Origin of the sequence: Kribbella sp. ALI-6-A (assembly GCF_001984195.1) — a bacterium.
Lineage (GTDB): Bacteria > Actinomycetota > Actinomycetes > Propionibacteriales > Kribbellaceae > Kribbella.
In genome coordinates, this window is sequence record NZ_MTQN01000007.1 from 1 (window position 1) to 54,027 (window position 54,027).

Here is a 54,027-nt window from a genome sequence, read left to right on the forward strand (position 1 = left end):
ACAAGCCCGCCGCGACGCCCTCCCCGCCTGGCTCCACCACTACAACCACCACCGACCCCACACCGCCATCGGCCAACTCCCACCCATCACCCGCCTAACCAACCTTCCTGGGCAGTACAGCTAGCGCATCGGCGGCGGCCGGTCCAAGCAGTTCGATGCTGGTCTCATCGCTTGCTGCCCGCTGATCGGCGCTGCGATCGTTGCGCATCCGCGAGAACGGTCGGCAAAGGAGTCAGCGATGAGTCGTTTCACGAAGTCATCACTCCGGACCATGACACGAGTGGCTGTGACAGCCGCGCTGTGTCTCACGGTGGCGGGCGTGACCACCACGCCCGCTCACGCCATCATCACGAAGCGATTCGGCAGCGGTTTCCCCACCCGGGCAGCCTGTGACGACGTCGGTGTGTACGAGATGCGCAACCAGGGTGCACACGACTGGACCTGCTACCCGCAGAACGGTGCGTGGAGCGGCGACCTGATCTGGTACACGTAGATCGGGCTGAGAACAGGAAGGGACCTTGAACAGGGTGTTGCCTGTTCAAGGTCCCTGTGTTTCTGCGCTAGTTCTCGGGCGGGGTCTCGGGGGCGTAGTGGGCCATGGCGATGGCGACCGTTTCCTCGAGGTCCTTCTCGGTCGTCGTGCCCGAGGCGCGGATTGCCTCGGTCCAGGCGTGGATGCACTGCGCGTTGTACTCGATGACCTCGGGGGAGTTGGCCATCTCGGCCGGGTCCACGTCTGCGCCGAGATCGCCGTTCAGGTAGAGCGCGAGGCCCGCGATCGCGCCGTCCCAACCGGGTCCGACGTACAGGGCGCCGGCGCCGCCGGGGGCCGGCGGGTTGGCCATCGAGTGTTCGAGCTCGAACTCGGTGGTGTCGCCCGGGCCGGGCGTGAGCCGGACCTCGAGCAGGCTCTCCGGGCCGCCGAACGTGACCTTGTAGCGCTTCGGCGGCTCGCACTCGAGGATCTCGCCGCCCGCGTTGCCCTGGATCTGGAAGCTGCCGCCGACCTTCAGCTCGCCCGTGACCGGGGAGAACCAGCGGGCCATCCGCTCGGGGTCGGTCAGCGCGTCCCAGACGTCCTCCGGGCCGGACTGGTAGGTCCGGCGCATCAGGACCGTCGCGGTCTCGCCGGTGCGGCTGACCTCGCGCTGGACCGCGGTGATCTGTTCCAGGATGTCCATCGGTGTGTTGCCCGTCCTGTGTGGTGGTGACCGGTTGTCGCAGCCAGAATGCCGGGACCGGCTTATATAAGTCAAGGCTAAGGCATTGGGTTGTCCCCAGGTTGGCAATTCGTGCGCGGTCCGGCGCTCGGGCGCGGCATCTTCTCTGGTGACAGCACATCCGCGATCGGAGGAATCATGAGCAATGACGCGTACCTGACGCTGACCGGACGGGTCGGCGGCGACGTGCAGCTCAAGCAGGTGAACGGCGGCCACGCGCTGGCCACGTTCCGGATCGGCTCCACGGCCCGCGCCTACGACCGGGACAAGGGTGACTGGGTCGACCGTCCGACCACCTGGTTCAGCGTCGAGTGCTGGCGCGGGTTGGCCCAGAACGTCGCCGAGTCGATCGGCCGGGGTGATCCCGTCGTGGTCTACGGCCGGTTGAAGACGACCGAGTGGACCGAGGACGGCGAGTCGCGCTCCCGCACGGTGCTCGAGGCCTTCTCGGTGGGGCACGACCTGTCCCGCGGCGTCACGACGTTCAGCAAGGCGTCCCCGCAGGGTCTCGGGGCTCGGGCCTTTGATGACCTGCCTCAGCCGGTCGCGGAGGCGAATCCGTTCGGCGCCTCGAAGGCGGCGTGAGGGATGGGCGGTGGTGGTCCTGAGGGGGTCGTGACGCGGGAGGCCGGCGCCGGCGGAGTGCCCGTGGTGGTGCTTCGGCGGTGGGTACGGGATTCACATGTTCCGGATTCTGCTGACCGCACCTCGGTGGAAGCTCGCAAGCTCGGCCGGCCTGCTCGTCTTCGTCGGCTACGGCGCCGGCTTCAAGCTGGTCAAGGAGGTTTCGTGGTCGTATGCCCTGGTGATCGCCGCCACGGGAGCCGTCGCGGCGTACGTGGCGTCCACGCTGGCCCTCGGCGGGATTCGGCGTGAGGTGAAGCGAGTTGGTGCTGACCACCTTTCACCGGCCCACCAGGTGGAGGCGTACCAGGCGGTCCAGCGCGGGCACACCCATCCTGATCCGGAGATCCGAGCGGCCGCGATGCGGATCGCCGAGCATCGGCTGAAGCAAGGGCCTCAGAGCCGCAAGCTGTTCCTGGCGGCCGGCGTCCTGCTCGCGGCCTTGACTGTGATCAACGCGGTCGCCGGCGACGTGGGCAGCGTTGTGATCACTTCCATCGGACTGATCGGTGCCGGGGTCGCCCTGTGGCAGTTGAGGACGGCCCAGCGGCGCGCTGCAGGTCTCGTTCACGGCTCGACCGGGCCAGCCGTCGCGGGGCGATGTGTCGACGAGGACGGTTGACCAAGGACAGCGGCGTGGGCACCGGTTGGGATTGGGTGGGGCACAGCGCATAGGCTCTGGAGCATGGCGGAATTCATCTACACCCTTCGTAACGTCCGGAAGGCGCACGGGGACAAGGTCGTGCTCGACAACGTCACCTTGAACTTCCTGACCGGGGCGAAGATCGGCGTGGTCGGGCCGAACGGCACCGGCAAGTCCTCGCTGTTCAAGATCATGGCCGGGCTGGACCAGCCCTCGAACGGTGAGGCCCGGCTGGCCGATGACGCCACGGTGGGCATCCTGTTGCAGGAGCCGCCGCTGACCGAGGGCAAGACGGTGCTGGAGAACGTCGAGGAAGGCGTCGGCGACACCAAGAAGAAGCTCGACCGGTTCAACGAGATCTCCGCCGAGCTGGCCGATCCCGACGCCGACTACGACAAGCTGCTGGCTGAGATGGGTGACCTGCAGACCGAGCTCGACCACCGCAACGCGTGGGACGTCGACGCCCAGTTGGAGCAGGCGATGGACGCGCTGCGCTGCCCGCCGGCCGACGCGATCGTGGACAACCTGTCCGGTGGTGAGCGCCGCCGGGTCGCGCTGTGCAAGCTCCTGCTGCAGCAGCCCGACCTGCTGCTGCTCGACGAGCCCACCAACCACCTGGACGCCGAGTCGGTGCTCTGGCTGGAGCAGCACCTACAGAAGTACCCGGGCGCCGTCCTGGCGATCACCCACGACCGGTACTTCCTGGACAACGTCGCCGAGTGGATCCTGGAAATGGACCGCGGCAAGACCTACGGCTACGAGGGCAACTACTCGAAGTACCTGGAGACCAAGCAGCAGCGGCTCGTGGTCGAGGGCCAGAAGGACGCCAAGCGGCAGAAGATCCTCGAGCGTGAGCTCGAGTGGGTCCGGTCGAACGCCAAGGCCCGCCAGACCAAGAGCAAGTCCCGCCTGGCCCGGTACGAGGAACTGGCCGCCGAGGCCGAGCGCTCCAAGAAGCTGGACATCGACGAGATCAACATCCCGGCGGGTCCCCGACTGGGCAGCACGGTGCTCGAGGTCAGCAAGCTGGAGAAGGGCTTCGGTGACCGCAAGCTGATCGACGGCCTGAGCTTCTCGCTGCCGCGGGCCGGCATCGTCGGCATCGTCGGCCCGAACGGTGTCGGCAAGTCGACGCTGTTCCGGATGATCGTCGGCGAGGAGACGCCCGACGAGGGCACGCTGAAGCTCGGCGAGACGGTCCGGATCTCCTACGTCGACCAGTCGCGCGGCGGCCTGGACCCGAAGAAGACGGTCTGGCAGCAGGTCTCCGACGAGCTCGACTACATCAAGGTCGCGAACTTCGAGATGCCGAGCCGCGCGTACGTCGCGTCGTTCGGGTTCAAGGGCCCGGACCAGCAGAAGCCGACCGGCGTCCTGTCCGGCGGTGAGCGCAACCGGCTGAACCTCGCGCTGACCCTGAAGATGGGCGGCAACCTGCTGCTGCTCGACGAGCCGACCAACGACCTGGACGTCGAGACCCTGCAGTCGCTCGAGGACGCCCTGCTCGAGTTCCCCGGCTGCGCCGTGGTGATCTCCCACGACCGGTGGTTCCTGGACCGCGTCGCCACCCACATCCTGGCCTGGGAGGGCACCGACGAGAACCCGGCCCAGTGGTTCTGGTTCGAGGGCAACTTCGCGTCGTACGAGGCGAACAAGATCGAACGCCTCGGCGCGGAAGCCGCTCGCCCGCACCGGGTTACCCACCGCAAGCTGACCCGCGACTGAGCATCGCAGTCATTTCGGCGAAGAGCCCCACCTTCCGCACGGAAGGTGGGGCTCATTCGTTAGAGCAGAACGCCGGCCTGTCAGGTCCGCATCGACCGTGCGCGTTGGCCGCGGAGAGCGCGCGTCACGGCTCGACGTGCTCGATCCGGCTGTCGCCGAGCCGGGAACACTCCAGCAGCGTCTCGGCGAGTACCTCCGGATGGGTGAGCATCATGTCGTGCGGAGCGGTCAGAGCTCGGGTTTCGTACTGGAGGGCCGCGCCGAACCGGTCGAACGGAAAGGTCAGCGGCTCGCAGTACAGGGCCGTTCCGGGGACTCGGTCCACTGCTCCGGTCAGGGTGGTCGGCTCGGTGAAAGTGCGCAGCGGTTGGGGAAGCAGACGCTCCGCCAGCCAGTCCGCGGTGGCGGAGTCAGTGATGCCGAACGCCGCGGGGGGCGGCGAGGGGATGCGCCACCCGTCACCAGAGGTCTCCGCGGCGGCCCGGATCGCGGTCTCGAAGGACTCGGGGGCCAGGCTGAACATGCTGGCGCTGTCGGCTCCTGCCCATCCGTCGATCAGCACGATGTGGTCGACACTGCCGGGGCGCGCGTCGGCAGCCTCCCGGACCACCAGTCCGGCATAGCTGTGCCCGACCAGTACGAGTTCGTCGTCCGTCGCCACCGAGTCGAGGGCGTCGATCACGATCCTTGCGTGGTCGTGCAGCCCGTAGTCGCCGACGGCGCTGAGGTCGGGAACGAGCGTGCGGATCCCGGCGGCGTGCAGCTGCGGCACGACCAGGTCCCACGCCCACGGACCGTGCCAGGCGCCATGGACCAGAACGAACGTAGTCACTTCGCGATCTCCTTCATCACCGGTGCGACAGGCGGACCCGTCGCGGCGAGCTCCTGTGCTGTTGGCTGACGAGTCTTCGACACCACCCGCCGAGGATGTGTGACGTTCCGCTCGATAGTTTGCTTCTAGGCTTAGTAAGCAGTAATACTTAGCCTCATGGCTCAGTATTTGGCGGAGGTTGACGGCGTGTTCGTCGCGCTCGCCGATCCGACCCGGCGCGAGGTGGTCCGGCGGCTCGGGCGTGGTCCGGCCAGTGTGGGCGATCTGGCCGGTGAGTTCCCGATGACGTTGCCGTCGTTCATGAAGCACGTCCGGACGCTGGAGTCGAACGGCCTGATCCGGACGGTGAAGGTCGGCCGCGTGCGCACCTGTGTGCTGAATCGCGAACGGCTCGCGGTCGTCGACGACTGGCTCGCCGAGCAACGGGCGATCTGGGAAGAGCGCACCGACCGCCTCGAACAACTCGTCACCGATCTGATGGAGGAACAGGAATGAACCCCGAGCTCGACCTTGTCGTGGAGCGCGTGATCCGGGCTCCACGGACGGTCGTATGGAGTGCGTGGACCGAGCCGTCCCGGTTCGAGCGGTGGTGGGTGCCGGCTCCGACGCTGTGCCGGGTGGAGCGGCTGGAGGTCCGGCCCGGCGGTGGGCTGGTGACGCAAATGAGCGAGGACGGCGTGACGTTCGTGCCGCAGCTCGACGCGAGCTTCGTCGTCGCGGAGGAGCTGGAGCGGATCGTGTACACCAACACGATCGACAGCTCCTTGCGGCCGGCTAACCCGGCGCCGGTGCTGATGACGGCCGAGGTCACGTTGGCCGATCATCCCGACGGTACGGCGTACCGGGTCGTCGTGCGGCATGGGGATCCGGCGTCGCGGAAGTTGCACGAGGAGCTGGGGTTCGCCGATGGGTGGGGGTCGGTCACCGCGCAGCTTGCATCGGTCGCTGAGGCTGAGGTGGCGGGATGAAGGTTGTTCTCACTGAGTTCGTCACGCTTGATGGGGTCAGTCAGGGGCCTGGTTCGCCGACGGAGGACATGAGCGACGGGTTCACTGCGGGCGGGTGGCTGGTGCCGTTCCTGGACGAGACGTTCATACGGCGTACGTCCCAGTGGCTGGGGCTGGCTGATGGGCTCTTGCTCGGCCGCCGGACCTACGAGGCTTTCGCTCGGGACTGGCCTCAGATCACCGATCCCGATGATCCGTACACCGAGCGGATGAACGCGCTGCCGAAGTATGTCGTCACCAACACGCTGGCTGAAGGTTCTTGGGATCCGACGACTGTGCTGGTCGGCGATCCGGTCGAGTCTGTGGGTCAGCTCAAGACCAAGCCGGGCCGAGAACTCCAGATCCACGGCAGCGCGCGACTCGGCAACACGCTGCTCGCGGCCGGCTTGGTCGACGTCCTGCGGTTGGCTGTTGCTCCGACCGTCGTTGGTTCCGGGCGTCGTTTGCTCGACCATCCCGGTGCCCCGATTGGTCTTCGGTTGACGCACCATGAGGTGACGTCGACGGGCTTGCTTCTTCTCCAGTACGACGCGAGGGGGAAGGCGGAGGTGGGGGAGTACGAGGGTGTGGGGGCGTTTGTTTGATCGGAGTCGGCGATCGGGTCGGGCGGGCGTGAAGCCGGCGCGCACGCCGAAGAAGCGGGCGGCAGCTGGCGCGTCGCGGGCGCTAGCCCGCCGATCTGCGCGCTAGCGGCTTGCACCGCGGCGATAGCCGCCGACTGAAGTGGGGCGCCCTGTACGCCACGACGGGCGTCAGCCCGCCGATCTGCGCGCAGCGCTTGCACCGCGCCGGGAGCCGCCGACTGAAGCGGGCGCCAGCACGCGCACCTCAGACCGGGTGGGCGGGAGCTGGCGCTGAAGTGAGCGCTAGCGAGCGGAAGGGCCCGCGTGGGAAGGAGTCATGAACCAACCCCCCGCGGGTTCCGGTCAGCGTTGGCCGATGTGTTCGGAGACGGCGTCGAAGACCCGGCCGACGGCGGCGAAGTCTTCGGGCGTCACCAGGTCGACGAGGTTTTCGCGGACGCCTTCGACGTGGTGCGGCGCGGCCTGTTCGAGCAGGGTGAAGCCGGCGTCGGTGAGTTCGGCCCAGACGCCGCGCTTGTCGCTGGTGCACGACGTACGGCGGACCAGGTCGGCGGCCTCCAGGCGGCCTACAGTGTGGGTGAGGCGAGAGCGGCTCTGGTGCAGGCGGTCGGCGAGGTCGGCCATCCGCAGACGGCGGTCCGGGGCCTCGGACAGACGGACCAGGATCTCGTAGTCGTTGATGCCCAGGCCGAACTGCCGCAGGTCCTCGTCAAGCTTGGCCATCAGGCGCGCCGTGCCCAGCAGGTACGCGCGCCACGCCACCTGCTGCTCGGAGTCCAGCCACCGGGTGCCAGTCGTCATCGTCACGGGAACAGTGTACCGGGAATGTAGTTCAGATTTAAACCGTTAGAGCAGACATCTGGGGAACAGATTGAAATTTTAACTAACTTCCTGGGAGAGCCTCATGAGCATCACCGGTACGACGACCCCGACGACCAGCATCCCCGGCCTGGTGGCCGGAACCTACGCGCTCGACAGCGCCCACACCGAGATCGGCTTCACCGTTCGCCACCTGATGACCAAGGTCCGCGGCACCTTCCGCGAGTTCGCCGGCGAGATCGTCGTCAAGGACTCGCTCGAGGAGTCGACGGCGGCGGTCACCGTCGAGCTGGCGTCCGTGCACACCCGCAGCGAGCAGCGCGACGCGCATCTGCGCTCGGGCGACTTCTTCGACGCCGAGAACAGCCCGAAGATGACCTTCACCAGCACCGCGCTGAAGCCGGAGGGTGACGACTTCATCCTGGCCGGCGAGCTGACCATCAAGGGCGTCACGAAGCCGATCGAGTTCGCCGTCGAGTTCCTCGGCGTCGAGCAGAACGCCTACGGCCAGAAGATCATCGGCTTCGAAGGCTCCGCGTCGATCAGCCGCAAGGAGTGGGGCATCGACTTCAACGTCCCGCTGGAGGGCGGCAAGCTGCTGATCGGCGACAAGGTGGACATCCACCTCGACGTCCAGGCGGCGCTGCAGGACTGACCACCGGTACGCCGGAAGGCCCGGACTCTCGCGAGAGAGTGCCGGGCCTTCGGCCGTTCGTGCGGGAAAGGCTCAGGCCTGGACCATCCGAAGCGCCAGCTCGGCGTACAGGACACCGAGGTCCGCAGGCTTCGTCCGATGCGGCGTGTACCACCGAGCCACGTCGATCGACAGCGACAGAACGGCGAGTGTCGTACCGGGCAGGTCGTCGACACTGAAGGATCCGTCGCGTACGCCGTCGGCCAGCACGTGCTCGATCTGCCGCGAGATGGCCCGGCGAATCGCCGCCACCTCGGTGAAGTGCTCGGGGGAGAGCGCGGCCAGCTCGTACTGGACGACGCGCGCGATCGTGTGGTGTTCGGCGTGCCAGGCGGTGAAGGCGGAGACCATCCCGCGCAGCCGATCGGTGGGCGACGGCCCTTCGTCAGCGTCCCGCAGTACGGCGAGGGCTGCCTGGTGGCCGTACAGGCTGATCTCGAAAAGCAGGCGTTCCTTCGAGGGGTAGTGCACGTACAGGGCGGCGGGGGACATGCCGGCGCGGGACGCGATGTCGCGGGTGGTGGTGGCCTGGAAGCCGCGTTCGGCGAACGCGTCGATGGCGCCGGTGAGCAGCCGGCGGGCGGCGGCCGGCTCGATGTGCTCCCACACGAGGGGACTGGTGACTGCGGACACGTTGACACTCTGCACCGGATTCGCGAAGCTAAGCAAGCGCTTAGCCATCCGTCTCAGGAGCCGGCCGAGCCGCACCCACCGACCTCGGGGAGGCGCAGCGATGGAACGGATCATCTTCGGCGAGGACCACCACGCCTTCCGGGCGAGTGCGAAGGAGTTCTGCGACCGCTCGCTGGTGCCGCGGATGGAGCAGTTCCTCGAGCAGAAGACGATCGACCGCGCGGTCTGGCTGGAGGCCGGCAAGCAGGGCTTCCTCGGCCTCGACGTCCCCGAGGAGTACGGCGGCTCCAGCGTCGGCGACTACCGGTTCAACGCGGTGTTCGCCGAGGAGGTCTCGAAGGTCTCCGCCTCGCTGTCGAGCTGCTTCGGCATCCACTACGACTGCGCCGCGCCGTACCTGGTCGACCTCGGGACCGAGGAGCAGAAGCAGCGCTGGCTGCCGAAGTTCAGCTCCGGTGAGCTGGTCGCGGCGATCGGGATGACCGAGCCGTCCGGCGGTTCCGACCTGGCCGGGCTGAAGACCAGCGCGAAGAAGGTCGACGGCGGCTGGGTGCTGAACGGCTCGAAGACCTTCATCACCAACGGCGACATGGCCGACCTGACCATCACCGCGGCCCGGACCGACCCGAGCAAGGGCGCCAAGGGCATCACGCTGTTCGCGGTCGAGGAGGGCATGGAGGGCTTCGCCCGCGGCCGCAAGCTCGACAAGGTCGGCCAGACCGAGTCGGGTACGTCGGAGCTGTTCTTCACCGACGTGTTCGTCCCGGACGAGAACGTGCTCGGCGAGGTGAACCGCGGCTTCATCCACATGATGGAGCGGCTGGCCCAGGAGCGTGTCGGTGCCGCGGTGTCGAACATCGCGCACGCGACCCAGATCCTGGCCGAGACGATCGAGTACGTGAAGCAGCGCAAGGCGTTCGGCCAGCCGGTCGGCTCGTTCCAGTACAACAAGTTCCTGATCGCCGAGCTGGTCACCAAGGCCGAGGTGACCCAGGCGTACGTCGACAACGCGATCGTGGCGCACGACGAGGACCGGCTGTCCGCGGTCGACGCGGCCAAGACCAAGTGGTGGAGCGCCCAGGTGCAGAACGAGATCCTGGACGCCTGCGTCCAGCTGCACGGCGGCTACGGCTACATGAACGAGTACCGGGTCGCCCGCGCCTGGCGCGACGCCCGGGTGACCAAGATCTGGGCCGGCAGCAACGAGATCATGAAGGAACTCATCGGCCGCGACCTCGGCCTGTAGGGAAGGACCCGCTATGCCCGAAGCAGTCATCGTCTCCACCGCGCGCTCGCCGATCGGCCGGGCCCACAAGGGCTCGCTGAAGGACATCCGGCCCGACGACCTGGCCGTGCAGATGATCAAGGCCGCGGTCGACAAGGCCGGCCTGACCGGTGACCAGGTCGAGGACCTGATGCTGGGCTGCGCCGAGCCGCACGACGAGCACGGCGGCAACATGGCCCGCCGGGTCGCGGTCCAGCTCGGCTGGGACAACACGCCCGCCACGACGGTCAACCGGTTCTGCGCGTCGTCCACGCAGACCGCCCGGATGGCCTACCACGCGATCAAGTCCGGTGAGGGCGACGTGTTCGTCAGCGCCGGCGTCGAGTGCGTCTCGCGGTACAAGAACTTCGGCTCGGCCGGGGTCGGCGACCCGAGCTCGTTCAACCCGGTGTTCGCCGACGCCGTGCAGCGGACCGAGAAGTACGCCGAGACCAACGACACCTGGCACGACCCGCGCGAGGACGGGCTGATCCCCGACATCTACATCGCGATGGGTCAGACCGCCGAGAACGTCGCGACGCTGCGCGGGATCAGCCGGGCCGACCAGGACGCGTTCGGCGTACGGTCGCAGAACCTGGCCGAAAAGGCGATCAACAACGGCTTCTTCGAGCGTGAGATCACGCCGGTGACGTTGCCCGACGGCACGGTGGTCAGCAAGGACGACGGCCCGCGTGCCGGTACGACGCTGGAGAAGGTGAGCCAGCTCCAGCCGGTCTTCCGTCCCGACGGCACCGTCACGGCCGGCAACTGCTGCCCGCTGAACGACGGCGCCGCGGCCGTGGTGATCATGAGCGACACCAAGGCGCGGGAGCTCGGTCTGACGCCGCTGGCGCGGATCGTGTCCACCGGGGTCAGCGGGCTGTCGCCGGAGATCATGGGCCTGGGACCGGTCGAGGCGTCCAAGCAGGCGCTGGCCCGGGCCGGAATGAGCATCAACGACATCGACCTGGTCGAGATCAACGAGGCGTTCGCCGTCCAGGTGATCGGTTCGGCCCGCGAGCTCGGCATCGACGAGGACCGGCTGAACGTGCACGGCGGCGCGATCGCGCTCGGCCACCCGTTCGGCTCGACCGGCGCGCGGATCATGACGACGCTGGTCAACGGGCTGCAGTTCGAGGACAAGCAGTTCGGGCTGGAGACGATGTGCGTCGGTGGCGGCCAGGGCATGGCCGTGATCCTCGAACGCCTCAGCTGACGCGAGCGACGGGACCGGGTTGATGGGCTTGAAGGGCCGGACGGCGATCGTCACGGGTGCGTCGCGCGGAATCGGACTCGCGGTCGCGCAGCGGCTGGTCGCCGACGGCGCCCGGGTGGTGATCACCGGGCGCACGCAGGAGACGCTGGAGGTCGCTGTCGAGTCGCTCGGCGGCGAGCAGAACGCGCTCGCCGTCGCCGGCAAGGCCGCCGACCCGGAGCATCGGGCGCAAGTGATCGAGACTGCGCTCACGACGTACGGGTCGGTGGATCTGCTGGTCAACAACACCGGCATCAACCCGGTCTACGGTTCGCTGCTCGACGTGGACAGCGCGGTCGCGGCCAAGATGGTCGACACGAACGTTCTCGCCGCGATCGCGTGGGTGAAGGCCTGCGGCGACGCGTGGATGGGCGAGCACGGCGGCGCTGTGGTCAACCTGTCATCGGTGGCCGGTCTGGCGCCGTCGCCGGGGATCGGCTGGTACGGCGCGACGAAGGCGATGCTGTCGCGGGTCACGACCGAGCTCGCGGTCGAGTTGGCGCCGACGATTCGGGTCAACGCGGTCGCGCCCGCGGTGGTGAAGACGAAGTTCGCCGGCGCGCTGTACGAGGGCCGCGAGGCGGAGGTCGCCGCGACGTACCCGATGAAGCGATTGGGCCGTCCGGAGGACGTGGGGTCGCTGGTGTGGTTCCTGCTGTCCGACGAGGCGTCGTGGATCACCGGCCAGACCATCACGATCGACGGCGGGCTGACGCTGAACGGCGGGATGGTTCAGTAGGCCGCGGCCTTCGGGCTGGTCGAACCCCAGGTGCCGGCTGTGTCGGGGATGACGAGTCGGTAGTCGTAGCGCGCCGCGAGGGTGAAGGTTTCGGTCGCTTCGCCACGGCTGTCTGCCGTCACGTGCTTGAAGGTGGTCCAGACGGCGTTGCCCGGTTTGCGCAGCTGCAGTTCGCCGCGGGCGCCGGGCCATGACCCGGTGGCGGCCGTCGCGAGGTCGTACCGGCCGAAGTGGGCGGTGAGGGTGATCCGGCGTCCGTCCCGGCGGGCGGTCAGGTAGGCGGTGGAACCCAGGCGAAGGTCGCTGACCGGGGCGTTATGGAAGGTGAGTTGGTGGACGAGCGCCCCGTCCGGCGCGTGCGCGTCCCACCTGGCCTCGACGACTCCCGCGGCGGCGCAGTCCGCGCCGCGGCGTACGGGCGGAGTCAGGTACGGCATGTTGATGACCACTCGCGCGGGTACGTCGAGCGAGCAGGTCGGCTTCCGTGGCTCGTGCGGAGACGACGAGGCGAAGGTCGCCCCGCCGGCGAGCACGGCAACGGCGACCCCGCCGGCGACGAGTCCTCGCCGGGAGCCGAGGCGGCGGACGAACACGTGAACCCCCCAGGTACGCGAGGGCTCATTGGATCACGTGCTGCGGTCACGCCGTACGGCGGCGAAGGTCTGGCGCAGCGTGATCGTGCCGTCCTCGGCTTCGTCCTCGTTGCGCCAGTCGAAGGTGGTGGTGGTGATGTTCGTGAATCCCCAGCGCGTCTTGTACGCCGTGGGCTCGCGCGCTTCGAGGGTGATCCAGTCGTCGCCGGAGCGGCCGATGAAGGTCATCACGAAGGCGTGCTTCGGGCCCATCCAGGTGGAGCGGAAGGCCTTGAGTTCCGGGTCGTGGAGGCGGATCGACAGGCCCCACTCGCCGTCGCCGTCGATCGGGCGGCGGGCGCGGCTCGGGGTGATCCAGATGTCGGCGACGGCGCGGCCGTCGAGGGCCCAGCCGAAGTGCCATTCGCCTTCGGTCTGCCGGACGACCTCGCCTGCTTCGTCGTACCAGCGGACGTCGAGGTCCCAGCTGCCGATCAGCGGAGTGAAGACCTGGAAGGCCTCGGCGTACTCCGGGCGCGGACCGTCGGAGACGAAGAGATCGGCCAGGATGCTGCGCGGGTCGGTCATGGGCTTGAGGGTATTTCACTCCTGACTGGGATGCCAGAGAGTTACTGGTACGGGTCGGTCAGCGCGCGGAGTTTGGTGAGGGCTTCGCGCAGCGCTGTGGCCAACTCGGGGCCGAGGTGCTCGTTCCAGTTCTGCTCGACGCGCAGGACCACCTCGCGGGCGCGATCCGCTGCGGCCTGTCCCTTCGGCGTGAAGCGGATGAGTCGAGCCCGCCCGTCGGCCGGGTCTGGCACGCGCTCCACCAGGCCCTCCTGCTCCAGCGCTGCGACCAGCAGACTCGCGGTCTGCTTGGTGACCTGTGCCTGCTCGGCGAGATCGGTCAGACGCGAGCCGCCGGATGCGATCCGCTGGGCGAGCCGGGCCTGGGCGACGGTCACCCGGTAGCCGGACTCCCGCATGGCCCGGATCACCTCGTCGTCCATCGCGCGGTACACGATGAACATGAGCGTGGCCAGGTCCATGCGGGTCCATCCCCTTGACAGTAGTCAGCAAGGCTGACCAAGATGGTCAGCATCACTGACGATTATAGGTGCGCGATGACCAGAGTTCCGCCAGTCACAGTCGTCCGGGCGGCCACCGCCGTCCGCACCGCGCTGCAATCCCTCACGCGGCGCATGGTTCCGCCGGAGGTCGGCTTGCTGGAGCTCGCCTCGGGCTTCATGGCGACGCACGTCGTCTACGCGGCGGCCAAGCTCGGGATCGCGGACGTCCTGGCGGACGGGTCGTTGTCCGCGGACGAGATCGCGGCCGAAGTGGGGTCGGACCCTGATGCCACCCATCGGCTCCTGCGCGCCGGTGCGATGTTCGGGATCTTCACCGAGCGGTCCGACGGGCACTACGGTCTCTCCGCCCTGGGCAGGCGACTGCGCTCAGGAACCCCCGGCTCGATGCTGCCGGTCGTGCTGATGCTCGGCGATCCGCAGTACCAAGGTCCGTGGGGCCGGCTGACCCACTCGATCGAGACCGGCCGGCCGGCCGTGGAGGTTGCTCCGGGCAAGCAGTTGTGGGACTACCTGGACGAGTTTCCGGCGTTCGCGGCGACGTTCAACGACGCCATGACGTGCCTGACCGACCTCGACTGGCCCGCCGTCGCGGCGGCGTACGACTTCACGCCGTACTCGACGATCGCGGATATCGGCGGCGGACACGGACAGCTGCTCGCGCTCATGCTCGGCGCCGCCCCGAAGTCGAAGGGCGTTCTCCAGGAGCGCGAGTCCTTGGTCGGTGCGGCCGAGGCTCATCTGCGGGAGGCGGCGATCCTCGACCGCTGCCGGATCGACTCGGGCTCGTTCTTCGAGACCGCCCCGTCCGACGCCGACCTCTACGTGATGCGCCGCGTGATCCACGACTACGACGATGATCAAGCCATCGCGATTTTGAGCAACGTACGCCGCCACATGCCGCGCGGGTCGACCTTGCTGCTGCTGGACAGCGTCGTGCCGCCTGGCAGCGCTCCGCACTTCGCGAAGGCCATCGACCTCGACATGCTCATCTTCGTCGGCGGCCGCGAACGCACCGAACGGCAGTTCGGCTCGCTGCTCGACCGGGCCGGGTTCCGCCTCACCCGGGTCGTTGCGACGGTCTCGACCATCTCGCTCATCGAAGCCGTTCCAGGGAGGTAGCCATGAACGCGGTCGCACAACTCGCCGCCGGTCTCGCGGCGCTGATTCTGATCGCCGTCTTTCCCGCGGAGGCCTTCCTGATCGACCGTCCGTGGGTCCAGAAGTTCCTCGGCATCGAATCTCATGGCATCCGGAACGTGCATCTGTGGTCGTTCTGCATCGGTGCGCGCAACGCACTCGCGGGAGTGGGCACCCTGGTCGGGCTGTGGATGGTGCGGTACGGCGACGAGACCGCGGGCACGACGGTGGTTGTCGTCAGTTGCCTGTACATGCTGCTCGCCTCGTTGTTCATGGGGGTCGCGGATCTGCTCGGGTACTGGCGGCCGCGCGGCGGGAGCGTTCGGGGGACGATCGCTTCGTCCGTCCTGCCCGCCGTCGCACTGATCGCGATCGCGGCCTAGCCGAGCCCGGCTGCGATAGCATCGCGCAGCTTCAGTTTGGGGGAGGTCCGGATGTTGAGGCGGTTGGTCGTCGCCGGAGTTCTGTGCGGGGTCCTGGTCGGGTGTTCCGGTGAGGTGAGGTCCGAGCCCGCGCCGTCGACTCCGACGTCGGTTTCGGACACGGCTGCGCAGGAGGCGGCGGTGGCCGAAGCGTTCGCGGCGTACCGGACGGCTGTGCTGGCCAAGGACGGCCAGGCGGTGGCGGGGTTGCTGACCGCGGAGAGCATCGAATACTACGCGGCGATCAAGAAGCTCGCGATGACCGCACGCGAGCCGTACCTCAGGCAGGCTCGTGTCAGTGATCAGTTGGTCGTGGTCAAGTTGCGGACCTCGGTGCCGGCCGAGAACCTCCGCCGATGGTCGCCGAGCCGGCTGGTCGTCGACGCGGTGGAGCGCGGCGACATGAACTCGGCCTCCGTACAGCGAATGTCTTCAGGCGAGGTCGACGTGGCCGGTGACATCGGGACGGTGCAGCTGAAGGTCGACGGTCACGACAGTCCGCTGTCGTTCACCTTCTACCGCGAAGGCGGGCGGTGGAAGTTCCGGCTGATTCCGCTGCTCGAAGCGACCGAGACCGCCCTGCGCGCGCGGATGCAGGAGCAGCACATCACCGAGCGACGGCTGGTCGACGACCAGTTGGCCGCCACGCTGACACCTGAGCAGATCAAGGCCGGGTGGCTGCCGACGGGGTGACTGCTGGTTCTTCACTCCCGACAGAGGAGACTGGTATTTCCCGGTACGTCGTGCGGGGTATGGCGTGGCCCCGCCATCACGTACAGTAGTGCCGCTACCCCGGACCCCGGTGGCTCTTCGCTGAATGCTCGCAACGGGACAGGGTGACGCAGGAATGGCATCGCTGCGCGTACGGCAGATCCTGCTGGAGGTGCTGGCTTTCGACCAACCGGACCCTCCCGGTCTCGAGGGGGACACGGTCTGGCGCAGGCTGTGCACGTCCGCGACCAAGGCGGTGCCGGTCAGTGGGGCCGGAGTCGCACTGATGACCCCCGCCGGCCACGGTGGCACCCTCGCGGCGACCGACGGCCCGGCCTCGGTGATGGAGAACTTGCAGCACACCCTCGGTGAAGGCCCGTGCCTGAACGCGTTCCGCGACCAGCGTCCCGTTCTGGAGCACGATCTCGCCCGGGCAGCAGTGCGCTGGCCGGGCTTCGTTCCCGCCGCTACCGAAGCGGGCATCGCGGCGGTCTTCGCGTTTCCTCTCCAGGTCGGCGCCATCCGGCTCGGCGTACTCGATCTCTACCGCGACACACCCGGCCCGCTGGACAACCTGCAACTGGGCGAAGCGCTCGACTACGCGGCTGCCGCGACGACGATCCTGCTGGACCTGCAGCACGATGCGTCGGCCGGCGGGCTGCATCCTCAGCTGGCCGATGCCGCCGACAGTCACCGGGCGATCCACCAGGCCACCGGCATCGTCACCGTCCAGGCCTCGGTGGACCTCAACGACGCGCTGCTGCTGTTGCGCGCCCGCGCCTACGCCGAGGACCGCTCACTACTCGATCTCGCCCAGCAAGTGGTCGCCCGGAAGGTGACCTTCCATCCGCTCCATGCCGAGGACGACCATGAATAGGACGTCCCGGTGCACAGGGGACCAGCCGGTCCGGAAAGGCGGCGCACAATGAGCAGGGAGCAGCGGCTCGCGCAGGTGTTCGTCGAACTCGCGGACACCCTCGTCGACGACTTCGACGTACTCGAACTCCTGCACACGCTGTGTGAGCGCAGCGTCGAACTCCTGGAAGCCGACGCGGCCGGTTTGATCCTCGCCGACCAGCGCAGCGTGCTGCACGTGATGGCCTCCACCACCGAGGAGGCGAAAGTCCTGGAGTTGTTCGTCCTGCAGAACGACGAGGGCCCTTGCCTGGACTGTTATTCGACGGGCGAGAGGATGGTGAACATCGACCTGAGTGAGGTCGAGCAGCGCTGGCCCCGGTTCCGGGACGCGACGATCACCGCCGGCTACCGCTCGACCCATGCGATCCCGCTGCGTCTCCGCGGCCAGGTCATCGGAGTGCTGAACCTGTTCTGCGTCGAGCGGAGCACCCTCAGCGAGGCCGATGTCGCCCTCGGCCAAGCGCTGTGCGACATCGCGACGGTCGGGTTGTTGCAGGAACGTACGGTACGCCGCGCGGAGGTGCTGGCCGAGCAGCTTCAGTCCGCGCTGAACAGCCGCATCCTGCTCGAGCAAGCCAAGGGAGTCCTGTCCGAGCGCGCCGGGATCAGCGTCGACGAAGCCTTCGTGCTGATGCGGCGCCATGCCCGGCGCAATCGCCAGCAGCTCAGGCTCGTCGCCGGTGGCATCATCGACGGCGCGATCCCGGCCTCCGAACTCACCTCCGGCGGCGACTGACCCGGCTCCGGTCCGACCGAAGCCGGGGACAACCGGGCCCTCCACTGATCGGCCCGCCCCGGCGTCCGCTACCGGGGAAGGCCCCCGGTCTCGATCACGTGGCGGGCGACCTCCCGCAGTCGCTGGTTGCGATGCTGGGAGTAGCGCTGCAGTACGCCGAACGCCTGGACGGCGGTGAGCTCGTAGCGCTCCATCAGCCGCCCGACCGCCTGACCGACCTCCTTGCGCGAGTCGACGGCTCGATGCAGGTCGGACTCGACCTGCGCCGAGCAGATCGCGATCGAGGCGTGCAGCGCGAGCAGGTGGGCTGCTTCGCGGTCGCCCTCGTTGAAGACGTACGGCTCCGAGGAGACCAGGTTCAAGGCCCCGCGGGTGGAGTGTCCCGTGGACAAGCGGATCGCCAGCGCGCTGCGGATGCCGCCGGCGGCGGCGGTCGGCGCCCACTCGGGCCAGCGGGTCTCGGTGGCGGTGTCCTCGACGAGCACGTCGTCGTGGTCCGTCATGGCCAGCAGGCTCGGGCCCTCGCCGAGGTCGATCTGGGACTGGTCCGCGGTGGTGATCAGCTCGTCGGTCGCGGCGAACGTCCGAGCGCTTTTGCGCTGCATCAGGAGCACGGACGCATGGTCGTAGTGCAGCGCTTCGACCGCGAACTCCAGCACCCGCTCCACCGTCGACAGCACGTCACCTTGGTTGTGCAGATCCATGGCGAGGTCGCCGAAGTCGTCAGCTCGGTCACTCATTCGTCAACTCCTCGCGCAGACCACCGGTGGAAATCGAACCCCGATCATGGCACGGCCGCGCGCGCTGTGTGCTCAACGCGTGCGACCTGAGCGGGGCGGTGGACTCGTGTCGAGGCAGTTGCCCTGGTGCGCCCGGTGCCCGTTGGTCGCGGCTCGCTGCGCGCGCGCCCAGCCGCAGGGAGAGGCGCGGAGTCGGGACATCGACGCGCCCCGCGACAGCGGGCGCCAGCACGCGCACTCAAGCGCGGCAGCGCGCACCGAAGCGGGCGGCAGCACGCGCACTCAAGCGGGGCAGCGCGCACCGAAGCGGGCGCCAGCACGCGCACCCAATGAAGGGGGTGGGTGGGAGCAGGCACCGTGCGAGCGTTAGCGAGCGGAGGCGCCCGCGTGGGGGATTACTCGGCGGTGGAGAGGACGAGCGATCGGAGCTTGGCGACGGCCAGGGTGAGGCCGCCGACCGTGACCACGACGAGGAGGATCGTGGCGATCGGAAGCTTGACCGCGGACTCCACCTGCGGAGCGTCGGTGAGCTTGCTGATCAGCGCGAGCGACCACTGCTGGACCGACAACACCTTCGCGCCGTCGACGTACTGGCCCATCACGCTTTCCCAGAGCAGGGAGTAGATCAGGCCCACCGTGACCGCGTTGCCGGAGAACACCGAAAGGGCGGTGAAGATCGCGACGTACGCGATACCGGCGACCAGAGAACCGATGCCGAAGGCAACTGCAGTCCGGACGTCCCCGGAGTCGAGCACGACACCCGCCAGCAGGATCGGCAGCGCGCCGAGCAGCAGGACCACGCCGATCGCGACGAAAGCCTTGGTGAGCACGATCGTGGAGCGTTTGATCGGCTTGCTGAGCAAATAGACGATCGAGCCGTCGTCGATCTCGGAGGCGATCGCGCCGGTGCCGGCGACCAGGGCGACGAGCGGCAGGATGACCGCGAGGCCGAGTTGCTGCAGCAGGGCGGGTTGCAGGCCGGTCTTGTCGTCGACGGTCAGCGCGAGTAGCACGCTGAGCGCGACGAAGACGCCGGGCAGGACGTAGAGCAGGAGACCGCGGCGGTGGCCGAAGAGCGTGGCCAGGGTGAGCCGGGCGATCGTGCGGGGGACCATCAACGCCTCCCGACGAGGTAGGAGAACACGCTCTCGAGGGACTCGTCGGTCGGCGAGACCTCGAGCAGCCGGATGCCGAGGTCGCGGGCGAGCGTGGGGACGAGCCGGCTGAAGCGTTCGAAGTCGACCACCCGGACCTGCAGCGCCGCGGCGTCGAGGTCGGCGCCGGTTGTCGACGGGTCGCCGATCAGCGCGGCGGCGAGCCGGCGGTTGTCGCTGGAGCGCAGCCGGTACAGCATCGGGCGGTCGGTCATCAGCGTGCGGATCGCGCGGTAGTCGCCGGAGGCCGCGTGCCGCCCGGACACGACCACCTCGATGTGGGTGGCGACCTGCTGCACCTCCTCCAGGATGTGCGAGCTGAACAGCACCGTGCGGCCGTCGCTGCCCATCTTGCGCAGCAGTTCCATCAGGTGCAGCCGTTGCCGCGGGTCCATGCCGTTGAAGGGTTCGTCGAGCAGCAGCACCGCCGGCTCGTGCACGAGCGCGGCGGCCATCTTGATCCGCTGCTTCATGCCCTTCGAGTACGTCGCGATGCGGCGCCCGGCCGCGTCCTCCATCGCCACGGTCGCGATGGCCGCGCTCGCGGCGTCGCCCGGCTGCGACAGGCCGTGCAGCTCGGCGTTCGCCCGGACGAAGTCACCGCCGGTCAGCGTGTCGTAGACCGCTTCGGTCTCCGGCACGAGGCCGATCTGCGAGTAGGCCTGCTCGTTGCGCCACACCGGTACGCCGTCCAGCGTGACGGCGCCGACCGACGGCGGCAGGAAGCCCGCCATCATCGTGATCAGCGTGGACTTGCCGGCGCCGTTCGGTCCCAGCAGGCCGGTGACGCCCGGGCCGATCGTCATCGTCACGTCGTTGACCGCGACGACGTTGCCGTACCAGCGGGAGACCTTGTCGATCTGGATCACGCTCACCCGTGGGCCACCTTCGCGTACCGGCGGTTCAGGCCCCAGACGCACAGGCCGACGATCACCAGGTAGACCCCGAGAAACACCAGGCCCTGCGTGGTGGTCGGCATCCAGCCGTCGCTGTCGTCGCGGAACAGGAACGTGCCGAGCGTGCGGGACAGCGTGAACGGCGAACCCAGGTTGGCGAATCGGGCCGCCGTGCTGTCCATGGTCTGGTCGGGGTCGAGGATCGCGGTGGTGGTGATGGTCGCGGTGAACGACACGATCAGCACGGTGATGATCGCCGCGACGGCGAAGCCCCGGCGCGGGGTCGCGGCCGCGATCAGGCCGCCGATCGACGCGAGCAGGATCGACAGCAGCAGCCCACCCGCGAGCCCGACGGCGAACTCCTTCGTCATGTCGGTGACGTCGAACTTCGCCAGCAGCGCCCCGACGTACAGGATGAACAGCGGGATGCCGATCAGGATCAGCAGCGCGATCACCAGGGCGCCGAGCTTGGCCAGCGCATAGTCCGTACGACGTGGCGGCCGGGCCAGGTACAGCACGATCGAGCCGTAGCGCAGGTCGCGGGAGAACAGCTGCGGCGCCTGCGAGGCGAGGTAGAGCGCGATCACCGGCTGCAGGAAGAAAACGTAGTGGGCCGGGATGATCGGCGGGCTGTCGAGCTTCATCGCGACCTCGATGCCGACGATGATCGCGACCGGGACCACCATCACCGCGAGCAGCAGGATCGGCATCACCTTGGACTTGCCGGACCGGCCGAGTCCGTAGGCGTGCCGGACGCTGGCGACCAGCAGAGCCTGGGTGATCGCGAACCGGCCGAGCCGCGGGCCCTCGTAGTGCCGGTAGCCGATGTCGTGGATGACGCCGGTCCGCGGGTTCTGCTGCGGCGCGAACTGCTCAGACACTGAAGACCTCTTCCAGCCGATGCCGGTGCGGTTCGACCCGGACCAGACCCAGCCCGAGCTCGGCGACGGTGTCGCGGACCAGGTCGTAGGTCGCGTCGCCGGTGATCTCCACCAGCACCAACGGCCCTTCGGCTCGGGCCCGCGCACCCGCGTGAGCCAGCGCGGCTCCGAGCCGGTCACGGCCGCTCAGGTCGCGCACCTCCACAGCCAGTACGCCGGTCTCGCCGGTCAGCGCGGCCTTCGACTCCGAGCGGAGCAGGCGGCCGCCGTCCAGAACGACGATGTGGTCGCAGACGGACTCCAGCTCACCGAGCAGGTGCGACGTGATCAGGACCGGGATGCCGAACTCGGTGCCGATCCGCCGGACCAGCGCGAGCATCTCGTCGCGGCCGGCCGGGTCGAGGCCGTTGGTCGGTTCGTCCAGCAGGACGAGCTTCGGATCGTGTGTCAGCGCCTGCGCCAGCTTGACCCGCTGCTTCATACCGGTCGAGTAACCGCCCATCGGCCGGTAGCGAGCCTCGTCCAGTCCGACGTGCCGCAGGACGTCGGCCGCGCGTTCGCGGGCCGCCGTGGCGGGCAGCCCGGACATCTGGCCGAGGTGGACGACGAACTCGGTCGCGGAGACGTCGGGCGGCAGGCAGTCGTGCTCGGGCATGTAGCCGACCAGCGCCCGGACCGCCTCGCCACCGGTGACCACGTCGTGTCCCAGCACGATGGCACTTCCGGCGGTCGGGGCGATCAGTCCGAGCAGGATCTTCAGCAGGGTCGACTTGCCGGCACCATTGGCTCCGACCAGTCCGGTCACGCCGGACCCCACCTCGACGGTCAGCTCGTCCAGTGCCGTCACACGGGGGTAGCGCTTGGTCAGCGCAGTGGTCGCGATCACAGGCACCCGCCAACCTTAGGGCATGTCTGCCGATTCCCCGCCTACTGCCGAGCACCTGCTCGCTACGGCGGGGAATCGGCAGACATGCCCTAGTGGTAGACCGGCTCGCCGCAGAATCGTGAGCCGTTGCGGTCGCGTCCCAAAACCGTTGGCCGGGCGAGTGGGCCGCTGGTTACCGTTCGCGGATGGACATCAGACCAGCTCGGCCGGACGACGCCGAGGCGATTTCGGCGGTGCGCTGGGACGTCTTCCCGTACTCGGTGATGTCGGCCGCGACCGTCCGGCACGATCTCGACACCGTGGTGGACGAGCAGCGTGCGCTCAAGCTGGTCGCGGAGGTCGACGGCCGGGTTGTAGCGTTCGGCTCGACCGGACTCAACACCTGGACGAGTGAACCGGGCCAGGCCTGGCTGACGCTGTACGTGCATCCGGACCATCGCCTCCGCGGCATCGGCGCGGCGCTGGTCGAGCGGCTGCACGACCATCTCGCCGGGATCGGCGCCGTTCGGGTGCGGACCTTCGCCACCCGGACCGGAGTCGATTTCGCCAAGCGGCGTGGGTACGACGGCTCGCGGCAGATGCACTACGCCGGGATCGACCTGCGGCAGCCGTTGCCGGAGCAGCCGCCCACGCCGGACGGCATCCAGCTGGTCGGCCTCGACCAGGTGACCGCGCGGCAGGCGTACGAGGCCGACACGATCGCGAGCCGGGACGAGCCGGGCGATTCGCCGATCGACGCCGTCGACTTCGACGAGTGGGTGCGGGAGATCTGGCAGGCGCCCGGGCTGAACAAGGCGCTCTCGGTCGCGGCGATGGCCGGCGACGAGATGGTGTCGTTCCATGCGGTCGAGACGGCCGGGGACCGGGCCTGGGCGGGCATGACCGGCACGCTGCCGGCGTACCGGGGGCGGGGGCTGGCGAAGCTGGTGAAGTCGGTCGCGTTGCGGCGCGCGGCGGCCGCCGGAATCACCGGGGCGTTCACCTCGAACGACGACGAGAACGGTCCGATGCTTGCCGTGAACAACTGGCTCGGCTACCGCCGGGTGGAGACGCAGACAGGGCTGCTTCGCCCGCTGTGACGCTCATGCGGCGGGGTACCGGTGGCGGCGTTCACGCACCGGAGTCTGTTGGGCTGTTGACACCGGTCCAGTCCTGATCGACCCGGTGCAGCGATATCTTCCGCAGTACTTCGGTGGAAGGAGTTCCGATGGAGATCAGGCCACCTGTTCCCGCCGACGCCGAGTCGGCGCTGGCGCTGCACGATCTCGTCGCGCCGTTCCTGGCGATCACCGGAGGAGGACTTCGCCGCCTGGCCGGCGCGCGGTCCGGGCCCGGCGGCACCGTCCTCGCCGCAGTCGAGGACGGGCAGGTGATCGGCTGGTTGACCACGGCCCTGATCTCCGGCTCGGACCCGCTGGACGGGCAACTCCGGCTGATGGTGCACCCGGACCACCGCCTGCGTGGGGTCGGCACGCGGCTGCTGGAGATCGCCCACGAACGGTTGAAGGAAGCCGGCGCCGTGAGCGCGCGAGTGTTCGCGGAGCCGGCGTCGGTCGAGTGGGCGTCGCGGTGGGGTTACCGCGAGACCCGGCGGGTCCACTACGTGAGCATGGCGCCCGCCGACGCGCCGGCGCTGCCACCGGTGCCGGACGGGATGCGGCTGGTGCCACTGAATGAACTGGATCCCCGGCAGCTGTACGACGCGGAGCAGATCGCGCAGCGCACCAAGCCGGGCGACGCGAAGATCGTCGGCCAGCCGTACGAGACCTGGCTGAAGTCGATCTGGAACTCACCCGGGATCGTGCTCGACCTGAGCATGGCGCTGCTCGACGGGGACCGCGTCGCCGGTTTCACCCTCGGCAACGGCGACCACGAGAAGATCTGGACCCAGATGACCGCGACCCTGCCGGAGTACCGTGGGCGCGGCCTCGCCAAGCTGGTCAAGTGCGCGGCGCTGCACCGGCCCGCCGAAGCCGGCGTCGTGCGCATGTACACCGCCAACTACGACGGCAACGCCCCGATGATCGCGGTCAACGAATGGCTCGGCTACCAGCGCACCGCGACGCACGCCGTCCTGATCTGTCCGCTCTGACCGAAGGAGTTCCTTGCCTGGCTCACAGATCTTCGCCCTGGGCGGAGGCGGCTTCTCGATGGAGCCGGACAACCCGTTGCTCGACGACCACCTGCTGTCCCTGACCGGCGTGACCGGCCGCCTGCCCCGGGTCTGCTTCGTGCCGACCGCGAGCGGCGATTCCCCCGGCTACGTCGAGCGGTTCCTCGACGCGTTCTCGCCGGACCGGGCGGAGGCGTCGGTGCTGTCCTTGTTCACCCGGACGGTGACGGACCTGGACGCGTTCGTACGGAGTCAGGACGTCGTGTACGTCGGCGGCGGCAACACCGCGAACCTGCTGGCGGTGTGGCGGGTGCATGGACTCGACCGGGTGCTGAAGGACGCGTACGACGACGGCGTCGTCCTGGCCGGGATCAGCGCCGGGATGAACTGCTGGTTCGAGGCGTCGGTGACCGACTCGTTCGACGCGAACGGGTGCGACCCGTTGCCCGACGGGCTCGGGCTGCTCGCGGGAAGTGGCTGCCCGCACTACGACGGCGAGGAGCTGCGGCGCGGGACCTACCTCGACCTGGTCCGCGGTGGGTTCCCGGACGGCTACGCGGCCGAGGACGGAGTCGGGCTGCACTTCCGGGACGGGGAGCTGGTCGACGTCGTGACGTCTCGTCCCGGCGCCGCCGCGTACGGCGTACGGGCGGCGGACGGGGACGTGGTCGAGGAGCGGCTGGCGGCCCGGTTCCTAGGGGACCAGTAGGACGACGGTCTCCGCGACGCAGGCCGGCTTGGTGGAGTTCTCCAGCTCGATGACCCACTGCAGCGAGACCTGAACGCCGGCCGGGGTTTCCTGCGCGCCGGCGATCGACGCGCCTGCCCGGATCCGCGAGCCGACCGGGACCGGCGTCGGGAAGCGGACCTTGTTGACGCCGTAGTTGAGCTTGGCGGTGACGCCCTCGACCGAGAACAGCTCTTCGCCGAAGCGCGCGATCAGGCTGAGGGTGAGATAGCCGTGCGCGATCGTTCCGCCGTACGGGCCGGTCGCCGCGCGCTCGACGTCGACGTGGATCCACTGGTGGTCACCGGTCGCCTCGGCGAACTGGTTCACCTGCTGCTGGGTGATCTCCAGCCACGCGGTCTCGCCGAGCTGGGTGCCGACCGCGCCGACGACCTCGTCGACTCCGGTGAAGGTGCGGGTCATCTCGGGTCTCCAGCCTCAGTTGCGGGGTCCGCCGGCGACGTACAGCACCTGGCCGGAGACGAAGCCGGCTTCCTCGCTGCAGAAGAACGACGCGGCGGCCGCGATGTCCTCGGGCTTGCCCGTCCGGTTCACCGGGATGGTGGCGGCGGTGGCCTTCTTGAACTCCTCGAAGTCGACGCCGACCCGCGCCGCGGTGGCCGCGGTCATGTCGGTCTCGATGAAGCCCGGCGCGATCGCGTTCGCGGTGATACCGAACTTGCCCAGCTCGATCGCCAGCGTCTTGGCCAGGCCCTGCAGGCCGGCCTTCGCCGAGGCGTAGTTGGCCTGGCCGCGGTTGCCCAGCGCCGACGTCGACGACAGGAACACCATCCGGCCGTAGCCTGCCTCGACCATGTGCGCCTGGCAGGCCTTCGACATCAGGAAGCTGCCGCGCAGGTGCACCGACATCACGGTGTCCCAGTCGTCCTCGGACATCTTGAACAGCAGGTTGTCGCGCAGTACGCCGGCGTTGTTGACCAGGATCGTCGGGGCGCCGAGCTCGGCCACCACCCGCTCGACCGCCGCGGTCACCTGGTCGGACTTGCTGACGTCGCAGCCGACCGCGAGGGCCTTGCCGCCCGCGCCGGTGATCGCGTCGACGGTGCCGGCGCAGGCCGCCTCGTCCAGGTCCAGCACGGCGACCGCGTTGCCGTCGGCCGCGAGCCGCTGCGCCACGGCGGCGCCGATTCCCCGGGCCGCCCCGGTCACGATCGCCACCCGCTGCTGCTCGCTCATCGCACCTACTCCTGAGTTCGGTTTGGTTTCCGGGATGACATTACCCACGTTGCGCCGAACTGGCCGTGGTCCGGATGGGATGATCCTCGTGTGGATCATCACAACCGGCACGTCTACCACTGCCCGTTGCGCTGGGGGGACATGGACGCGCTCGGCCACGTGAACAACGGCCGGTACGTCGACTACCTGCAGGACGCCCGGGTCGACTTTTTGTTCCGGACCGCCAAGGAGCTCGGGGCCGACGACCTGGAGACCGGGCTGCTGGTCGCGCGGCACGAGGTGCAGTACCGGGCACCGCTGCGGTTCCGCCCGGAACCGGTCCGGATCGAGTTGTGGATCTCCGAGATCAAGGCGGCGTCGTTCACCGTCGACTACGAGATCCTGGACGTCGAGCCGTACACGTCCTACGTCCAGGCACGGACCCGGCTGGTCCCGTTCGACTTCGCCGCGAACCGGCTGCGCCGGATCACGCCGATCGAGCGCGAGGCATTGTCGAAGTTGGTGGGCGAGTGAAGTTCAGTCATCCCGTATTGGTGCGGTGGTCGGACATCGACTCCTACGACCACGTCAACAACGTGCGGTACTTCGACTATCTGCAGGAGGCGCGGATCGCGTTCCTGGCCGGGGTGTTCGGGGTCGGCGCGGACGAGTTCTTCGGGCGGTCGCCGGTGGTGCTGGTCAGCCAGACCGTCGACTATCTGCGGCCGATCGTGCTGCGGCATCCGCCGTACGCCGTCGAGGTCTGGGTGTCCGCGATCGGCACGTCGTCGTACACGCTGCAGTCGCAGATCGTGGACGCCGCGGAGGGACTGACCTACTGCAAGGCGACCTCCGTCCTGGTCGCCGTGACCGCGGACACGCATGCCAAACGGCCGCTCGACGAGACCGAACGGGCAGCCCTCGAGCAGCACGTTGCGGTGGGTTGAGACACTGGATACCGATGAGTGAGCCACAGAGTTTCTACGACGCCGTCGGCGGGGCCGAGACGTTCCGCCGGCTGATCGCGGCGTTCTACCGCGGCGTCGCGGCCGACCCGGTCCTGCGCCCGATGTACCCGGAGGAGGACCTCGGCCCGGCCGAGGACCGGTTCCGGATGTTCCTGGAGCAGTACTGGGGCGGGCCGAAGATCTACTCCGAGCAGCGCGGGCACCCCCGGCTGCGGATGCGGCACAACCCGTTCGCCGTCACCCCGAGCGCGCGGGACCGCTGGCTCGGCCACATGCGGGCCGCCCTCGACGAGATCGCGCTGCCGCCGGATCGCGACGAGGAGATCTGGAAGTACATGGTGATGGCGGCGCACAGCATGGTGAACACCGACGAACCGCAGTACCCCGGCGCGATCGACGTGTCCGGAAGCTGATCGATCCTCTCGAAGGAGAAACCACGAGTATGGCAACCACTCGCACCGCCAAGGCCCACTGGGAAGGCTCGCTGATGGAGGGCGCCGGTCAGGTCGCGCTCACGTCGTCCGGCATCGGGACCTACGACGTTTCGTGGGCCTCCCGGGCGAACGAGGCCAACGGCAAGACCAGCCCCGAGGAACTGATCGCGGCGGCGCACTCGACCTGCTTCTCGATGGCCCTGTCGCACGCGCTGGCCGGCGCCGGCCACGCGCCGGAGTCGATCGACACCACCGCGGACGTCACCTTCCAGCCCGGCGAGGGCATCACCGGCATCGTGCTCTCGGTCAACGGCAAGGTGCCCGGCCTGACCGCCGAGCAGTTCGCCGAGTTCGCCGAGGACGCCAAGAAGAACTGCCCGGTCTCGCAGGCACTGACCGGTACGACGATCACGCTGGACGTCACCTTCGCGGCCTGACGTTCCCAGTACGCCGAACGGCGCCGGCCCCTGTGGGGGTTCGGCGCCGTTCGAGGTTTGTGGGTGGTGTCAGTCGACCGGCACGTGCCCGTCGGCCGGGCGGGACTGGGCCGGCTCGGAAGCGGCGGTCGAGGTCGCGGCGGCGGAGGCGGAGGTTGAGCCGGACGACGAGGTGGCCGGCTCGGCGGGGGCCTCGACCGGCTGGAGCCCGTCCTCCTTCTCGGCGGCCGAGCCGACGCCGGTGGGGCCGCCGGCCGGGTCGCGGTTGGTCATGTTGCCGATCCGCAGGACCTCGCCGTTGCGCACGTACCAGATCGTGCCGTCCTCGCCGCGCAGGCGGGTGACGCGCAGGCCGACGGCCTCGACGACGCCGGTGGCCTTCTCCATGTCGATCAGGTCGCCGACGCCGTACTGGTCCTCGAAGATCATGAAGATGCCGGCCAGGAAGTCCTTGACCAGCGTCTGGGCGCCGAAGCCGAGCGCGACACCGATGATGCTCGCCGACGCGACCACCGGCAGGATGTTGAAGCCGAGCTCGGCCAGCACCATCACGACCGTGACGGCGGTCAGCACGATGGTCACCGCGCTGCACAGCAGCGAGGCGATGGTCTCCGCGCGCTGGGCCCGGCGCTCGTTGGCCAGCGTGTTCTCGACGAACCCCTGGCCGATCTTCGACTTGGCCAGGACTCCGGCCACGGCGCCGTTGCCGGTCCGCCGGGCGAAGCGCCGGATCGCCTTGTGCAGCAGCCAGCGCAGCACGAAGAAGGCCAGGATCAGCCCGGCGATCCTGGCCGGGACCATGACGATCTGGTCGGTCACTTCGAGCCGGCCGTCGTTGCCGCGGCGGAAGAACGTCGGGAACTGCTCCGGCAGGGAAAGCAGGGGGTGACTGAGCAGGGACACGGGGTGACTGAGCAGAATAGGCATCTCGCCGCCCTACTGTAGTGACACCGCCTGAGTTCACCGAACCACCCGCGAGGAGGAACGACGGTCTATGCCGAGCAGGCTGGATGACGAACTCAAGCGCCTGGTGAGTGCCGGAGTGCTGCGCCAGTACCAGGCGGACGCGCTCCGTGACGCGGCGGACGCGGACCGCGCTCGAGCAGCCTCCAGTCCCGGTGCGCTTCCTGTGCCGGAGCCTTCGTCGGCCAAGTCCAAGCAAGAAGCCAAAGCCGTCCAGCCACGCCCCGATCCGCCGCACAGCTCAGCGCTGATGGAGGTGCTCGGCTACATCGGCGGCGCGCTGCTGCTCGGTGCGGTTGCTCTCCTGACGGTGGCCAACTGGGGTGAGATGGGTCGTGCCGCCCGCATCACCACCGGCACCAGCGCGGCTGTGATCCTCCTGGCCGCCGCCGTCGTGCTCGCGCTGTTCCGCCGCCGCGAACAGCTCAGCTCCGCGCTGGCCTCGCTCGGCTGCTGCGTCGCCGGCTTCGCCACGTACGTCGCGATCGAGGGCGAGGCGGGCCGGATCGCCGGTGTCGCCGTCGCGCTCGCACTGGCCGTGGTCGGGATCTGGTGGTTGCGGGGATCGTCCTTGCTGGTGGCGATGTTCGGGATCCTCGCTGTCGGTGTGCTGGTGATCACCTCCGACGTCCTGACACCGGACGAGAGCGTGCACACCAACAGCGCGGGCATCGCCGGCACCGGGTTCATCCTGGTCGCCTTCGTGCTGGCCATGGTCGGTCTGGTGCGCGACCAGGTGACGTCGTGGTCGCTGGCCGGCGCGGCGATGTTCAGCTCGTCCATCTGCTGGCTGATCCAGGACCGCGGCGAGGTGATGGCGCTCGCCGTCGGTACGGCAGGCCCGGCCGCGCTACTGGTCGCCTACGGCCGAGTGCACGCGTCGGCGTACGCGGTGGTCGGCTGCGCGATCCTGCTGGTCATCTGGCCGACCGCGCTCTACCAGCTCACCGGAAACGTCGCCGGTGTGGCCATCGGCCTGGTGATCGCCAGCGCGGGCCTGCTGGTCGCCGTACTGGTGCTGTCTCGTCGTCAGCGGAGGACTCCCGCGTGAGAGTCGTGGTGCTCGGCGCAGGCATCAGCGGCCTGTCCACCGCGCTCGTGCTGCGTGAGCGCGGCGAGGACGTCGTCGTGGTGAGCGCCGACGCGACCGAGGCGACCACCTCCCACCTGGCGGCGGCGATCTGGTTCCCCACCTCGGCAGGGCCGGCCGACAAGGTCGCCGCCTGGGGCAGTACGACGTACGACGTGCTCGCGGCCGAAGCGGAGCGTGGCATGCCCGGTGTCGTGATGCGGGAGTCGCTCGTGGTCTACCGCGACGAGCCGGGCCCCCAGCCCTGGACCGATGCGGTCGGTGAGGTGCGGGCAGCTCGACCCGACGAGCTCCCCGCCGGCTACTCCCACGGGCTGCGCTTCGCCGTCCCCCTGGTCGAGATGCCGACCTACCTGCCGCGGCTCCACCAGCGCTACCTGGACACCGGCGGCCAGCACGTCGTACGCCGGGTCGCTGCCCTCACCGACCTGCTCGACCTGGCCCCCGACGTGATCGTCAATTGCGCCGGTCTCGCCGCCGGGCGACTGGTCGGCGACAGTACGACGTACCCGATCCGCGGCCAGATCGTCCGGGTGCGCAATCCCGGGCTCACGCTGTCCGTGCGCGACGAGCACCACCCGGGCGGCCGGGCCTACGTCCACCCGCGCACCGACGACTGCATCCTCGGCGGCACGCTGGACCAGGGCGTCTGGGACACCACTGTCGACGATGCGACCACTGCCGCGATCGTGGCGCGCTGCGCGGACCTGGTTCCCGCACTGGCCGACGCGGAGGTCATCGAGGCGCTGGTGGGTCTGCGCCCGGGCCGGCCCGAGGTCCGGCTGGAGCGGGACGAGCAGCTCGTTCCCGGCGTACCGGTCGTGCACAACTACGGCCATGGTGGCAGTGGCATCACTCTGGGCTGGGGATGCGCTCAGGAGGCGGCGGCACTCGTTTGACCTGATGCAGCGCAGGTTTGTGCGCCACGCGGCGCGCTGCGTTCTGCTCCAGGGCCGGAGATACGGCAGACTCGCACGCGTGACTGCTCCCACTCCGGCCCTTGTCGAGCTAGCGGTCGCCCATGGCGTGGCGACGGAGTACTGGGACTGGCGAGGCAAACATGTGCAGGTCTCCCGCGAGGTCGTGTCGGCTGTGCTCGCCGCACTCGGTGTGGACGCGTCGACACCGGCCAAGGCCGCCGATGCGCTCGCCGAGCACCAGCTGAACCGCTGGCGCCGCGTGCTGCCCGCCACGGTGGTGATGCGCGAGGGCTGGACGCCCTGGTTCCCGGTGCACCTGCCGCACGGCTCCACCGTCGAGGTGTGGCTGGACCTGGAGGACGGCGGCCAGCGCCGCGACGTCCCGCAGCAGGCGAAGTGGGTCGAGCCGGAGTGGGTCGACGGCGTACAGATCGGCGAGGCGACGTTCCAGCTGCCGGGTGACCTGCCGCTCGGCTACCACCAGCTCTGCGCCCGGATCGGCAGCAGTCCGGAGGTCCACACCGGGACGGTGATCGTCACGCCGCAGCGACTCGAGCCGCAGAAGCTGGAGCGCACCTGGGGCTGGGTGCTGCAGCTTTACTCGGTCCGCTCGCGCCGGTCGTGGGGGATCGGTGACCTGCACGACCTGGCCGACCTCGCCGCCTGGTCGGCCGGCGACCTGGGCGCCGGGTTCGTGCTGATCAATCCGCTGCACGCCGCCGAGACGGCCGGGCGGATGGAGCCTTCGCCGTACCTGCCGGCCTCGCGGCGCTTCGCGAACCCGATCTACCTGCGGATCGAGGACATCGAGGAGTACGGCGACCTGGCGCCGGCCGAGCGGGACCGGGTGCGCGTCCTCGGGCTGCAGAGCAGGGCGCTGAACGAGGACGCCGACGCGATCGACCGGGACACTGTCTGGGCCGCGAAGCGGGAAGCCCTGCAACTGCTGTTCGGCGTCCGGCCCTCGATCGGCCGGATCGCGGAGTACGGCAAGTACTGCGACCGCGAGGGCCAGGGCCTGATCGACTTCGCCACCTGGGCGGCGATCGCCGATGTGCACGGACCCGAGTGGAGCAAGTGGCCGGAGGAGCTGCGCGACCCGGCCGCGCCGGCCGTTGTTGCCTTCCGCAACGACAATCCCGACGCGGTGGAGTTCCATTGCTGGCTGCAGTGGCAGCTCGACGAGCAGCTCGCCCGGACCCAGGCCCGGGCGAAGAACGCCGGCATGCAGCTCGGCGTCGTGCACGACCTCGCTGTCGGCGTACACCCGGACGGCGCCGACGCGTGGGCGCTGCAGAACGTGCTCGCGACCGGCATCCACGTCGGTGCTCCGCCGGACGCCTTCAACCAGCAGGGCCAGGACTGGTCCCAGCCGCCCTGGCGCCCCGACGCCCTGGCCGAGACCGGGTACGCCGCGTGGCGTGAGCTGGTCCGCGCTCAGCTGCGGCACGGCGGCGGCCTGCGGATCGACCACATCCTCGGCATGTTCCGGCTGTGGTGGGTGACCTCGGACGAGAGCCCGAACGAAGGCACGTACGTGCGCTACGACCACGAAGCGCTGATCGGCATCCTCGTGCTGGAGGCCGCGCGGGCCGGTGTCGTCGTGGTGGGGGAGGACCTCGGCACGGTCGAGCCGTGGGTTCGCGACTACCTCACCGAGCGCGGTGTGCTCGGCACGTCGGTGCTCTGGTTCGAGCGGGACGCCGACGGCAAGCCGCTGGCGCCGGAGCTGTGGCGTGAGCTCTGCCTGGCGACGGTGACGACCCATGACCTGCCGCCGACCGCCGGGTACCTCGCCGGTGACCACGTCGAGCTGCGCGACCGACTGGGCCTACTGGCCCGGCCGGTGGCCGAGGAGCTCGCCGTCGACGAGGCGGATCGGGACGCCTGGCTGGCTGCGCTGCGCGAGCGCCACCTGCTGTCCGGCCACGAAGGTGAGGTCGAGCGGATCGTCGAGGCGCTGCACCGGTACGTCGCGCACACGCCGGCCAAGCTCATCGGCGTCGCGCTGGCCGACGCCGTCGGCGAGCGCCGGACGCAGAACCAGCCGGGCACCACCGACGAGTACCCGAACTGGCGGGTCCCGCTGGGCGGGCCCGACGGACTGCCGGTCCTGATCGAGGACCTGCCCAACAACACCCGCCTGCGCCGCCTGATCGGCGTACTGGGGCACTAGTTCGCAACTTTCCGTCAGCAGCTGCTCACGAACCGTTGACAATAGATTTGAACGGTTGTTATCTATTGCCCACGAAGGCGCCTTCCTTTTTCCGTACCGCCCCCCTTGAACGGAAACCGAAGGAGTGTCCGCATGAAGCGAGCACGCAGGATCAGCCTGGCCGGAATCGCGATCGGCGCGATGGCACTGACCGCCGTCACCGCGGTGCCGACCGCCTACGGGCACGGCTACACGACCTCACCGACCAGCCGGGCCAAGCACTGCGCCAACGGCACCGTCACCAACTGCGGCCAGATCCAGTGGGAACCGCAGAGCACCGAGGGGCCGAAGGGCTTCCCGAACGCCGGTCCCGCCGACGGCAAGCTCTGTTCGGCCGGCATCGCCGCGTTCTCCCAGCTGGACGACCAGCGTGGTGGCGCCTGGCCGACGACCCAGCTCAACTCCGGCTCGTTCCACACGTTCAGCTGGACGCTGACCGCCGCCCACGCGACGACGGACTTCAAGTACTACATCACCAAGCAGGGCTGGAACCAGAACGCTCCGCTGACCCGCTCGGCGCTGGAGCTGACGCCGTTCCTGACCGTACCGTTCAACGGAGCCCGGCCGGGCTTCCAGGTCTCGCACTCCGGCCAGCTGCCGAACCGGAGCGGCCGGCACATGATCCTCGCCGTCTGGACCATCGCCGACACCGCGAACGCCTTCTACCAGTGCTCGGACGTCCGGTTCTGAGCCGTCACCGATCCAGGCACTCCTCGGAACCTTCCGCCCCGGGGTTTCGAGGAGTGCCGGTCGCGGCCCGACGATCGTGATGGCCTAGGCTTCGGACCGTGATCTCTCTGCTCTCCGGCCACACCCTGCTGGTGTTCGTCGGCATCCCGGCGCTGGTCATCGCGGTGGTGACCCTGCTGGTCTTCGCGTCCTCGATCGCGCGCGGCCCGCGGTACCGTCCGGGACTGTCCTGGTGGGCCCCGCCGGTGTGGATCAACGGTCCGGCGACGACCAAGCCGGACCCGGCCAACCTGCCCGAGCTCCCGGCCGGCAGCACCCCGACCGCGACCGCCGCGCGCGGCGTCGCCCGTTCGACCGGAGGCGCAAGTGCCAGCTGGTGACGCTTTCACCCACGACCAGCTGCTCGACATCGAGCGCGCGGTCCGGCACGCCGAGGCGGCCTCCGGCCTGCACTTCTCGGTGTACGTCGGCGGCGCCGACTCCGAGACCCGGCCGTTCGCGGTCGAGCTGCTGAACGAGCTGCCCGACCCCGACCGCTCCGTGCTGGTGTACGTCGACCCGGCCGGCCGCCGGCTGGAGATCGTCACCGGCGCGACCGCCAAGCGGCAGCTGTCCGACCACTCGGCCGGACTGGCCGCGCTGGCCATGCAGACGTCGTTCGCCGCGGGCGACCTGACCGGCGGTCTGGTCACCGGTGTCCAGCAGCTCGGCGACCACGCGCACCAGGCGCCGCTGCTGCACGCGAACGAGCCGCACCAGCAGTAAACGGTTCGGCGATCGCGGCTCCGCTCGGGTAAAAAGCTCCGGTGACCACTCCACGCCTCAAGCCGACCGAACTGAAGGCCGGCGACCTTTTGCTGCGCCCGTTCCTGCCCGCGGACGAGCCGGCGATCGCCGTCGCGCTGACCGATCCCCAGATCCTTCGCTGGACGGCCGGCAACGCGGTGGTCCAGCTGCCGGCCGCACAGCGCGCCAAGGGCTGGCTGGAGCCGCGGCTGCGAGCCTGGACGCTCGGCAACGCGGTGTTCGCGGTCGCCGATCTCGCGTCGGGGGACCTGCTCGGCTCGGTGACGCTACGGGACGTTCACCGCGTCCCTGACCAGGCGGTGGCGGCGTACTGGGTGACCCCGGCGGCACGCGGTCGCCGGGTGGCGGCCCGCGCGCTGGACGCGGCGGCGCGATGGGCGTTCGGTCCGCAGTCCGCCGACGGCCTCGGCCTGCACCGGATCTCGCTCGACCACGCGCTGGTCAACGAGGGGTCCTGCCGGGTCGCGACCGCCGCCGGCTTCCAGCTCGAAGGCGTGATGCGCGAGTACTACGTCGAGCTCTCCGGCCGGCGGCACGACTCACACCTGCATGCCCGGCTCGCCACCGACCCGGGCCTGCAGGTCAGGGCCTGACGGCGGGTTCGTAGCTCGGGCAGGCGTTGTTCGCGTGCACCTTCTGGACCTTCGGTGAGCTGCAGGCGTTCACCGCTGCCGCCGAGGACGTCGCCGGACCGAGGTAGACGATCCAGGTGTCGGTCATCGGATCCCCGCCGGCGTCCGCGAGGCCGGGGTACTGGCCGCTGGCGCGCAGTGCCCGCGCCGGTACGCCGGAGTTGATCAGCTTGCCGGCCAGGCTCTTCGCGAGCTGGTCGGCGGCCATGCCGGCGTCGGTCGGGTAGGTGTCGAGCACGACGATCCACTGACCGGCGCGGAACGTCGGCGACTCCGGTCCGGTGTTCGGCGTCGTCGAGGTGGTCGTCGACGTCTCCGAGCTGGGGACGGCCGGTTTGCGGCCGTTCTTCGCCGTACTGGGTGCGGCCGGGGCCGGGTCGTTGCCGCCGGGAGCGGACGGGGCCACGGAGTCCCGGCTGGTGCCGGTGCCGCTGCCTGCTTCGGGCGACGAGCCGTTGGTGAGGACGAACGCCAGCGTGCCGATCACCGCCGTGACGGCGACGACCGCGGCGCCGACAGCGGCGTGCGAGCGCTTCGGCCGGCCGTCCTGGCCGCCGGTCCCGCGCCGTCCGTTGCGGCCACCGCCGTGGTCACCGGAAGAGCCGGTGGCGGTGGCAGGAGCACGGTCCCGCGGCGCGGCGCTCCGGCGGCCGCCGGTGGAGCTGGTCCGGGTGTCCCGCTGGGCCCGCGAACCACGAGCGCTGTGGGCACCGTCGGTCGGCGGGTAGTACGCGTAGTCGTGCGGAAGCTGCTCCACGCCGTACGACGTCGCGTGCGCCGCGGCGACGTGCCGGGAGGGTTCGGTGTCGATCAGCTCGTCGAACGGCGCCGGAGCGATCCGGTCGGTCGGCAGCTGGCGCCGCGCCGGTTCGGCGGCCGGTGCGGGCGCGAACGACGCACCCGCGGCGGCGGCCAGATCGGCAGCCGGACCCGACCAGAGGTCGGTGGGCGGATTCCGGTGGTCCAGAGGTGTCACGGCAAAGGTCCTCCCCAAGTTCCTTCCCGTCGGATTTCCGGATCAGCTTATGCCTGACCGACCGGTAAATGAGTAGTTCTCACATGCCAGAAATCTCCTTTCTGCACAGGCGATCGCCGTCCGGAACCGGTTCCTGACCGACTGGTGACAATCAATCGTTTGACGGTCGCATTTCGCGCACGCGTCGATACTGTCCGGATTCGCCAATGGATGGTTGGCGATCACTGCGACCGGCAGGCGGACGGAAATTCATTCACCGGACCGGGAGATATTCGGCGCCCTCAGGTGCCGGACGGGATGCCGTCGAGCTTCGGCGCCGGGCGGGTGTCGAGGGCGTCGTCGAGCCAGCTCTCGACGTCCACCTCGGCGTTCAGGATGTGGTGCACGTACGACGACCGCTCGTGGGTGAGCACTTCCAGCTCCCACACCGACGGAGCGACGCCGGTCGGGGCCGGGCGCAGGTCGTCGACTTCCAGGCCGCTGAACAGGCTGAGCCGGGACTGGAAGTCCTTCGCCCAGCTCTGCACGACCAGGGAGACGCCCTCGTCGCCGAGGTGCAGTACGACGACGCCGAGCCCGAGCGCGCCCATCGCGTCGTCGAACTCGAGCTGCCGGGCCGCGGTGACCCGGGCCGACGCGACCATCTCGTCGTCCCAGGAGCGGCCGCGCGCGGTGACGACGTACGGCTTGACCAGGCGGTTCGGGAACCGCCACGGCATCAACGAGGTGACCGGCCGGGGGCGGTAGGCCTCGGCCAGACCGGTCAGAGCAACTGCAGCTGCACCAGCAAGGGCGGGATCAGGGGAAGCCACCGGCCTAGTCTCCTGCATGCTCGGGCGATCCCCATCCTGGCCCCTGACGCCGTTTGGTGGGTTAACCCCTCAAATGGCCCGTTGGCCCACCGAAATCCGGTGGACCAACGGGCCAGCTCGCGGGTCAACCCATGAAATGGCCCCCAAGGGTGCGGGGAGTGGAGGTCAGGCCTCGGCGTCGCGGCGCTGGGCGGCCAGCGCGCGGGCCAGGTCGGCGCGGGCCTCGCCGACGTAGCGCAGGGTCGGTGCGTCGATCGACTCCGCCTCCGTGTCCAGCCAGCTGCTCAGGGCGTCCAGCGTGGACGGCTCCGGCAGGTTGCGCGGCGACAGGTAGACCAGGACGTTCTCGCCCATCGACGAGCCGAGCCGGGTGTAGACGTCCTTGGCCGCGGACAGGTACTTGCCGACGTACGGGCGCAGCAGCTCCTCCTGCCCCGGCTGCTGGAAGCCCAGGATGGTCCGGAACTGCGTCTCGTTCGGGGTGTCCTCGGACTCCACCGCGATCCGCCAGGCCTCTTCCTTCGCCTCGGCGGTCGGCCGGGCGGCCCGGGCCTGCGCGGCCCGCTCCTGCCCGGTGATGGTGGTGTCGCGGGTCAGCTCGGCGTCGATCCCGTCGGCGTCGATCCGGCCGAGCCGGGCCAGCGCGACGATCAGCGTCCAGCGCAGGTCGGTGTCGACCACCAGACCGGACGGCAGGTCCTCGCCGTCCAGCCAGCGCGCCAGCCGGTCCGCGCCGGCGTCGGAGAACACTCCGGCGATGTAGGCCCGGGCGAACGCGAGCTGGTGGTCGCTTCCGGCCTCGGCCCCAGCGACCAGCCCGGCCAGCGCTTCCTCGTACTGCGCCCGCAGGCCGGCCCGGTTCTCCGGTGCGGCGTAGAGGTTGATCGCGGTGGACGCCTGGTTCAGCAGGGACCGGACGCCGGTCAGGTCGGTCTCGGCGCGGATCCCCTTGAGCACGATCTCGACGTACTGGGAGGCCGGCATCTCGGCGTCGCGGGTCATGTCCCAGGTGGCGCCCCAGGCCAGCGCCCGCGGCAGCGACTCGGACAGCTGGTCGATCGACTCGACCAGCGTCGCCCGGGACCGCTCGTCGAGCCGGATCTTGGCGTAGGTGAGGTCGTCGTCGTTCAGCAGGACGAGGTCCGGCTGGGTGGCGCCGACCAGCTCGGCCAGCTCGGTCCGGGGGCCGTCGATGTCGACCTCGAACCGCTCGGTGCGGACCAGGCCCGCGTCCGTGCGCCGGTAGAGCCCGACCGCGAGCCGGTGCGGGCGCAGGACCGGGAAGTCCTCGGCCGCCGTCTGCTCGATCGCGAACGACGTGAAGGAGCCGTTGCCGTCGACCTCGAAGTCGGCGCGCAGCGTGTTGACCCCGGCGGTGCGCAGCCAGCGCTCGGTCCAGTCGTCCAGGTCGCGCCCGGACGCCTTCTCCAGCGGCTTCAGCAGGTCGGTCAGCTCGGTGTTGCCGAACGCGTGATCGGCGAAGTACTCCTTCAGCGCGGTGACGAAGGTGTCCTCGCCGACGAACGCGACCAGCTGGCGCAGCGTCGAGGCGCCCTTGGCGTAGGTGATGCCGTCGAAGTTCACCTCGACCGCGTGGAAGTCGACCATGTCGGCGGCGATCGGGTGCGTCGAGGGCAGCTGGTCCTGCCGGTAGGCCCAGGTCTTGCGGGCGTTGCAGAACGTCGTCCAGGCGTCGGCGTACTTGGTCGTCGCGGTCGCCTGGGCCCAGTGGCTGGCCCACTCGGCGAACGACTCGTTCAGCCACAGGTCGTCCCACCAGGTCATCGTGACCAGGTCGCCGAACCACATGTGCGCGAGCTCGTGCAGCACGGTGTTCGCGCGGCTCTCCAGCTCGGCGTGGGTGGTCCGGCTGCGGAAGATGTACTCGTCGCGCAGCGTCACGCAGCCGGCGTTCTCCATCGCGCCCATGTTGTACTCCGGCACGAACGCCTGGTCGTATTTGCCGAACGGGTACGGCGTACCGAACGCGCGCTCGAACAGCTCGAAGCCCTGCTTGGTCACCTCGAACAGGTCCTCGGTGTCCAGGTGGTCGGCCAGCGACGGCCGGCACAGCAGCGACAGCGGGTAGGTGCCGTTCGGGCCTTCGTAGACGTCGGTGACGACGTGGTACGGACCGGCCACGACCGCGGTGATGTACGTCGAGATCGGCACCGTCGGGGCGAACTCCCAACGGGCCAGCTCCTCGCCGTTCTCCCCGGCGTACGGGGTGGGCTCGGGGGTGGCCGCGTTGGAGATGACCACCCAGCGGGCCGGCGCGGAGACGGTGAAGGTGAACGGGGCCTTGAGGTCGGGCTGCTCGAAGGTGGTGAAGACCCGGCGCGCGTCCGGGACCTCGAACTGGGTGTAGAGGTAGGTCTCCTTGTCGGCCGGGTCGACCGAGCGGTGCAGCCCTTCGCCGGTGCGCGAGTAGATGCAGTCGGCGACGACGCGCAGCTCGTTGCGCTCCTGCAGGCCGTCGAGCTGGATCCGGGCGCCGTCGTACACGGTGTCCGGATCGAGCGAGCGGCCGTTCAGGGTGATCTCCCGGACGCTCGCCGCGATCAGGTCGGCGAACGTGCTCGCGCCGTTCTCGGCGCCGAAGGTGAGCGTGGTGGTCGACGCGAACGTCGGCGCCCCACTCGCGGCGGTGCTCAGGTCGAGCTCGATCGCATAGCTCACGTCACGGAGCAGTCCGGCGCGGGTGCGCGCTTCGTCGCGCGTCAGGTTGGTTCCAGGCATATCGGCATCCTATGCACCTGACTGTTGACTTACGCGCGGGTTTCCCCCCGACATCGCAGGACATCTCCCGTCCGACCCGATTTCGTTCAAGTTTGTATTGTTGAACCATGACTGCCCCCGCCGATTTCTGGTTCGACCCGGCCTGTCCCTGGGCCTGGATGACGTCTCGCTGGATGCTCGAGGTCGAGCAGGTCCGGGACGTGAAGACGACCTGGCACGTGATGAGCCTGGCCGTCCTGAACGAGGAGCGTGAAGAGCACGACGAGAACTGGCAGCGCAAGCTCGGCATCGTCCGCGTCCTGATCGCCGCCGAGCAGGCGCACGGCAACGAGGTGCTGCTGCCGCTCTACACCGCGCTCGGTGAGCGGATCCACGTCCAGGGCCGCGGCATCCGCGGATCCGAGGGTGACGTGCTGGCCGAGGCGCTCGACGAGGTCGGCCTGCCCGCGGCGCTGCTCGAGGCCGCTGACACCGACCGGTACGACGACGCGCTGCGCAAGTCCCACCACGCCGGCATGGACCTGGTCGGCATGGAGGTCGGTACGCCGGTGATCTCGGTCGAGGGCGTCGCCTTCTTCGGCCCGGTCGTCACCCCGGCGCCCAAGGGCGAGGCGGCCGGCAAGCTGTGGGACGGCGTCCGCCTGGTCGCCGGGACCGAGGGCTTCTTCGAGCTCAAGCGCACCCGCGACCGCGGGCCGGTCTTCGACTGACGCCCCCGTGATCTCAGGGCCGGCCCACCCGACGCGGTGGGCCGGTCCTTCGCTGTTCCGGTCCGGTACTTGTTGCGGTCTGGTCGACAAGGGTTGAACGTTCCACTGTCAGGCGCGAAGGTTACTCACCAAGGACTTCCGTCGACGGTGAGTAGGTTCCCTGTGTTGCCTCTGCGTGGTGAGCTGTCCGCGGTCCTGCCGGCGAGTTCGGTGGCGGTGCCGCCGGGCGTGACGGCCGGAGTCACTGTCTTCGACCGGCACAGCGGCCGGATCACCGAGCAGCTCCACCCGGACCTGCGGTTCCGGTCGGCCTCGGTGGTGAAGCTGCTGATCGCGCTCGACCTCCTGTGGGACCGCGGACCGGCGTACGAGCTGACGCTGGCCGACCGGACCCGGCTGGAGGTGATGCTGCGCAGCAGCGACGACGACGCGGCCAGCCACTACTGGGACGAACTCGGCGGCGGCGACATCGTCGACCGGATGGTCGCGCGGCTGGGTCTGACCCACACCACCCGCCCGCCGGCGACGCATCCGGGCTTCTGGGGTTACGTCGCGATCACGCCGGCCGACACGGTTCGCATCTACCTGTACCTGCTGGAGCACGCGCCGGCGCCGGTCCGCGAGCTGGTGATGGACCACCTGCACCACGCGACCCGCAACGGCACCGACGGGTTCGACCAGTACTTCGGGATCGCGTCGGTGTTCGAGGGTGATTTCGCCATCAAGCAGGGCTGGTCGGGGTTCGCCGGATCGAGCGGCTTCGGCTCGGACCGGGCCAAGCCGGACGCGGCCGGGATCGACCTGACCAGCGAGGCGCTGCACACCACCGGCACGGTCGGACCGGGAGACCGGACGATCGTGGCCGTCTACACGCTGCACCCGGCCGGAACGGCGTACGAGCAGGCCTACGCCGACGTCACCCGGCTGGTCGGGACACTGAATATCCCGGGCGGAACCCCCGCGGCGGAGCTCCCCGGCGTTTCGGGCCGCTGACCGGGCTGCGAGACTTCGGGCATGCGAGTGCACATCGGCTCTGACCACGCCGGCTTCGAACTGAAGAACCACCTGGTGCAGCACCTGACGGCTGCCGGGCACGACGTCGTCGACCACGGCCCGGCCGTGTACGACGCGGTGGACGACTACCCGCCGTACTGCCTGCGGACGGCCGAGGCGGTGGTCCAGGACGACGGCAGCCTGGGCGTCGTGATCGGCGGCTCCGGCAACGGCGAGCAGATCGCCGCGAACAAGGTGAAGGGGGTCCGGGCCGCGCTGGCCTGGAGCACCGAGACCGCCAAGCTCGGCCGCGAGCACAACAACGCGAACGTGATCAGCGTCGGCGCCCGGATGCACAGCACCGAGGAGTCGACCGGGTTCGTCGAGACGTTCCTGGCCACGGACTACTCCGGCGAGGACCGGCACACCCGCCGGATCGAGATGATGTCGAACTACGAGGAGACCGGCGAGCTGCCGCCGCTGCCGGAATCGTCCTGAGGCTCGGTCGGTTGTTTCTGGTGTGGTTGGTCGTCGCGCGGCCGGGACACGTCCCGGGCCCGCATCGACCGGCCGATCCCGATCACCGCGGGCGTCGGAGCACTCCGGTGCCGGCCTGAACCACCTGCTGTCGTCCCCATACGAGGAATCATGCCCGAAGGTCACACCCTGCACCGCCTGGCGAACGACGTCTGGGACGCGTTCGGCGGCCGGGTGGTGCGCGCGTCCAGCCCGCAGGGCCGGTTCGTCGACGGCGCCGCGCTGCTCGACGGCCGGGTGCTGCGGCACACCGAGGCGCACGGCAAGCACTTCCTGGCCGAGTTCGAGGGTGGCGGCTGGCTGCACATCCACCTCGGCCTGATCGGCAAGGTCGACTTCGGTACGGCGCCGATCCCCGAGCCCGTCGGGCAGGTCCGGCTGCGGCTGCAGAACGACGCGGCGTACGCCGACCTGCGCGGCGCGACGGTGTGCGAGGTGCTGACCGACGGCGAACGCGAGGCGCTGATCGCCCGGCTCGGCCCGGACCCGCTGCGCGACGACGCCGATCCCGACCTGGCGTGGAAGCGGATCCAGCGCAGCAAGCTGCCGATCGGGCAGCTGCTGATGGACCAGGAAGTGCTCAGCGGGGTCGGCAACGTCTACCGCGCCGAAGTGTTGTTCCGCGCCAAGCTGCACCCGATGACGCCCGGCCACCTGGTCAAGCGGCGGGAGTGGCAGGGCATGTGGAGCGACCTGCTCGAGCTGATGAAGTACGGCGTCGAGACCGGCCGGATCGACACCGTCGCCGACGACCACACTCCGGAGGCGATGGGCCGCGATCCGCGTCAGGACGACCACGGCGGAGAGGTCTACGTGTACCGGCGTCACGGTCAGCACTGTCACGTGTGCGACTCGGTGATCCGGACCGAGATCCTGGCCGGGCGCAACTTGTTCTGGTGCCCGAAATGTCAGCGCACCGGCCTGACCCGCAAGCCGCCGATCGCGCCCGCCAAGCCGGCTCGTCCGGCCCGGCGGCAGGCGGCGAAAAAGCCGTCGGTCAAGAAGTTGTGACGATCTGATGCGCGGACTGCTCGGTGCCGTTATCTTCTTCTCACCATGAGCGGTGGCAGCGGTTTCGCTGGCGTGCGACGGGCCGGCCTGCGGGCGGCTCGGTCGCTGGTCCGGCGCGCGCGAAAATCGCAGACCCTGACGCTGATCGCGCTGATCGCGGTCACCGCCGCGGTCACCGCGCTGGCGCTGGCGCTACCGTCTTTGATCCCCACCGCGGCGCTGACCATCCCGTTGCTGCTGGGCGGAATGCTGCTGCGGTTCCGGCCGCTGGTGGTGCTGACCTTCATCGCGTTGGTGCTCGGCTCGTTCGTGATGTCCGGGCGCGCCGACGGACTGCCGAAGATCGGCTTCGTGGTGACGCTCGGCGTGGTCGGCTGGATCGTGCTGACCGGTGCGAAGGTGCGCAGCCGGCTCGGCGTCCAGGGCAGCCGCGGCGAGTCGATGCTGATCGAGCTGCGCGACATCCTGACCGCCCAGGGCGAGCTGCCCCGGCTGCCGTCGGGCTGGCTGGCCGAGGCGTCGATCCGGTCGGCCGGGGGCCAGTCGTTCTCGGGTGACTTCGTGGTCGCGGCGACCCGCGGCGAGGACCAGCTCGAGGTCGCGCTCGTCGATGTGTCCGGCAAGGGAATCGATGCCGGAACCCGCGCCCTGCTGCTGTCCGGAGCCTTCGGCGGGCTGCTCGGCGTCGTACCGGTCGAGGAGTTTTTGCCGGCCGCCAACCACTACCTGCGCCGGCAGGACTGGGACGACGACTTCGCGACCGTCGTGCACGTGGCGGTCGACCTGCGCACCGGCGACTTCGAGGTCCGGACGGCGGGACATCCGCCGGCCATCCAGTTCGACGCGTGGTCCGGGCGCTGGGCGACCCGCGACTCCGACGGCCCGCTGCTCGGCCTGGTCGAGAAGCCGGAGTTCGCCGTGAACAAGGGCCAGCTCAAACTCGGCGACGCGCTGTTCCTCTACAGCGACGGCATGGTCGAGACCCCGCGCCGCGACATCGGCCTGGGCACCGACCGCCTGGCCGGGCATGCCGAGCGCCTGGTCGCGCACGGTTTCAAGGGCGCGGCGGAGGAGTTGGTGGTCGAGATCGGCGGGCCCGGTGACGATTCCGCGATCGTGGTGATCCACCGCCAGACCCATCCCTCGGAGCTGCCCGGCACCTGTACGCCGCCCCGCGCGGCGCAGTCGGGCACGACCCGGCGCAGCCCTCACGCCGTACTGCGGCAAGCGCTGGCCGGAAGGTCGCGACCGGCCTGAATCGCGGTCCGGAGCGGCGCCGGCGGACGGGTGCGGAAGGCTGCCGGGTGCATCCGGAAGGTTGCCGGGCGCATCCATTTGTCACCGGTAGTTATTGACTCGTGCGCCGAAAGCGTCATACTGCAAAGACCTGCGAGTGCCGACTGCTTGTGATCGGCAACCATCTCGCGCTGCTGGGGGACTTCTTCTGCTGGGGACGGGACGACCATGGGTTCAACTGGGGTTCGTGCGCGGACCGCGAGCGCTGTCGCGGCGGCCGGAGCACTGTCACTGCTGCTGGGGGCGGCCGCGCTGGTCGCGGCTCCTTCCGCCTCGGCCGGCCAGGCGGGTGGTGCCGTGGCCCAGGCCGATCCGCCGGGCAACAACGGCACGATCAAGATCGAGGGCGTCGACATCCAGAGCGGTCCGCCGGACAACAACCCGCACCAGGGCTGCTCGTTCACCGTCGAGTTCTACAACTACGACGAGGGCGCGAACCTGCAGGCCGAGGTCGAGTTCGCCGACCAGGCTCCGACCAGTGACGGTGGAGTGCAGGTGGTCTCGGGCGACCAGTCGCTGTTCATCGGTGGGGATCCGGCGGGTGGCGGCAACGACCTGGACGCCAAGGAGACCTACACGCTGAAGTTCACCGGGCAGCCGCATCCGCAGCAGGGCTACCACGTGAAGATCACCGTGCACGCCGACGGGTCGCAGGGCAACGACACCAAGCACAAGGTGTTCTGGGTCGAGGGCTGCGGCACTCCGCCCACCACGCCGCCGACGACCCCGCCCACCACGCCGCCCACGACACCTCCGACGACGCCGCCGACCACTCCGCCGACGACGCCCCCGACGACTCCGCCGACGGACGAGCCGAGCACGCCGCCGACCCTCCCGCCGGGTACGCCGACGACGGACACCCCGAGTGTGCCGCCGAGCGACGAGCCGAGCGTTCCGGAGACGAGCACCAGCACGCCGGCCGACGACACGACCACCGACGCGCCGAGCCCCGGCGTACCGACGGAAATCGACGCCGGTCTGTCCGGTGGCTCCTCGGACGGCGGTGGTGGCGGTCCGTTCGGCCTCCTCGGCGGCGTACTGATCGCGGCCGGTGGTGTGATGCTGGCCGGCGGAACCGCGCTGGCACTGCGCCGACGCGGGAAGCACAGCCTCTGACGTGAGCACCGGCAGACGTCGCGGCCGGCCCGCCCCTCTTCGCAGGGGTGGGCTGGTCGCGGTCGCCGGTCTGCTGATCTTCGGCGCCGGCGCCTACGTCCAGTTCGGCCCGAACCGCGCCGACGCCGATCGAGCGACCACGGCTGACAGAACTGGCGGGATCTGCGTTCCGGTCTCGGACGACGCAACCTGCGCGGGAGCGAACCTAGGGCCCGAGGCGAGCGTCAGCAGCCGTCCGGAGACTCCCAGCACGCCTGGCACCAGCAAGAAGCCGTCGCCTCGTCCGTCCGCGAAGGCGGTGCCGGCCCGGCCTGGGCGGCCAAGCCGGATCTCGGTCGGCCAGCTCGGCATCACGGCTCCGGTCGTGCCGATCGCGGCGAACGGGGGAGAGCTCACGCCGCCGTCCAACCCGTCGACGGTGGGCTGGTGGTCGCAGGGCGCACAGCCCGGAGCGGCGCGCGGGTCGGCGGTGATCACCGGGCACACGGTGCACGACGGTGGTGGTGCGTTCGACGATCTCGAGAAGGTGCGGACCGGGTCGGTCGTCACCGTGACCACGGCCCGCGGCGTGCTGCGCTACCAGGTCACCAGCGTCACGACGTACCGGAAACGGACGCTCGCGGCGGCCGCGGGCAAGCTGTTCGACCAGGGCGTCGCCGGTCGGCTGGTGCTGGTGACCTGCGAGGACTGGAACGGCGAGGTTTACCTCAGCAACGTGGTCGTGGTGGCCCGGCGGATCGCGTAACCTGCACCCTCGTGACGGTCGATGGGATGAGCGCGGACCGGAGCGCGCCGGACGTGTCGTTCGAAGAGCTGGTGGCGCTGATGCCGGAGTCGGTGCGTGAGGTGTTCCCGCCGGCGCGCTGGAAGCTCGGCAAGCTGTGGGCGCTGGATCTGCGCACCGAGCCGGTCGAGGTGGCCGACCTGGTTTGGATCTTCGACCTGCCGTTGTGGCAGCTGAACGGCGAGCGGTTCAAGGTGACGCCGCACCAGGTCGCCGAGACGCCGATGAACTTCCGCGACCACTACCAGCGGGTGATGGACGCCGACCTCGACTTCCCGATCCACCTGGTCGCCTACCGCGGCCGGCTGGTCGTGCTGGACGGCGTGCACCGGTTGCTCAAGGCCCATTTCCTGCGCCGCCGATGGATCGAGGGCAAGATCGCGACCGCGGCCCAGCTGCAGGAGTGCGCCGGTCCCTGAGCGGCAGCCGTCGTCGGCCTTGAATCGCAGCCCGTCCGGCGTCGTCGGCCGGTGCGGCAGTTCGCCGTACGGCGGTCAGGTGGTCGCGGCGGCGATGACCCGGGTGAGGTTCTTGTGCAGGGCCTCGAGCTCCTCGAGGGTCATGCCCAGGCGGTCGATGATCGCCGGGGGAATCTTGAGCGCCTCGGTGCGCAGCTCGCGACCGGTCGCGGTGAGCTCGACGGCCAGTGACCGCTCGTCGCGGGGATCCCGGGCGCGGGTCAAGTAACCGGCCGCCTCCAGCCGCTTGAGCAGGGGCGACAGCGTGCCGGGATCGAGCTGGAGCAGGTTGCTCAGCTGCTTCACCGACAGCGGCGATTCCTCCCACAGCGCGAGCATCACCAGGTACTGCGGGTGGGTGAGGCCCATCGGCTCCAGCAGTGGACGGTACAGCGCGATCACGCTGCGGGACGCGACCGCCAGCGCGAAACAGACCTGACGGTCCAGCGCGAGCAGGTCGGTCTCTTCGGTCTGCGACACGGTTGTCCTCCTTCGAACATCGTCTACACTAACACTTGGGACACAAACTATTGCCACACCAATCATCTGGAGCGCGTGATGAGCAGCAAGAACGAAGGGCTGAGCCTCTTCTACCGGATCCGCTGGCGGCTGACCTGGTTGCTGCTGCACGTGGCCGGCCCGGCGACCCTGCCGGACGCGCAGGACCCGCGCCGGCGGATGGAGCGTCAGCGCGCCGCCAAGGTCGCCGCGGCCCGCCGGGCCCGGGAGCGTGCGGCGGAGGGTGACGTCAACGCCCGGTGAACGATTGGTCACCAGCGGCTGGTTAGCATCGGTGACATGTCATCCCAGAGTGAATATGCCCCGAGTCCGACCGACTGGGTCCGCACCGCCGTCGACAAGATTGAGGCCACCGGAACCACCGAGTCGGCCGGCTTCAACGGCATGGGCGTCGTGCTCATGACCATGATCGGCAACAAGACCGGCAAGATCCGCAAGGTCCCGGTGATGCGGGTCGAGCACGACGGGGTCTACGCCGTCGTCGCCTCGCTCGGCGGCGCCCCGAAGAACCCGGTCTGGTACTACAACCTCAAGGCCGACCCGAACGTGAAGTTGCAGGACGGCACCGAGACCAAGGAGTACGTCGCCCGCGAGCTCGAGGGCGAGGAGTACGACCTGTGGTGGCAGCGCTCCGTCGCGGCGTACCCGGACTACGCGGAGTACCAGAAGAAGACCACGCGGAAGATCCCGCAGTTGGTGCTGGAGCCGAAGGCCTGATCCGGCTCGGCTGCGTCGCGGTCCGCCCGGAGCCGCCGGCGGCCTTCGTGGGCCGCCGGTGAGCCGGGCCGCCCGGTAAAGTCCGTGCTCAGATCGGCCGCCGAAGCCGATCCGGTGTCCGGTCCGGCTCGGAGTTTGTGAGACGCTGAAGCAGATAGTCCGACGCGTGGCGTCGACCGAGTTCTGGGAGTTCTGCTGACCACACACGACGCGGTGCGCGAACCTTTCGTCGGCTCGACGCGGCTGCGGCTGGCCGGTCTGGCACTGCACGCCTACACCGCGAGCGGCACCGTGCTCGCGCTGCTGATCGTGATCGCCGCCGTCGACGGCGACGCCGTCCGGGCGCTCTGGCTCGGCCTGGCCGCGCTGGTGATCGACGGCACCGACGGGATGCTGGCCCGCCGGCTGCGGGTCAAGGAGACGATCCCGTGGTTCGACGGCGCGATGCTGGACAACATCGTCGACTACCTGACCTACGCCTTCGCCCCGATCGTGCTGCTGTGGACCGGCGGATACCTGCCGTCCGGCAGCTGGGGCGCGGTGCTGGCGGCGTTGCCGTTGCTCGCCTCGAGCTACCAGTTCTGCCGGGTCGACGCGAAGACCGACGACCACTTCTTCCTCGGCTTCCCCAGCTACTGGAACGTGGTCGCCTTCTACGTGGTGATCCTCGGCCTCAGCCCGGCCGTGACCGGCGTGATCCTGGTGACCTGCTCGATCCTGGTCTTCGTCCCGGTCAAGTACGTCTACCCGTCCCGGACCAAGGTCTTCCGGTCGATGAACCTGCTGACCACCGCGATCTGGCTCGGCTCGTACGCCGTACTGCTGACGCAGATGCCCGACCCGCACCCGGCGGTGGTCGCGATCTCGCTGGCCTACCTGGTGTACTACGGCGGCTTGAGCCTCTACCTCACCTTCTGGGCGCCTCGACGCAAGGCAGTCTGAGTCGTGCTGCTCGGTCTGGGAGCCGCACTCGGGGCAGCCGTCCTGTTCGGCGTCGCGGCGATCCTGCAGGCCGTCGGATCCCGCAAGGTGCCGACCGGGTCCGAACTGGATCCACGCCGGCTGGCTTCGTTCGTGGTCGCGTTGCTCAAGCAGCCGGCGTTCCTGGCTGCTCTCGTCCTGAACCTGGCCGGCTTCGGGCTGCACTTCGTGGCGCTGCGGCTGTTGCCGCTCTACCTCGCGCAGGCGGGGATCGCGGCCAGCCTGGTCGTCACGGCGTTGCTCGCGACGCGTTTGATGAGTGACCAGCTGTCGGCGGTCGAGTGGTCCGCGGTCGTCGCGGTGTGCGTCGGTCTCGGCGCGCTCGCCGTCTCCGCCGGGCACGCGGGGGACAGTGCGCGGCACCACGGCCTGACCGTCGGGATCGTCGTCGGGCTGGTCGCGATCGCCGTCCTCGGAGGAATCGCCAGCCGATCGCAGCACGCCAGTGCGACCGCCTTGCTCGGCCTGCTCGCCGGTCTCGGGTACGCCGGGGTCGCGATTTCGGCGCGGTTGCTGGAGGACGGCTCGCTCGGAGACTTGTTGAGCGGCGTCACGACGTACACGCTGCCGTTGAGTGGCGGGCTCGCTTTCGTGTTGTACTCGCTGGCGCTGCAGCGCGGTTCGGTGACGTTGGCGACGACGCCGATGATCGCGCTGCAGACCATCACGCCGGCGGCCGTCGGCGTTTTTGTGCTCGGCGACGCGGTCCGCTCCGGCTGGTCCGCCGGGGCGGTCGGCGGGTTCGTGCTGACCGCGATCGGTGCTCTGGTGCTGGTCCGGTTCGAGTCGGTCAAGGAGCCGGTCAGCGAGACGGCCACTTCCACGGAGGTTCGTCCAGCGGGCCCTGACCGGCGATAGCGGTCTGGCCGAACTCCTTCACCAGCTCGATCGTGCGCAGGTCCTGACCGGACTCGCCGGCACCGGCCTGCAGCGCGGCGAGGAACGGGCGGGAGTGCGTCACGAGGATCACCTGGGTCTCCTTCGCCGCGGTGACGACGAGATCGGCCAAGGCCGGCAGGAGATCGGGGTGCAGGCTGGTCTCGGGCTCGTTGAGGACGAGGAGCTCGGGCGGTCGTGGGGTGAGCAGCGCGGCGACCCAGAGCAGGTAGCGCAGCGTTCCGTCGGACAGCTCCGCGGCGGCCAGTGGGCGGAGCAGCCCGTGCTGGCGGAAGGTGAGCTCGAACCGGCCGGTGCCGGTCTCGACGGCGACCGAGCTGCCGGGAAAGGCCTGCTCGATCGCGTGATCGAGGGCGCCGGCGTCGCCGATCTCCCTGATCGTCTGCAGCGCAGCGGCCAGATGGGCGCCTTCAGCATCGAGCACGGGCGTCCGCGTCCCGATCCGCGCCTGCCGGGCCGGGGCGTCGACATCGGTCCGCAGATGGTCGTAGAACCGCCACCCTCGGAGCCGCTCGCGCACCGTCATCAACTCCGGCGCCCGCCGCGGATCGGCGAACTCGCTCAACATGCTGTCGAACGTCTGCAGCCCGCCGCCACCGTCCTCCCAGTCACCGGCCGCGCCGCGGATGCGAACGCTCGCGTTCTTCCGGTCCACCAGCAACGTCGCAGGACGGAAGAACGGTCCTGCCCAGAGCGCCTCACGCTTGATCTCCGGATCCAGCCCGAACGCGCTCGGCGGCGGCCCGGACGGCACCGGCAGCCCGAAGTCCACGGCGTACCCGTAGTCGTTCGAGGCGAACCCCATCCGCAGACTCACTGGCCCCGACCGCACCGTCCCCTGTACCGGGTATTCACCCCGCCGTACCGACTTGCCCAGCTGATCGGGCCCGGCCCACAAGGTGCTCTGCAGCCCACCTTCCCGGGCAAGCGCCGCCACCGCGCCGTTGCGCGAAGCATCCGCCAGCAACCGCAAGGCCCGGTACAAGCTGGACTTTCCACTTCCGTTCGCCCCCGTCACCACGGTCACCCGCCCCAACGGCACCACCACCCGCCGCAACGACCGATAACTCTCCACCGCCACCGTGGTCAACATCCCGCCACGCTACAAACCCCCACCGACAACCCGCTGCCCGCCGTCGCCTCGAGCCTCGTTCGACCGTGGAGCCCGACCGCCACGACCGATCAAGCAACTCGCCGGTGGTGGCCCGCAGCGTGCGTAGACGGCGCTGGGTGGGTTTGGCCGCGGTTGATCGGTGGTGGACGTCGGCGCCACCCCGCGGACGAGGTGATCGACGCTGCGGGACTGGCGGCACCTGTTTGTTGCTGAAGGCAAGGAGTGGTGACCGGTGCCGCTGGCAGGAGAGCGTGGGGACGAGTCGACGAGGCTCGGCACGCCTGAGACTTGGTACGGCCGGGAGATGGAGCGGGGCCCCTTTCACCCCAAGGTGAAAAGGGCCCCGCAACGACCGTTTCCGGTCAGGCCAGGGAGTCCTCCCAGGCCTGGTGGAGGCCGGCGTAGTGGCCTCCGTCGGTGATCAGGACGTCGGGACTGCCGTCCTCGATGATGCGGCCGTGTTCGAGCACGATGACCCGGTCGGCGGTCTCGACGGTGGACAGCCGGTGGGCGATCACGATCGCGGTCCGGTCGGCGAGGATCGTGCGCAGCGCGCGCTGGATCAGCCGCTCGCTGGGGATGTCGAGGCTGGAGGTCGCCTCGTCCAGGATCAGCACCGCCGGGTCGGCCAGGAACGCCCGGGCGAAGGCGACCAGCTGCCGCTGACCGGCCGACAACCGGCTGCCGCGCTTCTCGACGGCGGTCTCGTAGCCGTCGGGCAGCCGGACGATGAACTCATGCGCGCCGATCACCTTGGCCGCCTCGACGATCTCGTCCATCGTCGCGTCCGGTTTGCCGAACCGGATGTTGTCGGCGACCGTGCCGGTGAACAGGAAGTTCTCCTGGGTCACCATCACCACCCGCTCGCGCAGGTCGTCCTCGGTGAGCTTGCGCAGGTCGATCCCGTCCAGCACGACCTGACCACCGGTCGGGTCGTAGAACCGGGCGACCAGCTTGGCGATCGTGGTCTTGCCCGCGCCCGTCGTACCGACCAGGGCCAAGGTCTGCCCGGCCGGGACGTCCAGGTCGAGCCCGGGCAGCACCGCCACCCCGTCGACGTAGTTGAACTTCACGTTCCGCAGCTCCAGATGACCCCGCGCGTGCTGGGCCGGCTTGGCCGGCTCCTTCGGCTCGGGTACGTCGGGAGTCTCGTTGAGTACGCCGGACAGCTTCTCCAGCGCCGCGCTCGCGGACAGGAACGTGTTGTAGAACTGCGAGATGTCCTGAAGCGGCTCGAAGAACTGCCGCAGGTAGAGCAGGAACGCGGTCAGGACGCCGACCGTGACGTGCCCGTGGTAGGCCTGCCAGCCGCCGTAGGCCAGGATCGCCACGATCGTGATGTTGCCGACGCCCTTGATCGAGGGCATGAAGATCGCGTTGATCCGGAACGACTCCAGGTTCGCCTCCCGGTAGCGGTCGTTCACCCCGTGGAAGATCTGCTCGTTGCGCGGCTCGCGGCGGAACGCCTGGACCGCGCGGATCCCGGTCATCGACTCGACGAAGTGCACGATCACCAGCGCGACGGCTTCCCGGCTGCGCCGGTAGACCAGCTGCGAGCGGCGCCGGAACCAGGCGGTCAGGAAGAACAGCACCGGGAACGACAGCAGCGCGAGCAGCCCGAGCTTCACGTCCAGCGTGAGCAGCAGCACCGCCGTACCGACCAGGGTCAGCAGTGCCGTCACCAGACCGTCGAACCCGGTCTCCAGCATCTCGTCGATGACGTCCACGTCGGAGGTCAGCCGGGAGATCACCCGGCCCGACGTGTACCGGTCGTGGAACGACGGGCTGAGCCGCTGGAAGTGGTCGAACACCCGCCGGCGCAGCCCGAGCAGGATCGTCTGGCCGAGCCGGCCCGCTCGCATCAGGAACAGCTGGCGGGCGAACGCCTGGATCAGCGCCGACGCGAGCACCGCGACGACCACGGTGATCAGCGTCTGGTTGCCCTCGCCGGCCAGGATCGGCGGGATGCCCTTGTCGATGCCGAGGTGCACCAGGTACGGCACCGCGAGCCGGGCCGCGTTCTCCACCACGACGATCGCGACGAGCAGCCAGATCATCTTCTTGTACGGGCGCAGCAGCTCGCCGAGCAGCTTGCGTGACTGCGCCTTGAGCCGCAGGGTCGTGGCCCGGGACAACTCGTCGTCGGACTCCTCGGCGTACCCGCGCCAGGACTCCTCCCGGTCGATCACCTGCGCGTCGTGCCGGGACCCTGGTTCGTCGTCCGAGGGTGGCGGAGGTGTTTGCTGAGTCGTCGTCATGCGTGCACCTCCTCCTCTTCGGCTGCGAGTAGCTGCCTGTATGCCGGAACAGTTGCCAGCAGCTCGGCGTGGGTTCCGACGTGGGTGATCGTGCCGCCCTCCAGCAGCGCGACCTGGTCGGCCAGCATCACCGTCGACGCCCGGTGCGCCACCACGATGCCGGTGGTCGCGGAGAGCACGTTGCGCAGCGCCTCCTCGACCAGGGCCTCGGTGTGCACGTCCAACGCGGACAGGGTGTCGTCGAGCACCAGTACGGCGGGCTTGGCGAGCACCGCCCGAGCCAGCGCCAGTCGTTGCCGCTGGCCACCGGACAGCGACATGCCCTGCTCGCCGACCCGGGTGTCCAGACCCCAGGGCAGGTCGTTGGCGAAGGTGGCCTGCGCGATCTCCAGGGCCTGCTGGACGTCGGCGTCCGTGGCGTCCGGCCGGCCGAGCGTGATGTTCTCCCGGACCGACATCGAGAACAGCGTCGGGTCGTCGAAGGCCGAGGCGACCGCGCTGCGCAGGGACTTCAGGTCGAGATCCCGGACGTCGTGCCCGTCGATGGTGATCCGGCCACCGGTCACGTCGTACAGGCGGGGGACCAGCGCGGTGAGCGTGGTCTTGCCCGACCCGGTGGCGCCGACCAGGGCCAGCGTCGTACCGGGGGCGAGATCGAGGTTGATGTCGTGCAGGACGTCGGCCGACTCCGGCGAGAACCGGAAGCTGACGTTCTCGAAGCGCAGGTGACCGCGGGGGTTCACCAGCTGCTCCG

At 69.5% G+C, this 54,027-nt stretch carries 65 protein-coding genes (1 of these 65 only partly in view); 43 read left to right on the plus strand and 22 right to left on the minus strand.

Annotated elements, in window-relative coordinates:
• On the plus strand, positions 1–124 hold a 124-nt coding region (locus BWI15_RS03980), incomplete at its 5' end, for an integrase core domain-containing protein (RefSeq protein WP_143465395.1).
• 195 nt (positions 125–319) lie between these two features.
• A complete protein-coding gene (locus BWI15_RS39225; RefSeq protein WP_168197259.1) occupies positions 320–493 on the plus strand; it encodes a hypothetical protein in 174 nt (57 codons plus the stop codon).
• Between the two features lie 67 nt (positions 494–560).
• Here the strand turns inward: BWI15_RS39225 and BWI15_RS03990 are convergent, their stop codons facing one another.
• A complete protein-coding gene (locus tag BWI15_RS03990; protein ID WP_077012919.1) occupies positions 561–1,181 on the minus strand; it encodes an SRPBCC family protein in 621 nt (206 codons plus the stop codon).
• Positions 1,182–1,358: 177 nt separating this feature from the next.
• Here BWI15_RS03990 and BWI15_RS03995 point away from each other — a divergent pair, with 177 nt between their 5' ends.
• From BWI15_RS03995 to ettA, 3 genes are all read left to right on the plus strand, one after another.
• Complete coding sequence (locus BWI15_RS03995; protein ID WP_077012920.1) at positions 1,359–1,805, plus strand: single-stranded DNA-binding protein; 447 nt, start codon at positions 1,359–1,361, stop codon at positions 1,803–1,805.
• A 97-nt stretch (positions 1,806–1,902) separates the two neighbouring features.
• Positions 1,903–2,466, plus strand: coding sequence for a hypothetical protein (locus tag BWI15_RS04000; RefSeq protein WP_077012921.1), 564 nt, complete (start codon positions 1,903–1,905; stop codon positions 2,464–2,466).
• Positions 2,467–2,529: 63 nt separating this feature from the next.
• Positions 2,530–4,212: an energy-dependent translational throttle protein EttA gene (gene ettA, locus BWI15_RS04005; RefSeq protein ID WP_077012922.1), complete on the plus strand. Its 1,683-nt coding sequence runs from the start codon at positions 2,530–2,532 to the stop codon at positions 4,210–4,212.
• Positions 4,213–4,336: 124 nt separating this feature from the next.
• On the opposite strand, the gene BWI15_RS04010 is transcribed toward ettA, so the two are convergent.
• A complete protein-coding gene (locus tag BWI15_RS04010; RefSeq protein ID WP_077012923.1) occupies positions 4,337–5,044 on the minus strand; it encodes an alpha/beta fold hydrolase in 708 nt (235 codons plus the stop codon).
• Positions 5,045–5,200: 156 nt separating this feature from the next.
• Here BWI15_RS04010 and BWI15_RS04015 point away from each other — a divergent pair, with 156 nt between their 5' ends.
• Genes BWI15_RS04015 through BWI15_RS04025 form a run of 3 tightly spaced genes read left to right on the plus strand, consistent with a single transcriptional unit; the run spans position 5,201 to position 6,635 of the window.
• Positions 5,201–5,539, plus strand: coding sequence for an ArsR/SmtB family transcription factor (locus BWI15_RS04015; protein WP_077012924.1), 339 nt, complete (start codon positions 5,201–5,203; stop codon positions 5,537–5,539).
• Complete coding sequence (locus tag BWI15_RS04020) at positions 5,536–6,012, plus strand: SRPBCC domain-containing protein (RefSeq protein ID WP_077012925.1); 477 nt, start codon at positions 5,536–5,538, stop codon at positions 6,010–6,012. Before BWI15_RS04015 ends, BWI15_RS04020 begins: the two co-directional genes overlap by 4 nt.
• Positions 6,009–6,635 carry a dihydrofolate reductase family protein gene (locus BWI15_RS04025; RefSeq protein WP_077012926.1) on the plus strand — a complete coding sequence of 209 codons (627 nt, stop codon included), beginning with the start codon at positions 6,009–6,011 and terminating at the stop codon, positions 6,633–6,635. The genes BWI15_RS04020 and BWI15_RS04025 overlap by 4 nt, the downstream gene beginning before the upstream one ends.
• A 342-nt stretch (positions 6,636–6,977) precedes the next feature.
• On the opposite strand, the gene BWI15_RS04030 is transcribed toward BWI15_RS04025, so the two are convergent.
• Complete coding sequence (locus BWI15_RS04030; RefSeq protein WP_077012927.1) at positions 6,978–7,436, minus strand: MarR family winged helix-turn-helix transcriptional regulator; 459 nt, start codon at positions 7,434–7,436, stop codon at positions 6,978–6,980.
• 103 nt (positions 7,437–7,539) lie between these two features.
• On the opposite strand from BWI15_RS04030, the gene BWI15_RS04035 reads away from it, so the two are divergent.
• Entirely contained in the window at positions 7,540–8,109 is a 570-nt protein-coding gene (locus BWI15_RS04035) for a YceI family protein (RefSeq protein ID WP_077012928.1), read from the plus strand.
• Between the two features lie 72 nt (positions 8,110–8,181).
• Here the strand turns inward: BWI15_RS04035 and BWI15_RS04040 are convergent, their stop codons facing one another.
• Positions 8,182–8,781: a TetR/AcrR family transcriptional regulator gene (locus tag BWI15_RS04040; protein ID WP_077013253.1), complete on the minus strand. Its 600-nt coding sequence runs from the start codon at positions 8,779–8,781 to the stop codon at positions 8,182–8,184.
• A 100-nt stretch (positions 8,782–8,881) separates the two neighbouring features.
• Here BWI15_RS04040 and BWI15_RS04045 point away from each other — a divergent pair, with 100 nt between their 5' ends.
• The 3 genes from BWI15_RS04045 to BWI15_RS04055 are packed head-to-tail and all read left to right on the plus strand — an operon-like array spanning position 8,882 to position 12,039.
• Positions 8,882–10,027 (plus strand): acyl-CoA dehydrogenase family protein, encoded by a 1,146-nt coding sequence (locus BWI15_RS04045; RefSeq protein ID WP_077012929.1) that lies wholly within the window; start codon positions 8,882–8,884, stop codon positions 10,025–10,027.
• Between the two features lie 13 nt (positions 10,028–10,040).
• The gene (locus BWI15_RS04050; RefSeq protein WP_077012930.1) at positions 10,041–11,261 is read left to right on the plus strand and encodes an acetyl-CoA C-acetyltransferase; all 1,221 of its coding nucleotides are present in this window, start codon (positions 10,041–10,043) and stop codon (positions 11,259–11,261) included.
• A 22-nt stretch (positions 11,262–11,283) separates the two neighbouring features.
• The gene (locus BWI15_RS04055) at positions 11,284–12,039 is read left to right on the plus strand and encodes an SDR family oxidoreductase (protein ID WP_077012931.1); all 756 of its coding nucleotides are present in this window, start codon (positions 11,284–11,286) and stop codon (positions 12,037–12,039) included.
• On the opposite strand, the gene BWI15_RS04060 is transcribed toward BWI15_RS04055, so the two are convergent.
• The 3 genes from BWI15_RS04060 to BWI15_RS04070 are packed head-to-tail and all read right to left on the minus strand — an operon-like array spanning position 12,033 to position 13,660.
• On the minus strand, positions 12,033–12,632 hold the full coding sequence (locus tag BWI15_RS04060) for a hypothetical protein (protein WP_077012932.1): 600 nt from the start codon (positions 12,630–12,632) through the stop codon (positions 12,033–12,035). The two genes, BWI15_RS04055 and BWI15_RS04060, sit on opposite strands and share 7 nt — an antisense overlap.
• A gap of 33 nt (positions 12,633–12,665) precedes the next feature.
• Positions 12,666–13,199 carry a hypothetical protein gene (locus tag BWI15_RS04065; RefSeq protein WP_077012933.1) on the minus strand — a complete coding sequence of 178 codons (534 nt, stop codon included), beginning with the start codon at positions 13,197–13,199 and terminating at the stop codon, positions 12,666–12,668.
• A 41-nt stretch (positions 13,200–13,240) separates the two neighbouring features.
• Positions 13,241–13,660: a MarR family winged helix-turn-helix transcriptional regulator gene (locus BWI15_RS04070; protein ID WP_077012934.1), complete on the minus strand. Its 420-nt coding sequence runs from the start codon at positions 13,658–13,660 to the stop codon at positions 13,241–13,243.
• Positions 13,661–13,702: 42 nt separating this feature from the next.
• Here BWI15_RS04070 and BWI15_RS04075 point away from each other — a divergent pair, with 42 nt between their 5' ends.
• From BWI15_RS04075 to BWI15_RS04095, 5 genes are all read left to right on the plus strand, one after another.
• Positions 13,703–14,821 (plus strand): acetylserotonin O-methyltransferase, encoded by a 1,119-nt coding sequence (locus tag BWI15_RS04075; RefSeq protein ID WP_237771119.1) that lies wholly within the window; start codon positions 13,703–13,705, stop codon positions 14,819–14,821.
• A 2-nt stretch (positions 14,822–14,823) separates the two neighbouring features.
• Positions 14,824–15,222, plus strand: coding sequence for a DUF1304 family protein (locus BWI15_RS04080; protein ID WP_077012936.1), 399 nt, complete (start codon positions 14,824–14,826; stop codon positions 15,220–15,222).
• A gap of 180 nt (positions 15,223–15,402) precedes the next feature.
• Complete coding sequence (locus tag BWI15_RS04085) at positions 15,403–15,954, plus strand: hypothetical protein (protein ID WP_143465396.1); 552 nt, start codon at positions 15,403–15,405, stop codon at positions 15,952–15,954.
• Between the two features lie 154 nt (positions 15,955–16,108).
• Positions 16,109–16,849, plus strand: coding sequence for a GAF and ANTAR domain-containing protein (locus BWI15_RS04090; RefSeq protein WP_077012938.1), 741 nt, complete (start codon positions 16,109–16,111; stop codon positions 16,847–16,849).
• A gap of 48 nt (positions 16,850–16,897) precedes the next feature.
• Positions 16,898–17,626 carry a GAF and ANTAR domain-containing protein gene (locus tag BWI15_RS04095; RefSeq protein ID WP_077012939.1) on the plus strand — a complete coding sequence of 243 codons (729 nt, stop codon included), beginning with the start codon at positions 16,898–16,900 and terminating at the stop codon, positions 17,624–17,626.
• Between the two features lie 68 nt (positions 17,627–17,694).
• Here BWI15_RS04095 and BWI15_RS04100 read toward each other — a convergent pair whose 3' ends face one another.
• From BWI15_RS04100 to BWI15_RS04120, 5 genes are all read right to left on the minus strand, one after another.
• Positions 17,695–18,366 (minus strand): GAF and ANTAR domain-containing protein, encoded by a 672-nt coding sequence (locus BWI15_RS04100; RefSeq protein WP_077012940.1) that lies wholly within the window; start codon positions 18,364–18,366, stop codon positions 17,695–17,697.
• Positions 18,367–18,761: 395 nt separating this feature from the next.
• Complete coding sequence (locus tag BWI15_RS04105; RefSeq protein WP_077012941.1) at positions 18,762–19,481, minus strand: ABC transporter permease; 720 nt, start codon at positions 19,479–19,481, stop codon at positions 18,762–18,764.
• The gene (locus tag BWI15_RS04110) at positions 19,481–20,395 is read right to left on the minus strand and encodes an ABC transporter ATP-binding protein (protein ID WP_077012942.1); all 915 of its coding nucleotides are present in this window, start codon (positions 20,393–20,395) and stop codon (positions 19,481–19,483) included. The genes BWI15_RS04105 and BWI15_RS04110 overlap by 1 nt, the downstream gene beginning before the upstream one ends.
• On the minus strand, positions 20,392–21,297 hold the full coding sequence (locus BWI15_RS04115; RefSeq protein WP_077012943.1) for an ABC transporter permease subunit: 906 nt from the start codon (positions 21,295–21,297) through the stop codon (positions 20,392–20,394). Before BWI15_RS04115 ends, BWI15_RS04110 begins: the two co-directional genes overlap by 4 nt.
• Positions 21,290–22,189 (minus strand): ABC transporter ATP-binding protein, encoded by a 900-nt coding sequence (locus BWI15_RS04120; protein ID WP_077012944.1) that lies wholly within the window; start codon positions 22,187–22,189, stop codon positions 21,290–21,292. Before BWI15_RS04120 ends, BWI15_RS04115 begins: the two co-directional genes overlap by 8 nt.
• A 179-nt stretch (positions 22,190–22,368) precedes the next feature.
• On the opposite strand from BWI15_RS04120, the gene BWI15_RS04125 reads away from it, so the two are divergent.
• The 3 genes from BWI15_RS04125 to BWI15_RS04135 all read left to right on the plus strand — a co-directional run bounded on the left by BWI15_RS04125 (position 22,369) and on the right by BWI15_RS04135 (position 25,005).
• On the plus strand, positions 22,369–23,262 hold the full coding sequence (locus BWI15_RS04125; protein WP_077012945.1) for a GNAT family N-acetyltransferase: 894 nt from the start codon (positions 22,369–22,371) through the stop codon (positions 23,260–23,262).
• A gap of 128 nt (positions 23,263–23,390) precedes the next feature.
• Positions 23,391–24,275: a GNAT family N-acetyltransferase gene (locus BWI15_RS04130; protein ID WP_077012946.1), complete on the plus strand. Its 885-nt coding sequence runs from the start codon at positions 23,391–23,393 to the stop codon at positions 24,273–24,275.
• A 13-nt stretch (positions 24,276–24,288) separates the two neighbouring features.
• On the plus strand, positions 24,289–25,005 hold the full coding sequence (locus tag BWI15_RS04135; RefSeq protein WP_202817569.1) for a peptidase E: 717 nt from the start codon (positions 24,289–24,291) through the stop codon (positions 25,003–25,005).
• On the opposite strand, the gene BWI15_RS04140 is transcribed toward BWI15_RS04135, so the two are convergent.
• Entirely contained in the window at positions 24,991–25,446 is a 456-nt protein-coding gene (locus BWI15_RS04140; RefSeq protein ID WP_077012947.1) for a MaoC family dehydratase, read from the minus strand. The two genes, BWI15_RS04135 and BWI15_RS04140, sit on opposite strands and share 15 nt — an antisense overlap.
• 15 nt (positions 25,447–25,461) lie before the next feature.
• The gene (gene fabG, locus BWI15_RS04145) at positions 25,462–26,220 is read right to left on the minus strand and encodes a 3-oxoacyl-ACP reductase FabG (protein WP_077012948.1); all 759 of its coding nucleotides are present in this window, start codon (positions 26,218–26,220) and stop codon (positions 25,462–25,464) included.
• A gap of 90 nt (positions 26,221–26,310) precedes the next feature.
• On the opposite strand from fabG, the gene BWI15_RS04150 reads away from it, so the two are divergent.
• The 4 genes from BWI15_RS04150 to BWI15_RS04165 are packed head-to-tail and all read left to right on the plus strand — an operon-like array spanning position 26,311 to position 28,038.
• The gene (locus tag BWI15_RS04150; RefSeq protein ID WP_237771120.1) at positions 26,311–26,733 is read left to right on the plus strand and encodes an acyl-CoA thioesterase; all 423 of its coding nucleotides are present in this window, start codon (positions 26,311–26,313) and stop codon (positions 26,731–26,733) included.
• A gap of 20 nt (positions 26,734–26,753) precedes the next feature.
• Positions 26,754–27,146 (plus strand): acyl-CoA thioesterase, encoded by a 393-nt coding sequence (locus tag BWI15_RS04155; RefSeq protein ID WP_237771121.1) that lies wholly within the window; start codon positions 26,754–26,756, stop codon positions 27,144–27,146.
• 14 nt (positions 27,147–27,160) lie between these two features.
• Positions 27,161–27,580, plus strand: coding sequence for a globin (locus BWI15_RS04160; RefSeq protein ID WP_077012950.1), 420 nt, complete (start codon positions 27,161–27,163; stop codon positions 27,578–27,580).
• A gap of 29 nt (positions 27,581–27,609) precedes the next feature.
• Positions 27,610–28,038 (plus strand): OsmC family protein, encoded by a 429-nt coding sequence (locus tag BWI15_RS04165; RefSeq protein ID WP_077012951.1) that lies wholly within the window; start codon positions 27,610–27,612, stop codon positions 28,036–28,038.
• Positions 28,039–28,107: 69 nt separating this feature from the next.
• On the opposite strand, the gene BWI15_RS04170 is transcribed toward BWI15_RS04165, so the two are convergent.
• Positions 28,108–28,965, minus strand: a complete 858-nt coding sequence (locus BWI15_RS04170) for a mechanosensitive ion channel family protein (protein WP_077012952.1) — start codon at positions 28,963–28,965, stop codon at positions 28,108–28,110.
• 67 nt (positions 28,966–29,032) lie between these two features.
• On the opposite strand from BWI15_RS04170, the gene BWI15_RS04175 reads away from it, so the two are divergent.
• The 7 genes from BWI15_RS04175 (at position 29,033) to BWI15_RS04205 (ending at position 35,316) form a co-directional block, all read left to right on the plus strand.
• Positions 29,033–30,052, plus strand: a complete 1,020-nt coding sequence (locus BWI15_RS04175) for a DUF2157 domain-containing protein (RefSeq protein WP_077012953.1) — start codon at positions 29,033–29,035, stop codon at positions 30,050–30,052.
• Positions 30,049–30,990, plus strand: a complete 942-nt coding sequence (locus tag BWI15_RS04180; RefSeq protein WP_077012954.1) for an FAD-dependent oxidoreductase — start codon at positions 30,049–30,051, stop codon at positions 30,988–30,990. Before BWI15_RS04175 ends, BWI15_RS04180 begins: the two co-directional genes overlap by 4 nt.
• A gap of 79 nt (positions 30,991–31,069) precedes the next feature.
• Entirely contained in the window at positions 31,070–33,187 is a 2,118-nt protein-coding gene (gene malQ / locus BWI15_RS04185) for a 4-alpha-glucanotransferase (protein WP_077012955.1), read from the plus strand.
• A 132-nt stretch (positions 33,188–33,319) separates the two neighbouring features.
• A complete protein-coding gene (locus BWI15_RS04190; protein WP_077012956.1) occupies positions 33,320–33,916 on the plus strand; it encodes a lytic polysaccharide monooxygenase auxiliary activity family 9 protein in 597 nt (198 codons plus the stop codon).
• Between the two features lie 98 nt (positions 33,917–34,014).
• Entirely contained in the window at positions 34,015–34,296 is a 282-nt protein-coding gene (ctaJ, locus tag BWI15_RS04195) for an aa3-type cytochrome oxidase subunit CtaJ (protein WP_077012957.1), read from the plus strand.
• On the plus strand, positions 34,283–34,681 hold the full coding sequence (locus tag BWI15_RS04200) for a DUF5130 family protein (protein WP_077012958.1): 399 nt from the start codon (positions 34,283–34,285) through the stop codon (positions 34,679–34,681). Before ctaJ ends, BWI15_RS04200 begins: the two co-directional genes overlap by 14 nt.
• 41 nt (positions 34,682–34,722) lie before the next feature.
• Positions 34,723–35,316: a GNAT family N-acetyltransferase gene (locus BWI15_RS04205; RefSeq protein WP_077012959.1), complete on the plus strand. Its 594-nt coding sequence runs from the start codon at positions 34,723–34,725 to the stop codon at positions 35,314–35,316.
• On the opposite strand, the gene BWI15_RS04210 is transcribed toward BWI15_RS04205, so the two are convergent.
• The 3 genes from BWI15_RS04210 to pepN form a co-directional block, all read right to left on the minus strand.
• Complete coding sequence (locus BWI15_RS04210) at positions 35,306–36,331, minus strand: hypothetical protein (protein WP_077012960.1); 1,026 nt, start codon at positions 36,329–36,331, stop codon at positions 35,306–35,308. The genes BWI15_RS04205 and BWI15_RS04210 overlap by 11 nt on opposite strands.
• 281 nt (positions 36,332–36,612) lie before the next feature.
• Positions 36,613–37,143, minus strand: coding sequence for a hypothetical protein (locus tag BWI15_RS04215; protein ID WP_237771122.1), 531 nt, complete (start codon positions 37,141–37,143; stop codon positions 36,613–36,615).
• 165 nt (positions 37,144–37,308) lie between these two features.
• Positions 37,309–39,882, minus strand: coding sequence for an aminopeptidase N (pepN, locus tag BWI15_RS04220; RefSeq protein WP_077012962.1), 2,574 nt, complete (start codon positions 39,880–39,882; stop codon positions 37,309–37,311).
• 107 nt (positions 39,883–39,989) lie between these two features.
• On the opposite strand from pepN, the gene BWI15_RS04225 reads away from it, so the two are divergent.
• From BWI15_RS04225 to BWI15_RS04260, 8 genes are all read left to right on the plus strand, one after another.
• Entirely contained in the window at positions 39,990–40,592 is a 603-nt protein-coding gene (locus BWI15_RS04225) for a mycothiol-dependent nitroreductase Rv2466c family protein (protein WP_077012963.1), read from the plus strand.
• 147 nt (positions 40,593–40,739) lie between these two features.
• A complete protein-coding gene (locus BWI15_RS04230; protein ID WP_237771123.1) occupies positions 40,740–41,585 on the plus strand; it encodes a hypothetical protein in 846 nt (281 codons plus the stop codon).
• A gap of 21 nt (positions 41,586–41,606) precedes the next feature.
• A complete protein-coding gene (locus BWI15_RS04235; protein WP_077012965.1) occupies positions 41,607–42,083 on the plus strand; it encodes a ribose-5-phosphate isomerase in 477 nt (158 codons plus the stop codon).
• Positions 42,084–42,233: 150 nt separating this feature from the next.
• Positions 42,234–43,133, plus strand: a complete 900-nt coding sequence (locus tag BWI15_RS04240) for an Fpg/Nei family DNA glycosylase (protein WP_077012966.1) — start codon at positions 42,234–42,236, stop codon at positions 43,131–43,133.
• A gap of 45 nt (positions 43,134–43,178) precedes the next feature.
• Positions 43,179–44,390: a PP2C family protein-serine/threonine phosphatase gene (locus BWI15_RS04245; RefSeq protein ID WP_077012967.1), complete on the plus strand. Its 1,212-nt coding sequence runs from the start codon at positions 43,179–43,181 to the stop codon at positions 44,388–44,390.
• 207 nt (positions 44,391–44,597) lie between these two features.
• Positions 44,598–45,545, plus strand: a complete 948-nt coding sequence (locus tag BWI15_RS04250; RefSeq protein ID WP_077012968.1) for a hypothetical protein — start codon at positions 44,598–44,600, stop codon at positions 45,543–45,545.
• Position 45,546: 1 nt separating this feature from the next.
• Positions 45,547–46,290: a class F sortase gene (locus BWI15_RS38265; RefSeq protein ID WP_237771124.1), complete on the plus strand. Its 744-nt coding sequence runs from the start codon at positions 45,547–45,549 to the stop codon at positions 46,288–46,290.
• 26 nt (positions 46,291–46,316) lie between these two features.
• A complete protein-coding gene (locus BWI15_RS04260) occupies positions 46,317–46,748 on the plus strand; it encodes a hypothetical protein (protein WP_077012969.1) in 432 nt (143 codons plus the stop codon).
• A 75-nt stretch (positions 46,749–46,823) separates the two neighbouring features.
• Here the strand turns inward: BWI15_RS04260 and BWI15_RS04265 are convergent, their stop codons facing one another.
• Positions 46,824–47,267 (minus strand): MarR family winged helix-turn-helix transcriptional regulator, encoded by a 444-nt coding sequence (locus BWI15_RS04265; protein ID WP_077012970.1) that lies wholly within the window; start codon positions 47,265–47,267, stop codon positions 46,824–46,826.
• A 78-nt stretch (positions 47,268–47,345) separates the two neighbouring features.
• On the opposite strand from BWI15_RS04265, the gene BWI15_RS04270 reads away from it, so the two are divergent.
• From BWI15_RS04270 to BWI15_RS04285, 4 genes are all read left to right on the plus strand, one after another.
• Positions 47,346–47,549: a hypothetical protein gene (locus tag BWI15_RS04270; protein WP_077012971.1), complete on the plus strand. Its 204-nt coding sequence runs from the start codon at positions 47,346–47,348 to the stop codon at positions 47,547–47,549.
• Positions 47,550–47,585: 36 nt separating this feature from the next.
• On the plus strand, positions 47,586–48,023 hold the full coding sequence (locus BWI15_RS04275; RefSeq protein ID WP_077012972.1) for a nitroreductase family deazaflavin-dependent oxidoreductase: 438 nt from the start codon (positions 47,586–47,588) through the stop codon (positions 48,021–48,023).
• A 213-nt stretch (positions 48,024–48,236) separates the two neighbouring features.
• Positions 48,237–48,965: a CDP-alcohol phosphatidyltransferase family protein gene (locus BWI15_RS04280; RefSeq protein WP_077012973.1), complete on the plus strand. Its 729-nt coding sequence runs from the start codon at positions 48,237–48,239 to the stop codon at positions 48,963–48,965.
• Between the two features lie 3 nt (positions 48,966–48,968).
• Positions 48,969–49,862, plus strand: a complete 894-nt coding sequence (locus tag BWI15_RS04285; RefSeq protein ID WP_077012974.1) for a hypothetical protein — start codon at positions 48,969–48,971, stop codon at positions 49,860–49,862.
• Here BWI15_RS04285 and BWI15_RS04290 read toward each other — a convergent pair.
• The 3 genes from BWI15_RS04290 to BWI15_RS04300 form a co-directional block, all read right to left on the minus strand.
• On the minus strand, positions 49,807–50,994 hold the full coding sequence (locus BWI15_RS04290) for an AAA family ATPase (RefSeq protein WP_077012975.1): 1,188 nt from the start codon (positions 50,992–50,994) through the stop codon (positions 49,807–49,809). The two genes, BWI15_RS04285 and BWI15_RS04290, sit on opposite strands and share 56 nt — an antisense overlap.
• Positions 50,995–51,377: 383 nt before the next feature.
• Positions 51,378–53,273, minus strand: a complete 1,896-nt coding sequence (locus BWI15_RS04295) for an ABC transporter ATP-binding protein (protein ID WP_193432132.1) — start codon at positions 53,271–53,273, stop codon at positions 51,378–51,380.
• On the minus strand, positions 53,270–54,027 hold the 3' end of the coding sequence (locus tag BWI15_RS04300) for an ABC transporter ATP-binding protein (protein ID WP_237771125.1). The gene runs 907 nt beyond the window's last position; only the last 758 of its 1,665 coding nucleotides appear in the window; its start codon lies off the right edge, out of view; it ends in the stop codon at positions 53,270–53,272. Before BWI15_RS04300 ends, BWI15_RS04295 begins: the two co-directional genes overlap by 4 nt.

Bases quoted from the DNA above. Each gene is read 5' to 3' on its own strand.
- BWI15_RS03990 (WP_077012919.1), bottom strand. From the start codon at position 1,181: ATGGACATCCTGGAACAGATCACCGCGGTCCAGCGCGAGGTCAGCCGC.
- BWI15_RS03995 (WP_077012920.1), top strand. From the start codon at position 1,359: ATGAGCAATGACGCGTACCTGACGCTGACCGGACGGGTCGGCGGCGAC.
- BWI15_RS04000 (WP_077012921.1), top strand. From the start codon at position 1,903: ATGTTCCGGATTCTGCTGACCGCACCTCGGTGGAAGCTCGCAAGCTCG.
- ettA (WP_077012922.1), top strand. From the start codon at position 2,530: ATGGCGGAATTCATCTACACCCTTCGTAACGTCCGGAAGGCGCACGGG.
- BWI15_RS04015 (WP_077012924.1), top strand. From the start codon at position 5,201: ATGGCTCAGTATTTGGCGGAGGTTGACGGCGTGTTCGTCGCGCTCGCC.
- BWI15_RS04020 (WP_077012925.1), top strand. From the start codon at position 5,536: ATGAACCCCGAGCTCGACCTTGTCGTGGAGCGCGTGATCCGGGCTCCA.
- BWI15_RS04025 (WP_077012926.1), top strand. From the start codon at position 6,009: ATGAAGGTTGTTCTCACTGAGTTCGTCACGCTTGATGGGGTCAGTCAG.
- BWI15_RS04030 (WP_077012927.1), bottom strand. From the start codon at position 7,436: ATGACGACTGGCACCCGGTGGCTGGACTCCGAGCAGCAGGTGGCGTGG.
- BWI15_RS04035 (WP_077012928.1), top strand. From the start codon at position 7,540: ATGAGCATCACCGGTACGACGACCCCGACGACCAGCATCCCCGGCCTG.
- BWI15_RS04045 (WP_077012929.1), top strand. From the start codon at position 8,882: ATGGAACGGATCATCTTCGGCGAGGACCACCACGCCTTCCGGGCGAGT.
- BWI15_RS04050 (WP_077012930.1), top strand. From the start codon at position 10,041: ATGCCCGAAGCAGTCATCGTCTCCACCGCGCGCTCGCCGATCGGCCGG.
- BWI15_RS04055 (WP_077012931.1), top strand. From the start codon at position 11,284: ATGGGCTTGAAGGGCCGGACGGCGATCGTCACGGGTGCGTCGCGCGGA.
- BWI15_RS04065 (WP_077012933.1), bottom strand. From the start codon at position 13,199: ATGACCGACCCGCGCAGCATCCTGGCCGATCTCTTCGTCTCCGACGGT.
- BWI15_RS04070 (WP_077012934.1), bottom strand. From the start codon at position 13,660: ATGGACCTGGCCACGCTCATGTTCATCGTGTACCGCGCGATGGACGAC.
- BWI15_RS04075 (WP_237771119.1), top strand. From the start codon at position 13,703: ATGGTCAGCATCACTGACGATTATAGGTGCGCGATGACCAGAGTTCCG.
- BWI15_RS04080 (WP_077012936.1), top strand. From the start codon at position 14,824: ATGAACGCGGTCGCACAACTCGCCGCCGGTCTCGCGGCGCTGATTCTG.
- BWI15_RS04090 (WP_077012938.1), top strand. From the start codon at position 16,109: ATGGCATCGCTGCGCGTACGGCAGATCCTGCTGGAGGTGCTGGCTTTC.
- BWI15_RS04095 (WP_077012939.1), top strand. From the start codon at position 16,898: ATGAGCAGGGAGCAGCGGCTCGCGCAGGTGTTCGTCGAACTCGCGGAC.
- BWI15_RS04100 (WP_077012940.1), bottom strand. From the start codon at position 18,366: ATGAGTGACCGAGCTGACGACTTCGGCGACCTCGCCATGGATCTGCAC.
- BWI15_RS04105 (WP_077012941.1), bottom strand. From the start codon at position 19,481: ATGGTCCCCCGCACGATCGCCCGGCTCACCCTGGCCACGCTCTTCGGC.
- BWI15_RS04125 (WP_077012945.1), top strand. From the start codon at position 22,369: ATGGACATCAGACCAGCTCGGCCGGACGACGCCGAGGCGATTTCGGCG.
- BWI15_RS04130 (WP_077012946.1), top strand. From the start codon at position 23,391: ATGGAGATCAGGCCACCTGTTCCCGCCGACGCCGAGTCGGCGCTGGCG.
- BWI15_RS04140 (WP_077012947.1), bottom strand. From the start codon at position 25,446: ATGACCCGCACCTTCACCGGAGTCGACGAGGTCGTCGGCGCGGTCGGC.
- fabG (WP_077012948.1), bottom strand. From the start codon at position 26,220: ATGAGCGAGCAGCAGCGGGTGGCGATCGTGACCGGGGCGGCCCGGGGA.
- BWI15_RS04160 (WP_077012950.1), top strand. From the start codon at position 27,161: ATGAGTGAGCCACAGAGTTTCTACGACGCCGTCGGCGGGGCCGAGACG.
- BWI15_RS04165 (WP_077012951.1), top strand. From the start codon at position 27,610: ATGGCAACCACTCGCACCGCCAAGGCCCACTGGGAAGGCTCGCTGATG.
- BWI15_RS04170 (WP_077012952.1), bottom strand. From the start codon at position 28,965: ATGCCTATTCTGCTCAGTCACCCCGTGTCCCTGCTCAGTCACCCCCTG.
- BWI15_RS04175 (WP_077012953.1), top strand. From the start codon at position 29,033: ATGCCGAGCAGGCTGGATGACGAACTCAAGCGCCTGGTGAGTGCCGGA.
- BWI15_RS04190 (WP_077012956.1), top strand. From the start codon at position 33,320: ATGAAGCGAGCACGCAGGATCAGCCTGGCCGGAATCGCGATCGGCGCG.
- pepN (WP_077012962.1), bottom strand. From the start codon at position 39,882: ATGCCTGGAACCAACCTGACGCGCGACGAAGCGCGCACCCGCGCCGGA.
- BWI15_RS04225 (WP_077012963.1), top strand. From the start codon at position 39,990: ATGACTGCCCCCGCCGATTTCTGGTTCGACCCGGCCTGTCCCTGGGCC.
- BWI15_RS04235 (WP_077012965.1), top strand. From the start codon at position 41,607: ATGCGAGTGCACATCGGCTCTGACCACGCCGGCTTCGAACTGAAGAAC.
- BWI15_RS04240 (WP_077012966.1), top strand. From the start codon at position 42,234: ATGCCCGAAGGTCACACCCTGCACCGCCTGGCGAACGACGTCTGGGAC.
- BWI15_RS04245 (WP_077012967.1), top strand. From the start codon at position 43,179: ATGAGCGGTGGCAGCGGTTTCGCTGGCGTGCGACGGGCCGGCCTGCGG.
- BWI15_RS04250 (WP_077012968.1), top strand. From the start codon at position 44,598: ATGGGTTCAACTGGGGTTCGTGCGCGGACCGCGAGCGCTGTCGCGGCG.
- BWI15_RS04260 (WP_077012969.1), top strand. From the start codon at position 46,317: ATGAGCGCGGACCGGAGCGCGCCGGACGTGTCGTTCGAAGAGCTGGTG.
- BWI15_RS04270 (WP_077012971.1), top strand. From the start codon at position 47,346: ATGAGCAGCAAGAACGAAGGGCTGAGCCTCTTCTACCGGATCCGCTGG.
- BWI15_RS04275 (WP_077012972.1), top strand. From the start codon at position 47,586: ATGTCATCCCAGAGTGAATATGCCCCGAGTCCGACCGACTGGGTCCGC.
- BWI15_RS04290 (WP_077012975.1), bottom strand. From the start codon at position 50,994: ATGTTGACCACGGTGGCGGTGGAGAGTTATCGGTCGTTGCGGCGGGTG.
- BWI15_RS04295 (WP_193432132.1), bottom strand. From the start codon at position 53,273: ATGACGACGACTCAGCAAACACCTCCGCCACCCTCGGACGACGAACCA.